The sequence below is a fragment of the Pseudomonas sp. ICMP 3272 genome (genome assembly GCF_001466905.1).
GTDB lineage: Bacteria > Pseudomonadota > Gammaproteobacteria > Pseudomonadales > Pseudomonadaceae > Aquipseudomonas > Aquipseudomonas amygdali.
In genome coordinates this window covers 1-43,400 of the sequence record NZ_LKEK01000072.1, presented here as the reverse complement: position 1 = coordinate 43,400, position 43,400 = coordinate 1, and the positions used below count along the sequence as shown (strand labels likewise).

43 protein-coding genes and 1 pseudogene are annotated in these 43,400 nt (G+C 57.3%); 19 read left to right on the top strand and 25 right to left on the bottom strand.

From position 1 onward, the window contains the following. From AO068_RS20365 to AO068_RS20350, 4 genes are all read right to left on the bottom strand, one after another. A partial coding sequence (locus tag AO068_RS20365) for a type VI secretion system Vgr family protein (RefSeq protein ID WP_152999754.1) occupies positions 1 to 925 on the bottom strand: 925 nt, incomplete at its 3' end. A 323-nt stretch (positions 926 to 1,248) separates the two neighbouring features. Continuing rightward, positions 1,249 to 1,581, bottom strand: a complete 333-nt coding sequence (locus AO068_RS20360) for a hypothetical protein (RefSeq protein WP_004656474.1) — start codon at positions 1,579 to 1,581, stop codon at positions 1,249 to 1,251. Positions 1,582 to 1,609: 28 nt separating this feature from the next. Then, positions 1,610 to 3,160: an AmpG family muropeptide MFS transporter gene (locus AO068_RS20355; protein ID WP_058409282.1), complete on the bottom strand. Its 1,551-nt coding sequence runs from the start codon at positions 3,158 to 3,160 to the stop codon at positions 1,610 to 1,612. Positions 3,161 to 3,214: 54 nt separating this feature from the next. After that, entirely contained in the window at positions 3,215 to 3,571 is a 357-nt protein-coding gene (locus tag AO068_RS20350; RefSeq protein ID WP_058409281.1) for an MGMT family protein, read from the bottom strand. A 164-nt stretch (positions 3,572 to 3,735) separates the two neighbouring features. On the opposite strand from AO068_RS20350, the gene AO068_RS20345 reads away from it, so the two are divergent. Continuing rightward, positions 3,736 to 4,743 (top strand): DUF481 domain-containing protein, encoded by a 1,008-nt coding sequence (locus tag AO068_RS20345; RefSeq protein WP_002555026.1) that lies wholly within the window; start codon positions 3,736 to 3,738, stop codon positions 4,741 to 4,743. 53 nt (positions 4,744 to 4,796) lie between these two features. On the opposite strand, the gene AO068_RS20340 is transcribed toward AO068_RS20345, so the two are convergent. After that, positions 4,797 to 5,555: an SDR family oxidoreductase gene (locus AO068_RS20340; RefSeq protein WP_057401643.1), complete on the bottom strand. Its 759-nt coding sequence runs from the start codon at positions 5,553 to 5,555 to the stop codon at positions 4,797 to 4,799. Positions 5,556 to 5,833: 278 nt separating this feature from the next. On the opposite strand from AO068_RS20340, the gene AO068_RS20335 reads away from it, so the two are divergent. From AO068_RS20335 to groL, 3 genes are all read left to right on the top strand, one after another. After that, a complete protein-coding gene (locus tag AO068_RS20335) occupies positions 5,834 to 6,328 on the top strand; it encodes an FxsA family protein (protein ID WP_002555024.1) in 495 nt (164 codons plus the stop codon). Positions 6,329 to 6,582: 254 nt separating this feature from the next. After that, a complete protein-coding gene (locus tag AO068_RS20330; RefSeq protein WP_003304675.1) occupies positions 6,583 to 6,876 on the top strand; it encodes a co-chaperone GroES in 294 nt (97 codons plus the stop codon). 49 nt (positions 6,877 to 6,925) lie between these two features. Then, positions 6,926 to 8,569, top strand: coding sequence for a chaperonin GroEL (gene groL, locus AO068_RS20325; RefSeq protein WP_002555022.1), 1,644 nt, complete (start codon positions 6,926 to 6,928; stop codon positions 8,567 to 8,569). 82 nt (positions 8,570 to 8,651) lie between these two features. Here groL and AO068_RS20320 read toward each other — a convergent pair whose 3' ends face one another. Further along, positions 8,652 to 9,392: a phosphatase PAP2 family protein gene (locus AO068_RS20320; RefSeq protein ID WP_058409280.1), complete on the bottom strand. Its 741-nt coding sequence runs from the start codon at positions 9,390 to 9,392 to the stop codon at positions 8,652 to 8,654. A gap of 177 nt (positions 9,393 to 9,569) precedes the next feature. Between AO068_RS20320 and colR the strand changes: the two genes are divergently transcribed. The 5 genes from colR (at position 9,570) to AO068_RS20295 (ending at position 13,364) form a co-directional block, all read left to right on the top strand. After that, a complete protein-coding gene (gene colR, locus AO068_RS20315; protein WP_002555020.1) occupies positions 9,570 to 10,253 on the top strand; it encodes a two-component system response regulator ColR in 684 nt (227 codons plus the stop codon). Next, positions 10,243 to 11,532, top strand: coding sequence for a sensor histidine kinase (locus AO068_RS20310; protein WP_002555019.1), 1,290 nt, complete (start codon positions 10,243 to 10,245; stop codon positions 11,530 to 11,532). Before colR ends, AO068_RS20310 begins: the two co-directional genes overlap by 11 nt. Before the next feature lie 200 nt (positions 11,533 to 11,732). Next, complete coding sequence (locus AO068_RS20305) at positions 11,733 to 12,413, top strand: class I SAM-dependent methyltransferase (RefSeq protein ID WP_002555018.1); 681 nt, start codon at positions 11,733 to 11,735, stop codon at positions 12,411 to 12,413. A gap of 4 nt (positions 12,414 to 12,417) precedes the next feature. Beyond that, positions 12,418 to 13,140, top strand: a complete 723-nt coding sequence (locus AO068_RS20300; protein WP_058409279.1) for a lipopolysaccharide kinase InaA family protein — start codon at positions 12,418 to 12,420, stop codon at positions 13,138 to 13,140. Beyond that, complete coding sequence (locus tag AO068_RS20295; RefSeq protein WP_002555016.1) at positions 13,137 to 13,364, top strand: hypothetical protein; 228 nt, start codon at positions 13,137 to 13,139, stop codon at positions 13,362 to 13,364. Before AO068_RS20300 ends, AO068_RS20295 begins: the two co-directional genes overlap by 4 nt. Positions 13,365 to 13,388: 24 nt before the next feature. Here AO068_RS20295 and AO068_RS20290 read toward each other — a convergent pair whose 3' ends face one another. The 3 genes from AO068_RS20290 to AO068_RS20280 form a co-directional block, all read right to left on the bottom strand. Further along, entirely contained in the window at positions 13,389 to 14,495 is a 1,107-nt protein-coding gene (locus AO068_RS20290) for a DUF1513 domain-containing protein (protein ID WP_058409278.1), read from the bottom strand. Between the two features lie 16 nt (positions 14,496 to 14,511). After that, the gene (locus AO068_RS20285) at positions 14,512 to 15,576 is read right to left on the bottom strand and encodes an imelysin family protein (protein ID WP_058409277.1); all 1,065 of its coding nucleotides are present in this window, start codon (positions 15,574 to 15,576) and stop codon (positions 14,512 to 14,514) included. A gap of 78 nt (positions 15,577 to 15,654) precedes the next feature. Further along, entirely contained in the window at positions 15,655 to 17,082 is a 1,428-nt protein-coding gene (locus tag AO068_RS20280; protein ID WP_058409276.1) for a di-heme oxidoreductase family protein, read from the bottom strand. 208 nt (positions 17,083 to 17,290) lie between these two features. On the opposite strand from AO068_RS20280, the gene AO068_RS20275 reads away from it, so the two are divergent. After that, positions 17,291 to 17,920, top strand: a complete 630-nt coding sequence (locus tag AO068_RS20275) for a pyridoxamine 5'-phosphate oxidase family protein (protein ID WP_058409275.1) — start codon at positions 17,291 to 17,293, stop codon at positions 17,918 to 17,920. 126 nt (positions 17,921 to 18,046) lie between these two features. On the opposite strand, the gene AO068_RS20270 is transcribed toward AO068_RS20275, so the two are convergent. The 4 genes and pseudogenes from AO068_RS20270 to AO068_RS20255 form a co-directional block, all read right to left on the bottom strand. Further along, positions 18,047 to 19,405, bottom strand: a complete 1,359-nt coding sequence (locus AO068_RS20270; protein ID WP_058409274.1) for an imelysin family protein — start codon at positions 19,403 to 19,405, stop codon at positions 18,047 to 18,049. Between the two features lie 169 nt (positions 19,406 to 19,574). Then, a pseudogene (locus tag AO068_RS20265) lies at positions 19,575 to 21,636 on the bottom strand (putative bifunctional diguanylate cyclase/phosphodiesterase). Positions 21,637 to 22,025: 389 nt separating this feature from the next. Then, a complete protein-coding gene (gene sodB, locus AO068_RS20260) occupies positions 22,026 to 22,607 on the bottom strand; it encodes a superoxide dismutase [Fe] (RefSeq protein ID WP_058400741.1) in 582 nt (193 codons plus the stop codon). A gap of 192 nt (positions 22,608 to 22,799) precedes the next feature. Continuing rightward, positions 22,800 to 23,402: a LysE/ArgO family amino acid transporter gene (locus AO068_RS20255; RefSeq protein ID WP_058409273.1), complete on the bottom strand. Its 603-nt coding sequence runs from the start codon at positions 23,400 to 23,402 to the stop codon at positions 22,800 to 22,802. 94 nt (positions 23,403 to 23,496) lie between these two features. Here AO068_RS20255 and AO068_RS20250 point away from each other — a divergent pair, with 94 nt between their 5' ends. The 4 genes from AO068_RS20250 to AO068_RS20235 all read left to right on the top strand — a co-directional run bounded on the left by AO068_RS20250 (position 23,497) and on the right by AO068_RS20235 (position 27,282). After that, positions 23,497 to 24,396 carry a LysR family transcriptional regulator ArgP gene (locus AO068_RS20250; protein ID WP_058409272.1) on the top strand — a complete coding sequence of 300 codons (900 nt, stop codon included), beginning with the start codon at positions 23,497 to 23,499 and terminating at the stop codon, positions 24,394 to 24,396. 74 nt (positions 24,397 to 24,470) lie between these two features. Beyond that, complete coding sequence (locus AO068_RS20245; protein WP_004656428.1) at positions 24,471 to 25,463, top strand: NAD-dependent epimerase/dehydratase family protein; 993 nt, start codon at positions 24,471 to 24,473, stop codon at positions 25,461 to 25,463. 84 nt (positions 25,464 to 25,547) lie between these two features. Then, entirely contained in the window at positions 25,548 to 26,399 is an 852-nt protein-coding gene (locus tag AO068_RS20240) for a hypothetical protein (RefSeq protein ID WP_058409271.1), read from the top strand. A 163-nt stretch (positions 26,400 to 26,562) separates the two neighbouring features. After that, complete coding sequence (locus AO068_RS20235; RefSeq protein WP_058409283.1) at positions 26,563 to 27,282, top strand: hypothetical protein; 720 nt, start codon at positions 26,563 to 26,565, stop codon at positions 27,280 to 27,282. Between the two features lie 71 nt (positions 27,283 to 27,353). On the opposite strand, the gene AO068_RS20230 is transcribed toward AO068_RS20235, so the two are convergent. From AO068_RS20230 to AO068_RS20220, 3 genes are read right to left on the bottom strand one after another with little or no spacing between them, the layout of a single operon-like run. Next, entirely contained in the window at positions 27,354 to 28,403 is a 1,050-nt protein-coding gene (locus tag AO068_RS20230; protein ID WP_002555001.1) for an alkene reductase, read from the bottom strand. 21 nt (positions 28,404 to 28,424) lie between these two features. Continuing rightward, positions 28,425 to 29,591, bottom strand: a complete 1,167-nt coding sequence (locus tag AO068_RS20225) for an MFS transporter (protein ID WP_005734688.1) — start codon at positions 29,589 to 29,591, stop codon at positions 28,425 to 28,427. A 28-nt stretch (positions 29,592 to 29,619) separates the two neighbouring features. After that, positions 29,620 to 29,934, bottom strand: a complete 315-nt coding sequence (locus AO068_RS20220; protein WP_002554999.1) for an ArsR/SmtB family transcription factor — start codon at positions 29,932 to 29,934, stop codon at positions 29,620 to 29,622. A gap of 164 nt (positions 29,935 to 30,098) precedes the next feature. Here AO068_RS20220 and AO068_RS20215 point away from each other — a divergent pair, with 164 nt between their 5' ends. Further along, positions 30,099 to 30,698, top strand: coding sequence for an acyl carrier protein phosphodiesterase (locus AO068_RS20215; protein ID WP_058409270.1), 600 nt, complete (start codon positions 30,099 to 30,101; stop codon positions 30,696 to 30,698). Here the strand turns inward: AO068_RS20215 and AO068_RS20210 are convergent. Both AO068_RS20210 and olsB read right to left on the bottom strand, forming a co-directional pair. After that, the gene (locus tag AO068_RS20210) at positions 30,656 to 31,492 is read right to left on the bottom strand and encodes a lysophospholipid acyltransferase family protein (protein WP_058409269.1); all 837 of its coding nucleotides are present in this window, start codon (positions 31,490 to 31,492) and stop codon (positions 30,656 to 30,658) included. The genes AO068_RS20215 and AO068_RS20210 overlap by 43 nt on opposite strands. After that, the gene (gene olsB / locus AO068_RS20205; RefSeq protein ID WP_005734685.1) at positions 31,492 to 32,247 is read right to left on the bottom strand and encodes an L-ornithine N(alpha)-acyltransferase; all 756 of its coding nucleotides are present in this window, start codon (positions 32,245 to 32,247) and stop codon (positions 31,492 to 31,494) included. The genes AO068_RS20210 and olsB overlap by 1 nt, the downstream gene beginning before the upstream one ends. A 313-nt stretch (positions 32,248 to 32,560) precedes the next feature. Here olsB and AO068_RS20200 point away from each other — a divergent pair, with 313 nt between their 5' ends. From AO068_RS20200 to AO068_RS20185, 4 genes are all read left to right on the top strand, one after another. Beyond that, entirely contained in the window at positions 32,561 to 33,667 is a 1,107-nt protein-coding gene (locus AO068_RS20200; protein ID WP_058409268.1) for a serine hydrolase domain-containing protein, read from the top strand. After that, positions 33,664 to 34,002 carry a hypothetical protein gene (locus AO068_RS20195; RefSeq protein ID WP_058409267.1) on the top strand — a complete coding sequence of 113 codons (339 nt, stop codon included), beginning with the start codon at positions 33,664 to 33,666 and terminating at the stop codon, positions 34,000 to 34,002. The genes AO068_RS20200 and AO068_RS20195 overlap by 4 nt, the downstream gene beginning before the upstream one ends. Before the next feature lie 81 nt (positions 34,003 to 34,083). Further along, a complete protein-coding gene (locus AO068_RS20190; RefSeq protein WP_011169403.1) occupies positions 34,084 to 34,665 on the top strand; it encodes a YceI family protein in 582 nt (193 codons plus the stop codon). Position 34,666: 1 nt separating this feature from the next. Continuing rightward, positions 34,667 to 35,824 (top strand): phospholipase D-like domain-containing protein, encoded by a 1,158-nt coding sequence (locus AO068_RS20185; protein WP_058409266.1) that lies wholly within the window; start codon positions 34,667 to 34,669, stop codon positions 35,822 to 35,824. Positions 35,825 to 35,865: 41 nt separating this feature from the next. Here the strand turns inward: AO068_RS20185 and AO068_RS20180 are convergent, their stop codons facing one another. The 7 genes from AO068_RS20180 to AO068_RS29315 form a co-directional block, all read right to left on the bottom strand. Continuing rightward, positions 35,866 to 36,099: a DUF6124 family protein gene (locus AO068_RS20180; RefSeq protein ID WP_058400750.1), complete on the bottom strand. Its 234-nt coding sequence runs from the start codon at positions 36,097 to 36,099 to the stop codon at positions 35,866 to 35,868. A gap of 567 nt (positions 36,100 to 36,666) precedes the next feature. Then, positions 36,667 to 37,107, bottom strand: a complete 441-nt coding sequence (locus AO068_RS20175; RefSeq protein WP_058400751.1) for a type VI secretion system amidase immunity protein Tai4 — start codon at positions 37,105 to 37,107, stop codon at positions 36,667 to 36,669. Positions 37,108 to 37,135: 28 nt separating this feature from the next. Further along, entirely contained in the window at positions 37,136 to 37,570 is a 435-nt protein-coding gene (locus AO068_RS20170; protein WP_058400752.1) for a type VI secretion system amidase immunity protein Tai4, read from the bottom strand. After that, on the bottom strand, positions 37,570 to 38,070 hold the full coding sequence (locus AO068_RS20165) for a type VI secretion system amidase effector protein Tae4 (RefSeq protein ID WP_058400753.1): 501 nt from the start codon (positions 38,068 to 38,070) through the stop codon (positions 37,570 to 37,572). The genes AO068_RS20170 and AO068_RS20165 overlap by 1 nt, the downstream gene beginning before the upstream one ends. Positions 38,071 to 38,121: 51 nt before the next feature. Next, positions 38,122 to 38,610 carry an Hcp family type VI secretion system effector gene (locus tag AO068_RS20160; RefSeq protein ID WP_058409265.1) on the bottom strand — a complete coding sequence of 163 codons (489 nt, stop codon included), beginning with the start codon at positions 38,608 to 38,610 and terminating at the stop codon, positions 38,122 to 38,124. A 213-nt stretch (positions 38,611 to 38,823) separates the two neighbouring features. Next, a complete protein-coding gene (locus AO068_RS29320; RefSeq protein ID WP_227447949.1) occupies positions 38,824 to 41,649 on the bottom strand; it encodes an RHS repeat-associated core domain-containing protein in 2,826 nt (941 codons plus the stop codon). Between the two features lie 134 nt (positions 41,650 to 41,783). Continuing rightward, positions 41,784 to 43,400 (bottom strand): RHS repeat-associated core domain-containing protein (locus tag AO068_RS29315; protein WP_236717213.1); only part of this gene is annotated, 1,617 nt, incomplete at its 5' end.

Below are 43,400 nucleotides of genomic sequence, written 5' to 3'. Positions count from 1 at the left end.
TGGCGCGGCAGGTACTGTTGCCGGTGAATGTCTTGCCCTGTACTTCAATGGCTTCCAGGCGCTGACGCACCAGGCGTTCACCGTCTTTGAAGGTGCCATGGCTGTAGTGATCAAACACGTCATACACTTCATACGCGTCGACGTTGCCCTGCTCATTGAGGCTCGGCATGCCGACAGGCAACTGATTACGGGGCTGCTTGTAGTCGAATGTCTGAATGGACATGCGCCCCGATTGCAGACGTCGATGGCTGCGCCATTCGGTAATCGAGTCCGCTGTTTCGGTAACGGATGCGCTGTGATAACGAATGGTTGGCTGTTGCTGCAGGGGAGAGAGGTCACGCGAGTGATCAAGAATGATCAGTGTGTGCTTTTCCTGATTGTGATCGAAATAGAAGAACAGGCCTTCGTGTTCCAGCAACCTCAATACAAAGGTCAGATCGCTTTCACGGTACTGGGTGATGTAACTGTGCGTCTTGAGTGGCTGGCTGAGTTGAAACTCGAAGTCGGGCAATGCGCCGTAGGCTGCAAATACCGTTCGGATAACGGCTTCGATGGTCTGTTCCTGAAATATGCGCGAGTCGACGCGTCGCGAGAGCATCCACAGCCAGGGGCTGAGCGTGGCGCTGTAGCGGGCCAGGCCGCCGTCGCTGCCTTCCAGGCTGAAGGCACTGATATAACCATTGATGTAGCGCGATTCGCCGGTGGCGAGTTCTATTGCCAATTGTGCAGGCTGGCCGATCTGCGATTTGAGTTCCAGGCCGGCGTCGCGGCTGATCATCGACAACTCGAAACTGAACAGCTCGGACAGGCTTTCAGTGCCGGAAAAACTTTCCAGCAGGAGTTCCTGTTCGTCACGGGCAACGGTCGTCAGCTTGATCAAACGACGGTTTTGTGGCGCAAATAGCGCCGTTAGATCCTTTAACATTGTTGCTCCGTTATATAAAACCAGCCGCTCGTTCCGCTAGAGAGTGCTGATATAGAGAGGGGCGTGAGTCTATAGACTTCTTTCCGGGGCACACACTTAAATTGCAATGGGCCATCACCGGGCAACATTACTCCTCATGGCGCGCTGAGGTAGTGGGGAATGGCTAACGATTTCGTCGTCCAATTCATAAGAAGCTGTAGTGCGTTTCTTACGGCGCAATGAACACAGCCATGCAGACTGCAAGACTTTGCTTTTGGAGAGGGCTGGAGGCGTGTGCTATGAAAAGCCCTGGCTCACGAGCATCAGGGCTTTTTAGTTGGCGTTTACTGCAGGCTTATATTGGCCAGCGTGACGATAATGCCTATGCCCGCGACAGTGGCGGCTACTGCGTTGATGGAGAACACTGTGCGTATCTTTCTGGACAGTCTCCATGGCTTTACAGCGAACGCATAAATCAGCAGAAAGATGATCGCGAAGATTTCCACCTGCGCTAGCAGGACTACCGCACTGCCCAAGGCCATTGATCCGGAAAGGCCATCAGCGTCTCGCGACAGATAATATGTCAGCAGAGTGCCGATGATGGGTAGCCAGATCCCCAGGCTGATAAGAATCAGTGGGATGGGGTTGAAAGGGCGTGTTTGGTTTTCGGTGTCCACTTTTTTTCCTTGATGAGTGATCCGGCGATCAGGGCTTCTCAATCTCTGAAACTGCTGTCGGTGCCTCGGTCTTCACGGTGCGTATCTCGCGGCTCCATTGCAGGATGATCATCACCAGCGTTGGAATGCCCAGCAGAGCGGTGATCAGGAAGAAATTGTGATAACCGAATTTCTCCACCACCACGCCGGAATAACCGCCCAGCAAACGCGGCAACAGCAGCATGATTGAGCTGAGCAGTGCGTATTGAGTGGCGGAAAACTTAAGGTTGGTGAGGCTCGACAGGTAGGCGACAAACGCTGATGTCGCCAGCCCTGAGCTGAGGTTGTCCAGTGAGATGGTCAGGATCAGCATCTTCACGTTCGGGCCCATGTCCGCCAGCAACAGGAACAGGATGTTGGTCGCTGCCGAGGTGAAGCCGCCGATGAACAGGATCGGCATGATGCCGAAGCGTACGATCAGCAGACCACCGGCACCAGCGCCCAGCAGGGTCATGATCAGGCCGAAGATCTTGCTGACACTGGCGATCTGGTCCTTGGTGAAGCCCTGGTCGATGTAGAACACGTTGGCCATGACGCCCATCACCGTGTCCGACATTCGATAGGTCGCAATCAGGCCCAGTAACAGCAGGGCCTGCCAGCGGTAACGCATGATGAAGTCGTTGATCGGCGTAAGCACCGGCGCCAGCCCGCGACGACCCATTGACGACAGGCAGGCGAAGGTCAGAAGCGTATAGAGAATGGCGCGCAGGAAAGCCCGGTCTTCCAGCAGCAGGTCCATCCAGCTGGTGCCGTTGAACAGCACGCTGGCGAAGTCGGTGTTGTAAAGCTGGGTAAACATTGCCGGTACTGAAACCAGCAGCACAATGAGCACGAACACCGAGGCCAACTGGTGGGTAAAACCATAGCGCGCTGCCGACAGCTGGGTGCGCAACGGTACTGGCGGCTCGCGCATGATCAGCGTAGTGACCAGCGCTGGCAGCATCAGCAGGCCAAACAGCACATAGGTGCCGGTCCACGCCGAATGCTTGTAGGCAAAGCCTGTTGAGCCGAAACCTTCAGCGAAGTAAAGCGCGCCCGCGGTCGCCAACAGTGCGGCCACCCGATAGCCGGACATGTAACTGGCGGCGAGGGCGGCCTGCTGGGTGTCCTGAGCGATTTCAAGGCGATAGGCGTCGATGGCGATGTCTTGCGTTGCGGAGGCGAAGGCCACTACTACAGCAATTGCGATCAGCCAAGACAAATGCTTCTGCGGATCGCAGAAACCCATACCAATCAGGCCGAGAATCACCAGGCTCTGTGCAAGCACCAACCAGGAGCGCCGCCGCCCCAGCTTGCCCAGAAACGGCAGGCGCCATTGGTCGAGTAAGGGCGACCAGACCCATTTAAAGGCGTAGGCAAGACCGATCAGGCTCGCATAGCCGATGGTCTCGCGAGCAACACCGGCTTCGCGCAACCACACGGATAAGGTCGAAAAGACCAGCATATAAGGCATGCCCGCAGCGAATCCGAGCAGCAGTAACACTAATGTCGACGGGCTGGCATATGCGGCGAGCGCGGCGCGCCAGGTTTTACGGGGCATGGGCTGGAATCTGCCTCAGGTTACGAAAACAAAGGGCGCACTCTAACCGCTGTGCTATAGGGGACGCCAGCCATGGCGCTGCATATCCACCCGATTATTCCGAATGGTAACGCCCTCGGCGCGTAAACGGGCTCGCTGTTCGTCACCGGACACACTGCCAGCGGGCAGACTGAGCCGACCGCCGGCCCCCAACACCCGATGCCAGGGCAGGGAAGAGCCGTCCGGCAACTGACTCAATGTACGGCCCACCCAGCGCGCAGCTCTGCCCAGCCCTGCCATTTCAGCCAGTTGACCGTAAGCGACCACTTTGCCCTCCGGTATTTGCGCCATCGTCAGGTAGAGGGCCGTACGTCGTATTTCGGCAGATGACGGCTCGCCAGGGTAAAGAAGTGTCAAGTCTGGGTTGGTCACACATTTATCCTGTATAAAACGATATTGATTGTCGTTCGCGGAACTTTGGTCGATCGCTGCTGTCTGTTACCACCGTGTCCGGCGGTCAATGGATTGAGATCGCCTTGATGTTCTTCTGCAGGATAATGCCCGCCTTCCCGCCAAACAGAGCCTGATTACCGCTTATGTTGTCCAGAACCCTGCTGTGCCTCGCAATTACTACTGTTTCAACTCCATTGCTTGCCGACACTGTCTGGTTGAAGAACGGTGACCGGCTGACTGGCACAATCAAAGTGTTCGATGGTGGCAAGCTACTGTTGCAGACCGAATACGGCGGCGCTATTCCGTTGGACTGGAAGCAGGTCAAAACTCTGCAAAGCGATCAGCCACTACTGGTCAAGCAGGATGAGCACACAGGCGAAGTCTCCAAGTCGTTGCAGGCTGCCGATGATGGCAAGGTCGTGCTGGCTAATGGCGATGCACCCAAGACCGTCGAACTGGCAAGTATCCATCAGATCATCAAGCCCAAGCCGGTTATCACTGATCTTGTCTGGAAAGGCAATATCGATGCGGCGCTGGATTTCCAGCAGGCAGAAAACGACACCAATGACTACAACATTGCCTTCAAGACTTCAGCGCGTCACGGCCAATGGCGCCATAACGCCAAAGGCGATTACAACCGCGAAACGACCGATGATGTGGTCGGCACTGACAACTGGAGCGCCGAATACTCGCTGGATCGCTTCCTGACCGAGAAATTCTTCTGGGATGCTCGTGTCACCTACAAGCGCGACAAGATCGAAGACCTGTCGCGTCAGCGTGTTGTCGGTACAGGTCCTGGTTACCAGCTGTGGGATGACGAGCTGGGAGCCTTCAAGGTCGGTGCGCTGCTTAACCGTACAGATTTCGAATTCTCCAATGGCCAGAAGGAAAACTTCTATTCGGTCGCAGGTACCTGGGATTACAACCGCTACCTGATCGGCAAGAAGTTCGAGTTCTTCAGCAACGGCGAGCTGGGCAAACCGTTGAGCGGCGTTGCCGATTACTCCATGGATGTCGAAGCCGGGCTGCGCTACAAGGTTACCGACTGGGCATCGCTTAACCTGAAGGCCGAGAAAAACATCATCAGTGGCTCGGATAACGGCGACGTGGACAAGACCCGCTACACCGCCGGTTTCGGTGTGAGCTGGTAAGCAACGTGGCGAGCGATGCGCACTGTGTGCATCGCTCTGCCAGGATGGGTTGACTAGATTCTCATCGCGCCGTCCAGCTCCAGTATGCGGCCGCTGAAATAATCGTTTTCAAGAATGTAAGCCACCGAGTGGGCGATTTCGTCTGGTTTGCCCATGCGCTTGAGCGGGATGGCCGAGGTCATCCTCTCAAGTGCTTCGGGGCGCATGCTTTCGGTCATTTCGGTTTCAATGAACCCAGGTGCCACGCCCGCCACGCGGATTCCGTAGCGTGCCAGTTCCCTTGCCCAAGTAACGGTCGCAGCGGCAACGCCGGCCTTGGCTGCCGAATAGTTGGTTTGTCCGATATTCCCTGCCCGTGAAATCGACGATATATTGATGATCGCGCCCTGAGTCTTCTGCTCGATCATTTTCGCCGCTACCTCGCGCGTGCAGAGGAATACGCCGGTCAGGTTGACGTCAATTACCGACTGCCACTGCGCCAGGCTCAGTTTGGTAATTTCGCCATCCTTGACCTTGACCAGCAGGCCGTCACGCAAAATACCGGCGTTGTTGACCAGGCCATGAATGGCCCCGAAGTCCTCGGCGACCTTGTTGACTGTGTCGACGACCTGTTCTTCATTGGCGACATTGCATAGATAGGCGCGAGCATTGACCCCAAGCGCCTCACAGGCTGCGACAGCCTGATCAAGCTTGTCCTGATTCAGGTCCAGCAGTGCCAGGTTCGCGCCCTTGCCAGCCAGATATTTGGCCATGGCTCTGCCTAGCCCCTGGCATCCGCCGGTGATAATTATCAGCTTGTCTTTCAATTCCATGTGCGTGCCCAATCACAGTTGATCGTTTCCATGGCATCACTGGCTTGATGCGAGTGCTTATGCCATAGCCAGAGCACGTTATAGGCTGTTTTTGCGCGTTCGTCTCGGGTCTGCCATCTGGCCCTGAAATACACCGATACACGTTTGTGAAGCCCAGGTTCAGCTGACTTATGCGCATAATTGAGCTGTTACCCAAGCGCAGGGAGCTTGAATTAACGACCTTCTGACATCACATACGGTCTACTCGGAAGGCATTCTTCCCTTGAGGAACTCATTTGATGCGTGTTTTTTTGCTGCTGTTTTTATTATTCCCGGTACTTGAGCTGTTTCTGCTGGTTCGTGTCGGGATGTCCATCGGCTTTCTCTGGACCTTCCTGCTGGTCGTCGCGACGTCCATGCTCGGCTTGTTCGTCATGCGGGTAGCCGGTTTTGCCACGGCGCTGCGTGCGCGCGAAAGCCTGGCGCGTGGCGAGCTGCCTGCCCAGGAAATGCTTGAAGGCCTAATGGTCGCCGTCGGTGGCGGTCTACTGCTGTTGCCCGGCTTCATCAGTGACATTCTGGGTGTGATCTGTCTGCTGCCGATTACTCGTCGTCTGCTGATCAACAAGGTTCGTCGCCGTGCAGAGGATCAGGCTATGCGTCAGCGCGCCTTCGCCGATGATCTGCAGACTCAGGCCAATCAGGGACCTGCCAGCCATCGCCCGAATGCCATTCACCAGCCGACCCGCGAGCCGGATGTGATCGAAGGTGAGTTCGAACATCGCGACAAGTAGACGTTACACCCCCGGCAGCGCGGCACCTTCGGGTGCCGCGCTCGTTTTGGGGTGGCAGTTGGGCTGTAAAATTTTTTTGCCCAAGACTTGTAATCACTTTGCTCGCCCTTATGTATGGGTCACCGCAAGGTTTCTGGCATGAAGGCCAGACCGTATTCTGCGGTTCGCGCGTCGAACCGTAACCGGCAAGTCCGGATTTAAACCGGCCGGTGCACTCACCGGACGATCAAACAAACATAATCAGGAGATCGACAATGAAGCTTCGTCCTCTGCATGACCGCGTCGTAATCCGTCGCAGTGAAGAAGAAACGAAAACTGCCGGCGGTATCGTTCTGCCAGGTTCGGCTGCTGAAAAGCCTAACCGCGGCGAGATCGTTGCTGTGGGTACCGGCCGCGTGCTGGACAACGGCGAAGTACGTGCGCTGGCTGTGAAAGTGGGTGACAAGGTTGTGTTCGGCCCTTATTCCGGCAGCAACACAGTGAAAGTAGACGGCGAAGACCTGCTGGTGATGAGCGAGAACGAGATTCTTGCTGTCGTCGAAGGCTGAGTGCTCCCGCTGATTTCCGTTACTACAAAGTATTCAAGGAATAATGATCATGGCTGCTAAAGAAGTTAAATTCGGCGATTCTGGCCGCAAAAAAATGCTCGCCGGTGTAAACGTCCTGGCTGACGCAGTTAAAGCGACCCTGGGCCCTAAAGGCCGTAACGTTATCATCGAGAAAAGCTTTGGCGCTCCGCTGATCACCAAAGACGGTGTGTCGGTTGCCAAGGAAATCGAGCTTAAAGACCGTTTCGAAAACATGGGCGCGCAGCTGGTCAAAGACGTTGCCTCCCGTGCCAACGATGACGCCGGTGACGGTACTACCACCGCTACCGTTCTGGCTCAGGCCATCGTCAACGAAGGCCTGAAGGCTGTCGCTGCCGGCATGAACCCGATGGACCTCAAGCGCGGCATCGACAAGGCGACCATCGCCATCGTTGCAGAGCTGAAGAAGCTGTCCAAGCCTTGCACCGACACCAAGGCAATTGCTCAGGTCGGCACCATTTCGGCCAACTCTGATCACTCCATCGGCGACATCATTGCCGAAGCCATGGAAAAAGTGACCAAAGACGGCGTTATCACCGTTGAAGAAGGTTCGGGCCTGGAAAATGAGCTGTCTGTTGTAGAAGGCATGCAGTTTGACCGCGGTTACCTGTCTCCATACTTCATCAACAAGCCAGACACCATGGTTGCCGAGCTGGACAGCCCGCTGCTGTTGCTGGTCGACAAGAAGATCTCCAACATTCGCGAAATGCTGCCGGTTCTGGAAGCAGTCGCCAAGGCTGGCCGTCCTCTGCTGATCGTCGCTGAAGACGTTGAAGGCGAAGCGCTGGCAACTCTGGTTGTCAACAACATGCGCGGTATCGTGAAAGTTGCAGCCGTCAAGGCTCCAGGTTTCGGCGATCGTCGCAAGGCCATGCTGCAGGACATCGCTGTTCTGACCGGCGGTACCGTTATCTCCGAAGAGATCGGCCTGAGCCTGGAAACCACTACCCTGGAACACCTGGGTAATGCCAAGCGCGTCATCCTGAACAAAGAAAACACCACCATCATCGATGGTGCTGGCGTCAAAACCGATATCGACTCGCGCATCTCCCAGATCCGTCAGCAAATCGGCGACACCAGCTCGGACTACGACAAGGAAAAACTGCAAGAGCGTCTGGCCAAGCTGTCTGGCGGCGTTGCAGTGATCAAGGTCGGTGCCGGTTCCGAAGTTGAAATGAAAGAGAAGAAAGCCCGCGTTGAAGACGCCCTGCACGCAACCCGCGCAGCCGTCGAAGAAGGCGTGGTACCTGGCGGTGGCGTGGCACTGGTTCGCTCCCTGCAGGCTATCGAAGGTCTGAAAGGCGACAACGCTGATCAGGACGTCGGTATCGCTCTGCTGCGTCGTGCAGTTGAAGCGCCGCTGCGCCAGATCGTTGCCAACTCCGGTGACGAGCCAAGCGTTGTTGTCGACAAGGTCAAGCAGGGTTCGGGTAACTTCGGTTACAACGCTGCTTCCGGCGAATACGGCGACATGATCGAAATGGGTATCCTTGACCCGGCCAAAGTGACTCGCTCTGCTCTGCAGGCGGCGTCCTCCATTGCCAGCTTGATGATCACCACTGAAGCGATGATCGCTGACGTGCCTGAAGACAAGCCAGCAGGCGGCGGCATGCCGGACATGGGCGGCATGGGTGGTATGGGCGGCATGATGTAAGCCGGCTTTACCCCGAAAAGCTACACCCATAAAGAACCCCGCCTTGTGCGGGGTTTTTTATGGTCTTGCTGTTCCGGATCAATCAGTGCGTCGGTTGTACTTTACTGTTATCGAGGCCCTTCGGTTCAGGCTTGTAAAGCACAAAGTAGTAAACCCCCAGACAGATCAGCCAGCAGAACACTGCGGTCCAGATGTTATGGGAAAAGAAGTGCGCACCTTGCAGCATCCGCCCGACAGAGAACACCGATCCAAGGCCGAACGCCAGAGCCAGGCCCATTTTCGCCATCCGTGGACGACGGTCGCGAAAAGCGAAGAACAGCGCGAACAGGGTAAAGCCGGTCGCCGCATGCCCGCCCGGCCAGCAGCGTCCCGGTTTATCGGTCGCAGGGCGTGGGCTCAACAGTTCGCTGTAGGTTTCCTGCCCACCGAATTCTTTCAGGCTCCAGGGGCATTGCACTGAAGTCACCACTTTCACCGGGGTAACAAAGGCGGTTGAAAGCGCCATGGACAGCACCAGACAACCCAGTTCTCTGCGCCAGGGGATCAGGCGTTCTACCTTGAACGACGCAGCAAAGCCGATCATGGCCAGTACGCCGAAAACCATCACCAGTTGTTTGGCGCGGTCGTGAAGGACGTCTTCCAGAAAATAGCTGTGCCTGCCAATGAATTGCCCACTGACGGGATCGAAGGCAAGCCTGGCGATGTCCATGTCCAGCGAAGTCAGCTCAAGGAGTACGAGGGTCAGCGCTACAACAGCGGGGATACCCAGATAAATCCACGGATTGATTGGGCGAGAGTAGGGTGGGGCGACGGTTTTCGACATATCGAATCCAGATCGGTGAAAGGCATGCCGCGTTCATTGTGTGCGACGGTTTGTCTCAAAGTGTGTCATGTGCTTTGTAAATCATAGGTGAAAAAATCGTCATACCATATCGGCGCTGGCCCTGACGCTCACTTCGTCTTAAGCTGCGCCAGCCCAAACTGCATATGAGAGTGCGTTATGCGAATTCTTCTGGTTGAAGACAACCGCGACATCCTGGCGAACATGGCCGATTACCTGGGCATGAAAGGCTATACCGTCGACTGCGCTCAGGATGGCCTCTCAGGACTGCACCTGGCAGCCACCGAGCATTATGACCTGATTGTCCTCGACATCATGCTACCGGGCATCGACGGCTACACGCTGTGCAAGCGTCTGCGCGAAGATGCCCGTCGTGATACCCCGGTCATCATGCTGACCGCACGCGATCAACTGGACGACCGTCTGCAAGGCTTCCGCTCTGGCGCTGATGACTACCTGCTCAAGCCGTTTGCCCTGTCCGAACTGGCCGCGCGCATCGAAGCGGTGTTGCGCCGTGCCCAGGGCGGCGGGCGACGGACGTTGCAGGTGGCCGATCTGGTCTATGACCTCGATACCCTTGAGGTGACGCGTGAAGGACGGATGCTCAAGCTCAACCCGGTCGGGCTCAAGCTGCTCGCCGTCCTGATGCAGAAAAGTCCGCATGTACTGCGCCGCGAGATTCTGGAAGAGGCACTGTGGGGCGACGACTGCCCAGACAGCGACAGCCTGCGCAGCCATGTGCACCAGTTGCGTCAGGTGATCGACAAACCGTTCGGCAAACCGCTGTTGCAGACCGTGCACGGTGTGGGCTATCGCTTGGCCGAGGGCCGGGATGGAGTTTAAACAGAGTCTTGCCCAACGTATCATCATTGCCTTTGCATTGATGAGCGCACTGGTCGCCGGGTCTTTCGCCATCGGTATCATCTCCACGGTACATCTGGTCGAAGAAAAGCTGATTTCTGCCGGCCTCGGCGGCGACCTTAATCGCCTGATGCTGATGGACAGTGTCAGTGACTGGAGCCACCGGCCCAAGCCCGATCAGTTGTTCTACTTCAGCAACGGTCCGGGCGATTTCGATCTGCCCAAAGACCTTCGGCACCTTGAACCCGGTTTTCATGAGGTCTTCCGTGGGCCACTGTCGTACCACGCCATGATCGAGGTGGTGGACGGTCGGCATTACGCTCTGCTTCAGGATCAGAGCGATTTTGAAGAGCGTGAGCGGGTCCTGTTCGCGGTCGTGCTGGTCGGTTTTGTTCTGGCGTTGGCGCTGGCGGTATTTCTCGGCTGGGTGTTGGCCCGCCGGGTGATGGCGCCGGTAGTGCGTTTGGCCAGGCAGGTTCGTCACCGTGACCAGTTGCTGGGGCTGGCACCACCACTGGCGCCTGACTACGCAGCTGATGAGGTCGGCGAGCTGGCGGTGGCGTTCGATGCAACGCTGGGGCGTCTGAGGCAAGCGTTGATTCGTGAACGCATGTTCACCAGTGACGTGAGTCATGAGCTGCGCACCCCGCTGATGGTGCTGGCCAGCTCCTGCGAGCTGCTGCTGGAAAACCCTGCGCTCGACCTGCGAGGGCGTCGTCAGGTCGAGCGTATTGGCCGCGCCTGCGAAGAGATGCGTGATCTGGTGCAAACGTTCCTGATGCTCGCCCGCACCCAGCGTGAAGACCCGGCTATGACGCCCAAGGCCACGCTGGTCGGGGTGGCCGAACAGTTGATCTCTCAATGGCGTGATCCAATAGAAGGCAAGGGGCTGCAACTGACCTACACGCCACCTGCCGATGACCAGCTGTCCGAAATTCGTTACAACGCGACCTTCCTCCATGCCGTGATGGGCAATTTGCTGCGCAACGCGCTGCACTACACCGATTACGGATTCATTGCGCTGACCCTGCACGCCGAAAGTTTTACCGTGGAAGACAGTGGCGTCGGTATTCCAGAGGAAAAACGCGAGGCCATGTTCGAGCCATTTGTGCGTGGCAATGAGCAGCGCGGGGAAGGCCTGGGCCTTGGTTTGTCACTGGTGCAGCGCATCTGTGCCAACCAGGGATGGAGCGTCGATCTCACGCCCATGGAGCCGCACGGTTGCCGGTTCGAAGTAACACTGAACCTGAACAAAACCTGACGTTCATTTTGAGCAAACCCACCTCAGTGTGTGGCGGTAAATCGACCGCACTTCGTCGATAAGTCACACATGGCGTTTAACTCTCTGTAAAATCTCGAAACATCTGAAGTACAAAGGTAACAATATTTTCACATTCAGATGACCTGACAGTGACAGCGGTGCCTTTAGTTTGGCCCGCATCAACGTCAGGAGCGGCTCCCATGAGCGACCGTATAGAACTCGAGTTTTCCCGCAAGTACGACAAGTCGCATGCTCGTCAGTACCTTGAAAAGCATCAGGACGGTCTGTGGCGCAAGTTGTCGCATCATCGCGATGAACAACTGGCGAGAAAGGCGCTTCACTTGGCGGGTGACCCGGGCCTGGTGCTGGACCTGCCTTGCGGTGCAGGGCGTTTCTGGCCATTGTTGGCCGAGAAACCGAACCGCTCGATCATCGGTGCTGACAACTCCGCAGACATGCTCAGTACCGCTTGTGCATCACAGCCGGCAGAAGTTGTAAAAAGGGTACAACCTTTGCAGACATCTGCCTTTGACATCGACCTGCCTGATAACGCAGTAGACAGCATCTTCTGCATGCGCCTGCTGCACCATGTCGGCCAGTCAAGCGACCGGATGGCTCTATTGCGTGAGTTCCAGCGCGTAACCCGTGACAGTGTGATTGTCTCATTGTGGGTCGATGGCAATTTCAAAGCATGGAAGCGTGCACGCCTTGAGAAACAGCGCCTGCAGAAAAACGGGCAGGAAAGTTACCAGAATCGTTTTGTGTTACCGGTTGCTACCGCAGAATCCGAATTTGAACAGGCAGGATTTCGTATCCAGAACCGAATGGATTTTCTGCCGATGTACGCCATGTGGCGTGTCTATGTCTTACGTAAAAGGTAAACAGATGGGTTTGCAGTCCTTGAAAGAGCCAGTTGTGAACTCGGTGCAGGATGAGTTCAACCATTTCTGGAGTCAGCACGGCGAATGGGTTGAAGAACCCAATGCCCGTCGAGGTGGAGAGAGTGGTGTACAGCGGCTCACGATGGACAACGGGCAAACGCTTTATGCCAAGCGTCAGACAGGGCATATATACCGCAGTTTGCTGCACCCCTTGGGGCGACCGACTGTATTGCGTGAGCGCGAAGCGCTTGAGGGTCTGCGCAAGCTTGGCGTAGTTGTGCCGGAAGTCGTGTTTTGCGGTGCCGAGCGTGGTGAGGACAATGCCTGGCGGGCATTGCTGGTCACGGTGGCGCTGGAAGGTTTCGAAGAGATAGAAAAGTGGGAGGCTGGCGGAGGGCGCGAGCGGCATGGCGAGCTGTTTTATGAGCTCGTGCTCAAGGAAGTGGCGGCTACCCTGGCCCGTATGCACCTTGGCCGCTGGCAGCACAGCTGCCTGTATATCAAACACATATTTGTACGTGTGACCGGTGAGGGGCCGGATGCCAAAGTCGAGGTTGCCTTGCTGGACCTCGAAAAAGGCCGTCGTCGCCTGACAGCCCAAGGGGCGGCCCAGCATGATATGAAACAGCTACGACGCCATTCGTCATTCAGCGCTGCAGACTGGCAAAAGTTGATCTACTTTTATCAGGCAGCGTTTGGCAGCTCTATCAAAGGTTTAGAGTCATGAAGCTAGAAATGGCAAGAGGTCTGTTTATCTTCGGTGCATTGGCAATTGCCACCGTCGCAGTGGCAGCGCTTGAACAACCGTCTACCCAGATACTCACGACACAGCACGGCGAGGGATATTGCCCGTTGCCGCGTGTGGCCAAGAGTCTGGTGAGCGTGCAGCCCGACCATGACCTGTTGCTGTTCATGTACAGCCTGGCGCAAGGGGCCGGGGTCAGGAACTGAGGCGCTTTGCTGCCTGACTGCTGACTATCCCACCTGGGCCAGATGAAGATGGTTGTCCCACAGCCCTGCGGGCAGGTCCAACGGCTTGGCCAGCAGTTGCGCTTTGCGACAATCATAAAAGCGGCAACGCCCTTGGCCCGAGGTCACGACAAACCCATCAGCTACCGCACCCACGCCTGCGCAGTCCGGTAGCGGTGCATCCAGCTTCAATGCGCCGCTGTCCAGATCCCAGATGAAGAACCGGTTGCCACGCGGTGCCGTAAGGGCCACCAGGCGCAGATCACTGTGCACTGCTACGCTTGCGGTGTAATGAGCCATCGCCCGAAGTTGTTCTTCTGCCACCGGAAACGCCTGAAATGGCTGCCCCGGCCGTTTGATCGCCAACAACTCGGCTACTTCGTGGCTGTCGCCCATGAACTGCTGGCCTGCCACGATGGTGCCGTCGCTGGCGATGCCCATGTGACGCACGCTGTTCATCTGCTGGGAAAGTGTCTCCTTGCTCAGCAATGTACCGTCACGCTGCATGATCACCAGACTAGGCTGCATGGCATTCAGGTTCATCTCTACCCGGCTTTCCGCTTCGGTGCGAATGCCGCCGTTCGCGACCACCAGCGTTTCGCCATCCGGCATCCACGAAACCTGATGCGGACCGATACCATGCGTAGGAATTTCAGCCGAGTGCACCAGTCGCTGATCAACGAATCGATAGACGCCCAGTAGCCCTCGGCCTGGGTCAAGGGTGTCGTTTTCCGTCGCATATAGCCATTCGCCGTCGCGGTGAATCACCGCATGACCATAGAAGTGTCGGTTCGGCTGCGAAGCGATGGTTTGCAGCAAGCGGCCATCGCGCAAATCGATCAGATAGCTTTCAGTACCTGGACGACGTGCGATGAACACCGCAAGTGGCAGGTCGGGATGATTGATGATGTCGTGGCAGCGCTGGCCCACCTGGGTGGCAAATACCTGCGTTCCGTCAAGCCGGAAACCCACCGCGTAGTGTTTGCCGTCGCCATCGTCACGAGCGGAGAGCAGCAGAGGGTGTGCGTCTTTTTGCCTGAACAGCGTCCAGCCGCCCAGCGTGAAAGCGCTGAGCAAGAGACTGCCGAGGGCCATGGCCTGACGTCGCAACATCACGTGTACCTCTTGATCAATCGCCGTCGTTGGCGTTGAAGCCCAACTGAATGCCCAGAGCCTTGGCCAGCTCGCCTTCATGCAGGCGGTGTACCGCATTGAGGCTGTCGTAGAACGCATTGAGCTGCTGACGTCCTGCTTCGGTGGCCAGCAGGTCGGCGAGCGGCGGCTTGAGTTCCGACAGTAATTTGCGGCTGGTAGCGTAGGCCGCATCGATTTTGTCAGCCAGCGGTTTCTGCTCGGCGGGCAGCAAGCTGCGCAGGCCCTTGTTGTCGACACCGGTCCACACCGTTTCGGCGCTGATCAGGCTGGCTTCCAGGCTGCTGAGCGACGATTTGCTGCGCCATGCATCTGCCTGGAAGGGTTGTGGCTGGCCCTTGCTCTGGCGACCCAGTGGCGTGCCCAGTTTCTTCTTCAGGCTGTCGAGGGCCGTGACCTGAACCCGCAGCAGTTCGGCGATGGCTTCATGAGAATCCGCGTAGCGCTGGTTGGGGAATTTGCTCAGTTGCGCAAGCATGCCATCGGTGCTGTTCCAGCTGGTGAGGATTTCCTCGGCAAGCTGCTTTTGACGCTCGCCGATTGCCATCAGCAGCGGGCAGTAGCGCGCTTTCTGCTCGCTATTGGCCATGTCGATTTCCGCGTCGAACAGAATGTATTCGTAAGCGGACAAACCTTGCACCACGACGCTGGCCTTGGACAGCTCCTGAGCAGTGATCTGCGGCTGTGCCGTCACCAGCTGCTCGACCTGCCGGCCAACCAGGTTCTTCTTGTCTGGCCAGAACTGTATTTGCCAGGCGCGGTTGCCCTCGGCCAGTGGGCCGATCAACAGCGGTTGCAGTTCGGCCCAGGCCTTCTGCGCTTTGAGAAAGTCGGCGCGGGCTGTGGCCAGATCAGTCTTGCCCTGACAGAACGCCAGTGCGCTGGTTGCCAACTGACGATCAGCATCGACCCAGCGGCTGTAGGTCGGCAGGATTACCTGTTTGGCAATGGCTGCGGACGTGACCGCCTGAGGGTCGGATGGCGAGCAGGCACCCAATGCAAGCGCCGCAAGGCTGGTCAGCAACAACTTGGGTCGGAACATGTCCGGCTCCTTTATTTATTTTCGAAAGATGATTTTGAAAAAATCATGTTGAACGAGACGATTCTGGAATGGGAGCAATCATAACGAATTCAGAAACGCCAACAGCGCTTCACGTTGTTGCGCGTCAAATGCCAGAACCTGCCGCTGCGCTGCCTGGGCTTCGCCGCCATGCCACAGTATCGCCTCAAGTACATTGCGGGCGCGACCATCGTGCAACAGTTGGGTGTGCCCGCTCACGGTGCCGGTCAGGCCCAGCCCCCACAGCGGTGGCGTGCGCCACTCGCGGCCGGTGGCCTGGAACTCGGTACGGTTATCGGCCAGCCCTTCGCCCATGTCGTGCAGCAGCAAATCGCTGTACGGGCGAATCTCCTGATTGGCCAGCTCAGGCTCGGCAGCGTCGCTACGGGTCTTGAATGAGGGCGTGTGGCATTGCTGACAGCCCGCCTCAAAAAACAGATTCTTGCCCGCCAGCACTTGCAGGTCATCGACCTTGCGGCGTGCCGGAACCGCGAGGTTGCGTGTGTAGAACTCCACCAGACGCAGGATGTTGTCGCTGACCTCCGGCTCGCCGTTCGGGCCATTGCCGTTGGGCGCTGCCAGGCAATCGGTCTGGGCTGGCGTGCAGTCATCAAAGCGGCGCAGGCTGGTGGTCAGCCCCATGTCGCCGGAAAAGGCGTGCACGTTCTGCTGGTTGAGGTTGGGTTGCCCGGCTTTCCAGCCGAATCGGCCCATGACGACCTTTTGCTGTGCATCGTCCCAGACCCAGTTGGGGCGTCCCGAGATGCCATCGGCGTTCTTGTCATCGGGGTCGGCATTGGCAAGGATTGCTTCATCGGCAATGGCCTCAAGCAATCCCAGGCCGATCATCGGCGGGGCTATGCGCGCCGAGATGTGGGTATCGGGGTGCATCGGTCCGTAGCCCAGCTGGGTGATTCTGAGAGTCGGCTGGCGCAGGTCGACGGAGGTGCCATCGCGAAACTTGACCGTCAGCGCATCGTACTCGACCCGCACCTTGCCCTCGGGGGCCACGCCGGGGTTCGACATGTCCTGCAACTGCCCACCGTAAATCGGTTCAGGCAGCACGCCATTACGCTGCACAAGATCGGCGTAGCCCGGGTCGTCAGGAATCGACAGCCTGACCAGCATCGACACGGCATTGCTGTCGCCAGCTTCGGGTGGATGACCGCGACCGTCCTTGATGTGGCAGTTCTGGCAGGCGTTGGTGTTGAACAACGGCCCGAGCCCGTCACGAGCTGTGGTGGTCGATGGCGCAATCACCCATGGACTGCGGAAAAAACTGTTACCGACACTGAAGTCCAGGCGCCGCACGGGCGACAAGTTGGCCGAGGGCATGGAAAAGGCATTCTGATCGCTCTTCCTGACCGTCGCACTGCCACCGGACAAGGCTTCTCCCGGCTCGGCATGAGTGAAACGCGGGGCGTCATCGCATGCACTCACGGCCAGAGTCGTAAGCAAGGCAAGGGATAGACGGAGCCGCGTACTCATACACATCCTGCAACGAGGCGAAAATCGGGGCGTGCAAGCTTAGCAGCCTCGTGCAGTTTGAATAAGAGGGATTATCGTTTGCCTGCTCTGACGTAATGCGTTGTTACGAATCTCTGAGGCTGGTCTGCTCCCGGCATTTTTGCCTATGCTGCACATGTCGAAGTTGACAGCACACACGCAGATAAAACACCCAGCAGAGACCACATAGATGGATAACCCGGAAAACAGCGCGTTCGTGACCACCACCGAAGCACTGGAAGCGCTCTATGGCCCGATTGCTCCTCCTTCCATGACCAAGGAAGTCGACCATATTCACGCGGTTTACCGGCCCTTCATCGAGTCGGCACCCTTTGTTGTGCTGGCCTCTGCCGGGCCCGACGGCCTTGATGCGTCCCCGCGTGGTGATCAGGCGGGCTTCGTGCATATCCAGGACAGCAAGACGCTTTATCTGCCTGACCGGCGCGGCAACAACCGCATCGACACCTTGCGCAATATCATCAGCGACCCACGTGTCGCGTTGCTGTTCCTCATCCCTGGCCTGGGCGAGACCTTACGGGTCAACGGAACAGCGCAGATATCGGTTCAGCCCGAACTGTTGTCGCGTTTCGAGGTGAACGGCCAACTGCCCAGGTCAGTGCTGCGCATCTCCGTGACCAGCGTGTACTTCCAATGCAGCAGGGCAACCATCAGGTCCGGTTTATGGGATGCAACCCGGCACATCGAACGCAGCGCGCTGCCGACTGCCGGGCAAATACTAAAAGCGGTTTCGGCCGAGCAGATCGATGGTGATGCCTATGACAAGGCTTTGCCGGGACGCATTGCGGATACGTTGTATTGAAGCTCGGGAACTCGTTTCTGTAATGGTCGGGGCGCTCAGCAGTTGAAAGCAACGCATATCGGTCAGGCATAAAAAATGCCGGTCAGCGAACTGACCGGCATTGGTTGTTACCGCAAACAGTACCTGTCAGAACTCGTGATCAGCGTTGTCCGGGTTCAGGTCAGTGATGCCGAGCTTGCCAGCGGCCTGTTCGATAGCCCCCGTCTGTTTGACCAGCGCAGCGATGGCGTCACGTACCACTTGATTGCCTGCCGTGTTGCCGGCAGCGATCAACTGGTCGAAGTGCTCACCCTTGTTGGCGTGATCAACGATGACCTGCAGCTTGGCCTGGGTGTCGTCCAGATCGGCGCGCAAGGTGGCGTCAGTGGCCGGGTCTACCTTGGCAACCAGAGACGAAAGGCTCGGGCCGCTGACTTTGCTGCCATCGGTGCGCGTGTATTCGCCCAGGTAAACGTTACGAATACCCTTGCCGTTGTAGAAGTGCGAGTTGTGCGTGTTGTCGCTGAAGCAGTCGTGTTCGTCTTCGCTGGAGTTGGCTTCCAGTGCGACTTTCATGCGTTCGCCCGCCAGTTCACCCAGCGACAGGCTGCCCATGCCGAAGAGCATTTTGCGCAGACCGCTTTCGCCGGATTCAGCTTCCAGCGTGGCACGGTAGTTGTCGGCAACGCCGGCCTTCCAGTTGCCGGACATTTCTTCCAGATCGCTGACCAGCAGATCGGTAACGGCCTTGAGGTAGGCGCGGCGGCGGTCGTTGTGGCCGCCGGTTGCGCCAGCGCCTTCCAGGTAATCGCTGGCCGGACGTGCGCCGGCACCAGGGCCGGTGCCGTTCAGGTCCTGGCCCCACAGCAGAAATTCAATGGCGTGGTAGCCGGTAGCAACGTTCGCTTCGGAACCGCCCAGCTCGTTCAGGCTGGCGAGTTTTTCGGAGGTGATTTCCTTCACGTCGACCTTGTCTTCACCCACCTGAATTTCGGTGTTGGCGATGATATTGGCAGTCGCGCCCGGGTTGCCCAGCGCGTGCTGGTAATCCTTGGCGACATAGTCGATCAGGCCTTCGTCCAGGGGCCAGGCGTTAACCTGTCCTTCCCAGTCGTCGATGATGGTGTTGCCGAAGCGGAAGACTTCGCTCTGCATGTAAGGCACACGCGCAGCTACCCATGCATCCCGTGCGGCTTTCAAGGTTTCATCGTTGGGTTTGGCCAGGAATGCGTCGACGGCGCTGCTCAGTTTTTTCGCACCAGCCTCGGCGTCGTCGAACACCGCAGAAACCATATTGGCGTAATTCGCGACCACAGCCTTGGCCGCCGCTTCGTCAGTCTGGGCGGCTGCAGCCGGAGCAGGGGCAGCAGGCGTCGCCGCGGGAGTCGCCGGAGCAGCAGCTGGCGCGGGTGCCGGGGCGGCAGCCTTGTCCTTGCCTTCGCCACAACCGGCGAGAGAGATAGCGATGGCCAACAGACTAGCGGTTGCCAGAGGCATACGAATCATGACGGAATCCTGCGTCGAGAAAGTTGATGGCGGGGTGCGCCCAGAAAATCTGCGACATGATGCGAAAGATTTGCATTCGATGTAAAGGCAAAACGCCTTTGCGGTCGTGTTCAGGCATTCAGCAGGTTGTAACAGTCGGTTTCAAGATGGCTCGAAAGAGCCGTACCGTTCAGGGCCGTTCAGAGGCTGGCGGCGTTCCGCTCTCTCGACTGTTTCAGGTAGGCCAGCAGTTCCCGACCGGGCAGCGGCTTGCTGTACAGGTAGCCCTGGCCCTCGTGACAGCCCTGGGTGACGATATAGGCTTCCTGCTCGAGCGTCTCCACACCCTCGGCGATGACCTGCATGCCAAGGCTTTTACCCAGCTGGATAATGGCCCGCACGATGGTGGCATCATCGTCGTCGTCAATCAGGTCCTGAACGAAGCTCCGGTCGATCTTGATCTTGTCCAGCGGCAGGCTTTTCAGATAACTCAGCGACGAGTAACCGGTACCGAAATCATCAATGGCGATCAAGGCGCCGGAGCGTCGCAGGCTCAGCAGGTGCTGGGCGGCGGTATTGATATCTTCCATCAGGCCGGTTTCGGTCACTTCCAGTTCCAGGCTGCGCGGTGGCAGGCGGTAGATCTGCAAGAGGTTGTTGACCACACGCGGCAGTTCCGCGTGGTGCAGTTGCACGGTCGACAGGTTGACCGCCATGCGCAAGTCGGTGAAGCCCTGATCAAGCCATTCGCGTAACTGGCGGCAGGCCTGATCAAGCACCCATTCGCCGATGGCGATGATGGTGCCGTTCTGCTCGGCCAGCGGGATGAATACATCCGGCGGCACCAGACCATGCTCTGGATGTTGCCAGCGGATCAAGGCTTCTACGCCAACGATGCGGTGATCGCGATAGCTGATCTGTGGTTGATAGACCAGGTATAACTGATTGCCCGGCAAGGCGTCGCGCAGATCTTTTTCGAGTTCACGACGGCGGCGCATTTCGCTGTCGACGCTGGCGATGTAGAACTGATACCGGTTACGCGAGCGGGCTTTGGCCAGCGTCATGGTCTGTTCAGCTTTTTGCAGGAGTTTCTCGGTGTTGTCGCCGTCCTCGGGAAACAGCGTGATGCCAATGGTCGCTCGTAACCGGATCTGCTGTTCACCGACTATAAACGGGGCCTCCAGCTCATCCAGAATATTCTGCGCCAGCTCTGCTGCCTCGTAAGGTTGCTCTATTTTGGCCTGCACCAGTGCAAACTGATCGCCGCCCAATCGCGCCAGAGCGCCAAGTCGTCCGCTGTGGGCGCGCAGCCGGTCAGCCAGCGCGAGTAACAGTTGATCGCCTGCCTGATAGCTGAACTGTTCGTTGATACCCTTGAAGTCATCCAGACCCACGCAGAGAATCGCGACCCTGTGCTGCTGACGCCCCGCATCTTCGAGAATTCTGTCCAGCCCGGTCTGCAACTGAAGTCGGTTGGGCAGGCCGGTCAGGAAATCGTATTGCGCCATGCGCTGCAGATTGTTCTCCGCCTCGTGGCGCAGATAAGTGTGGCGCTCGATGGAGGCCAGCAGTTGGTTGGCGGTATTGACCCAAATCCCCAGTTCGTTTTTCTCGTGGCCCTTGAGCAATGGCAACTGGTGTTCGCTGGGACGGTCAGGGTTGATCGCGATCAGATGTTCGATGATTTTCGACAGTGGCTTGGTCAGCAACCAGTGATAGACCAGGTACAACACCAGCCCCATTGCCAATGCACGCAATACACCCGCGATGAAGATGATTGCGGCATTGACCAGAAAGCTTTCGCCATAATTGGCGGTGTCCAGCGTGATACGCAGGTCGCCGTAATACTCGCTGTAGGGGCTGCGACCGACCAGTTGGGTGGTGAAGCTGCGTTCCTGGCCGAGGATAAGGTCTGTCAGCCAGCGGGTTGGAGAGTTTTTCAGCGGGCGGTCTTTTTCTGCCAGCAGGCTTTCGTTGGGATGGCCTATCGACGCCATGCGTACCGAGTCGTCCTGGAACAGACCCTCGATGACCTGCATGCCCATTTCGCGGTCCAGGCTGTAAACGGCCTGCGTGGAGGGATCGCGGAACATTCCGAGAATTCGTTCAGCATCGCTGGCCACGGCCTGACGCGTCTTGTAGGCGTCGAAAACGATTTGCGCACAGCTGAGTATGACGCCTACCAGCAGCGCCGAAAGCAGTACGACGCGCAGCAACTTTACCGACAGGCTATTCTTGAGTTCCAGCTTCAATGGCCGTTCCTTAGTTCGTGTCGGAGGACATATCGCCCCATGACCCTCGAAAAGCCAGATCCGCCCGTCGTGACGTGGTCAGAAACGGTGCGTCTGGCTGATCTTCGCGTTCCTTGCACCTACTGGCCCAAGCCACCTGAGTGTGTCGGGTGGCCAGGTGGGTAACTTGAGCAGAACACTGTAAAGAATTACGTCGTGATGCGAGTCAGCTAGCGTTTTCTGACAATACACAAAGTAACAGCGGCAGGCGAAAAAACATTTGCTGTTCACCTGACTGGCAGGTCGAAGTCTGACGCCGTTTATTGAACACGAATCCGGAAAGACTACAGGTGTAAACCTGGAGCATAAAAAACCCGGCGCGAGGCCGGGTTTTTTCGATGACGCTGGACTCAGGCTGCGAATTGCTCGGCCACGAAGTCCCAGTTCACCAGGTTCCAGAACGCTTCTACGTATTTCGGACGCAGATTGCGATAGTCGATGTAGTAGGCGTGTTCCCAGACGTCGCAGGTCAGCAATGGCTTGTCGCCGCTGGTCAGCGGATTGCCGGCACCGATGGTGCTGGCCAGAGCCAGAGAGCCGTCAGCCTTCTTAACCAGCCAGCCCCAGCCGGAGCCGAAAGTGCCGATGGAGGTTTTGCTGAACTCTTCCTTGAACTTGTCGAAGGAACCGAACGCCTTGTTGATTGCTTCGGCCAGCGCGCCGGTAGGTTCGCCGCCAGCTTTAGGGGCCAGGCAGTTCCAGTAGAACGTGTGGTTCCAGACCTGAGCGGCGTTGTTGAAGATACCGCCCGAAGAGGTCTTGATGATTTCTTCCAGGGTCTTGCCTTCGAACTCGGTGCCTGGCACCAGGTTGTTCAGGTTCACGACGTAGGTGTTGTGGTGCTTGTCGTGGTGATATTCCAGAGTCTCCGCAGAAATGTGCGGCACCAGAGCGTCTTTGGCGTAGGGCAGTGGCGGCAATTCAAAAGCCATGGTTTATCTCCTTTCAGGTCAATTGCGGTAATCGCACGGCCGATCACGGGCGGCCAGATACAGCATGCACCGGGAGTTTTACTCTTTTGCGGCGCAGACCCCGGATCATAGCACCGGGTCTGCGGCTTAACCACGCAACAACTGTGTGGGATAGAGGTTCCAACGCGTTTGACCTGGCGCTCATGAAACCGGTCAGGCTGAGCGGATCAACTGAAAGGCCACGCTGAACATCATCACGGCGATCATCACGTCCAGCATGCGCCATGTGGCGGGGCGGGCGAGCCAGGGCGCGAGCCATGCCGCGCCAAGTGCCAGGCTTGAGAACCACAGCAGCGAGGCGCTGGCAGCGCCGGCCACGTAAGCCCCCGGCACGTCCTGTTGCGCTCCGAGCGAGCCAATCAGCAGCACGGTGTCCAGATACACATGCGGGTTCAGCAAGGTAACGGCCAGCGCACTGAGCAACACCGTGCGCAATGATCTTTTGCCAACGGCTGCGTTGTGTTCAAGGCTTTGCCGCGAGCAGGCGCGGCGCAATGCCTGCAGGCCATACCAGCTCAGGAATATCACACCGCCCCAGCGCGCTACCGCCAGCAATGTCGGGTTTTGTGCGAGCACATTGGCCAGTCCGAAGACGCCTGCCGCTACCAGAATGGCGTCGCAGACAATGCACAATAGCGCGACGGGTACGTGATGTTCACGGCGCAGGCCCTGAGCGAGCACAAAAGCGTTCTGAGTACCGATAGCCATGATCAGGCCTGCCGCGATCAGCAGGCCATTAAGGTAGCTTTGCCACATAAAGACGTTCCATTGAGCAGATTCAGATGGCGATTCTTATGCGTTGAGCGCTATAAGGAAAACAAATAATGTTCATCGCTCATTAGGAAAACTGATGTTCGACTACAAATTGTTATCTGCATTGGCGGCTGTGATCGAGCAAGCCGGTTTCGAGCGGGCCGCTCAGGTGCTGGGGCTGTCTCAATCTGCGGTTTCGCAGCGCATCAAATTGCTGGAGGCACGCATTGGTCTGCCAGTGCTGGTGCGGGCGACGCCACCGAGCCCGACCGACATCGGACGGCGCCTGCTCAATCACGTGCAGCAGGTCCGGCTGCTGGAGCGCGACTTGCAAAGTCAGGTGCCGGCGCTGGATGAAGAGGGCATGCCCGAGCGTCTGCGAATCGCCTTGAATGCCGACAGTCTGGCGACCTGGTGGGCACCGGCGATCGGGGCGTTTTGCACGCAACACCGGCTGTTGCTGGATCTGGTCGTTGAAGATCAGGACGTAGGCCTCAAGCGCATGCGTGCCGGCGAGGTCGCGGCCTGCCTGTGTGGCAGCGAGCGTCCGGTGGCCGGGGCGCGCAGCCTGTTGCTGGGGGCCATGCGCTATCGGGCGCTGGCCAGTCCGGCATTCATCGCCCGCCATTTTCCGCACGGTGTGAGCCCGGAAAACCTGGCCAGATCGGCAGCGCTGGTGTACGGGCCGGACGACCTTTTGCAGCATCGTTATCTGGCACTTCTTGGTGTTCAGGACGGCTTCGAGCATCATTTGTGCCCGTCCTCCGAAGGTTTCATACGTATGATCGAGGCCGGAATGGGCTGGGGCCTTGCGCCCGAGTTGCAGGTGCGCGACCAATTGCGCAGCGGCACTCTGCTTGAATTGCTGCCGGAGCGCTGCATCGATGTGCCGCTTTACTGGCACCATTGGCGCAATGGCGGGCAGCTCTTGACCCGGCTTACCGAACATCTTGCGCAACATTCGGCCGATTGGCTGGTGCCGCTGAGCGAGGAATGATCGTCAACATGATCATGTGTAATCCATGCAGGCAGGGTTTTCCCTTTCCTGCAGATGCGTTAACGGAGCGGTAAATGAAGATTCTGGTCACCGGCGCGAGCGGCTTCATCGGCGGACGCTTTGCGCGTTTTGCCCTTGAGCAGGGCATGAGCGTGCGGATCAATGGCCGTCGTGCCGAAGGTGTCGAGCACCTGGTCAGGCGTGGCGCAGAGTTCATCCAGGGCGACCTCGCTGACCCTTATCTGGTGCGGGCGCTGTGCGATGACGTGGAAGCGGTGGTGCACTGCGCAGGCTCGGTCGGCCTGTGGGGACGGCGCCAGGATTTCATGCAGGGCAACGTGCAGCTCACCGAAAATATCGTCGAAGGCTGCCTGAAACAAAGGGTGCGAAGGCTGGTTCATCTTTCGTCGCCCTCCATCTACTTTGATGGCAAGTCGCACCGTGGCATCAAGGAAGAGCAGGTGCCCAAGCGCTTCCATAACCACTATGCGGCGACCAAATACCTGGCCGAGCAAAAGGTCTTCGGTGCCGAAGAGTTCGGCCTGGAGGTGATCGCCCTGCGGCCGCGCTTTGTCACCGGCGCAGGCGACAACAGTATTTTCCCGCGTTTGCTGCACATGCAGCGCAAGAAGCGTCTGTCGATTGTCGGCAACGGTTTGAATGTGGTGGATTTCACCAGCATGCACAACCTCAACGAAGCCATGCTGAGCAGCTTGCTGGCAACCGGCTCGGCGCTGGGCAAGGCCTACAACATCAGCAACGGCACGCCGGTCCCGCTGTGGGATGCGATCAATTATGTGATGCGCCAGATGCATCTGCCTCAAGTCACCCGTTATCGTTCATACGGGCTGGCCTACAGTGCCGCGGCGATCAATGAAGGTGCCTGCCTGCTGTGGCCGGGCCGACCTGAACCTACCCTGTCAAGAATGGGCATGCAGGTCATGAACAGGGATTTTACGCTTGATATCAGCCGCGCCAGGCATTATCTGGATTATCAGCCTCAGGTCAGCCTGTGGACAGCGCTGGATGAATTCTGTGGCTGGTGGCAGGCACAGCACGCAATCTGAATGCGGTAGTGGCACAGTGAGATTGGTTACGCGCTGTTGTTATACTGCCCGACTTTGGTTTAACAGCTTCCTGAAGGGTTATTCATGCGCAACGATCCATACGATGACGTCGATGACGTTCCCAGCCTGAGCGCCAAGGACGATGATGACGACTTCGCGCCGGGCAATGGTGCACGCGAACGCACCACGGTCTATTCGCGTACCACACCGGTGGTCAAGGTAAAGGGGCCGAGCACAGGACCGTTATGGGCGTTGGTCGGCGCGCTGTTCATTGCCTTTTGTGGTCTGGGCTGGTGGAGCTTTCAGCAGGTTTCTCTCATGGAGCAGCAATTGGTCGCCACTCAGGAGAGCTTTGCGCGCATCAGCGAAGAAGCGGCGGGACGCCTGCAGGATATTTCCGGCAAAGTCGTTGCGACCGAGGCGCTGTCCAGCGATGGCGAGGCGCTCAAGCAGCGCATCAAGCTGCTGGAAGCGCAACTGGAAGATCAGGACAAACAGCGCGAGGGCGTTGAAGGCCAGCAGGGCAGTCTCGACAAGCGCCTGGAGCAGATGGCCGCGCAAACCGCCCAGCAGCACAGTGAAAGCGCGCAGTTGCAGGAGCAGCTCAAAAGCGTCGTCGCTGAGCTGACCACGCTGAAAGCCGCGCTGCCCGATCTGAAAACCGCACAGGCCGATCAGGGCAAGCTGGATGCGCAGATCAAAAGCGTGGCAGCCGATGTTGCGACACTGAAGAAACAGGGCAACCCGTCGGCTGCTGTCGAGCGCCTGGAACAGGACCTGATGGTCATGAAAAGCGAGCAGGAAAACCGCCCGGCCCCTTCAGCAGAGGCCAATACTGCCGAGTTCGACGCGTTTCGTGCTCAGGTCACCCGCAATATCAATACCCTCACCAGCCAGATCCAGAATCTGTCGCAACAGCTCAACGCGCGTCGTTGAAGGCGAGACTTGCCGGCGGCTGTCCATAGCAGATAGCCGCTGGCAAATTTCCTGACATTTTTTTGTACTCGTTAAATAGATATGTGCTTGCCAATGGAGGGAAGGCTTACGCTTGCCTGACTGTTAAATAAATGGAGTTTCAATAATGAATGGAATCAATGAGATGTACGCCGATGCCCCGCAAGAAACGACCGAAAATTACATCCCGGCTGAAGACTCAGGCCAGGGAGTAGACGAAGTTGCCAGGACGCCGTTGCCCACTTACGCCGAAGTACCGGGTTATCCGGAGGATTTGCTACTCCAGCGGGCCAAGCCACCGGTGAAGTTCAAACCGCCTGTAAAGCCACCTGTAAAACCTCCGGTCAAGGTGACAGGTCCGGTGAGACCGCCCGTGAGACCGCCTGTGAAACCCTCGATCAAGGTGAAAAAGCCAGTGAGGCCACCTGTAAAACCGCCTGTTAAACCGGTTATCAAACCACCCGTTGCGCGAAAGTTACCGTCGGCCCCTGAGGCACCTTCGCGCCTGGACAAGCTGCTGGCAATCATCAACACGGGCACCGGTGTTTTACAACTGATCCACCCGCTCAACAGTGTCTTCAACCCGGATGGTACGGTCAGCTATCCGAATGGAAGTGTTGCGGCGGCAGATGGCCAGTCCTTGAAGCACACGGATGGCACTGTTCAACACCTGGATGGCACCACCGTGCATGCCGACGGCTCGGTCGAGCACCCCGGCGGCGATGTTCAACACAAGGACGGGACCTGGGTCATGGCAGATGGCTCTGTCAACTACCCCGACGGTCGCTGGAAGTTAACGGACGGCACGATCACTGATGCCGAAGGCAATGTGCTAGGTACAGTCGGGCCTGAGGCTAAGCTGTAACAGCAATAAGTACGGGCGATAAAAAACCCTGGCTCTTGCGAGTCAGGGTTTTTTGCTGTTGCAGCGCCGTGTTACAGGCGTGGGTAGTCGATATAGCCGACCGGCCCTTTGCCGTAGAACGTTTCGGGATGCGCTTCATTCAGAGGTGCATCGCTGGCCAGGCGTTCAGGCAGGTCCGGGTTGGCGATATAGGGCACACCAAATGCGATAGCGTCGGCCTTGCCTTCTGCCAGCCAGGTATTTGCGGTGTCCTTGGTGAATTTTTCATTGGCGATGTAGACGCCGCCGAAATCCTTCTTCAGCTGCGGGCCGAGGCTGTCTTCAGCGTCACGCTCACGGGCACAGATGAACGCGATACCGCGCTTGCCAAGCTCTTTGGCCACGTAGCTGAAGGTTTCAGTGCGGTTAGCATCGCTCATGTCGTGCATGTCGAAGCGAGGCGAAAGGTGTACGCCCACGCGACCAGCGCCCCACACCTCAATGACCGCATCAGTCACTTCCAGCAGCAGACGGGCACGGTTTTCTACCGAACCGCCGTACTCGTCAGTGCGCTGGTTGGAGCCGGTCAGCAGGAATTGTTCCAGCAGGTAGCCGTTGGCACCGTGTACTTCCACGCCGTCGAAGCCCGCAGCCTTGGCGTTTTCCGCACCGACGCGATAGGCCTCGACGATGTCACCGATTTCCGCCAGTTCAAGCGCGCGCGGGGTCGGCAGCGGGGTGATCGGGCGCATCAGGCTGACGTGGCCTTCAGCTGCGATAGCGCTAGGGGCCACCGGAGTTTCGCCGTTCAGGTACGCCGGGTGGGAGATGCGGCCAACGTGCCACAGTTGCAGCACGATGCGGCCACCAGCGGTATGCACGGCCTTGGTGATGTTGCTCCAGCCACGTACTTGATCGTTGGACCAGATGCCGGGTGTGTCCGGGTAACCAACACCCATCGGCGTGACCGATGTTGCTTCAGTCAGGATCAGGCCTGCAGAAGCACGTTGCACGTAATACTCGGACATCAATGCATTGGGCACGCGGCCTTCGTCGGCGCGGCAGCGCGTCAGTGGCGCCATGATGATGCGGTTTGGCAGTTGCAGATCGCCAATGGTGATCGGGTCAAAGATAGTCGTCATGTGTCGAATCCTCGTGATTGATCAGTGTGTAGCAGGTGCCAGATCGGGGTTGCCGGTCTGACGGAAAGTAATCAGCGTGATCAGCAGCGCGAGCACAGCCAGCATGGCTGCGGCCAACGGTACGCTGGTCAGGCCCAGGCCGTGGGCGATGACGCTGCCACCGACCCAGGCACCAAGCGCGTTGCCCACGTTGAAAGCGCCGATGTTCAGGGTTGAAACCAGGTTGGGCGCGGCTTTGCCGAAGGTCACCACGTTGATCTGCAGAGCCGGGACGGCGGCAAAGGCAGCGACCGCCCAGAGGAACAGTGTGATTTCAGTCGGGATCAGCGCGGCGCTGGTCCAGCTGAGAGCGGTTGAGATCACCGCCATCGAGACGAACACGGCAATCAGCGTGGATGACACACGGCGGTCGGCCATCTTGCCGCCAATCACGTTACCTGCGGTCAGGCCCAGGCCTATCAACAGCAGGGTCCAGGTCACGCCCTTGGGCGATACGCCGGTGACTTCGCCGAGCAGCGGGGCAATGTAGGTGAACAGGGTGAACATGGACGCTGAAAACAGCGCGGTCATGGTCAGCGACAGCCAGATACCGGCACCTTTCAGTGCGGCCAGTTCGGCGCGCATGTCGAGTTTTTCTTCATTGCGGTTGGTCGGCAGAAAGCGGATCAGGCCGATCAGCGCAATCACGCCGATGACTGTTACCGCCCAGAAGGTCGAGCGCCAGCCTGCGTATTGACCCAATGCAGTACCCAAAGGCACGCCCAGTACATTGGCCAGGGTCAGACCGGTGAACATCAACGCTACCGCCGAAGCGCGGCGATTGGCAGGCACCAGCCCTGCAGCAACTACCGAACCGATGCCGAAGAACGCACCGTGACACAGCGCTGTAACCACGCGAGCGAACATCAGCACGTTGTAGTCACTGGCCAGTGCGCAGAGCAGGTTGCCGATGATGAAAATGCCCATCAACGTGACCAGCGCAGCCTTGCGCGGCAGTTTTGCCGTGGCCATGGCCATGAACGGCGCGCCGACGGCCACGCCCAGCGCATAGCCGGTGACCAGCCAGCCTGCGCCGGGGATGGATACACCAAGGTCAGCCGCCACATCGGGCAGCAGGCCCATGATGACGAATTCGGTGGTGCCGATGGCAAAGGCGCTCAGGGCCAGAATAAGTAGCGAAAGAGGCACGGGGCAGCTCCTGGTAAACGTTGGAAAATCAGGTCGGGTTGTTCAGCTCTTCAACCAGCGCCTGAACGAATGCCTGTATGACTTCTTCGTTGCGTCTGAAGAAATGCCATTGGCCAACCTTCTTGCTGCTGATCAGGCCAGCGCGTTGCAAGGTCGCCAGATGGGCCGAGACAGTGGATTGGGACAATCCTGCACGCTGATCGATCTGTCCGGCGCACACGCCGTGTTCGATCGAGTACTGCTGAGCAGGAAAGCTCGCGCGGGGGTCCTTCAACCAGGTCAGGATTTCTCGGCGGACCGGATGGGCCAGGGCTTTTATTATGTCGTCGAGGTCGATAGGCATGTCGTTCTCACAGGCGGTGTAGCGATATATCGCGATAGGGCGAACCTTATATCTGTATTTCGCGATATACAAATATGATTTTGTGCTTAGGACTGGCAAAATCGCTATATCGGGTTATATCGATATATAGACCTCGGCCTTGAAAGCGGCGTAGGCTTGCAGGCATGAACTATCTGGCACATCTTCATCTCGGCGGGCATCGGCCTGCTCAATTGCTTGGCAGCCTGTATGGCGACTTCGTCAAAGGTCCGCTGTCGGGACGTTTTCCTGCAGAGCTTGAAGCGGCCATTCGGCTGCATCGCAGCATTGACGCTTTCACTGACAGCCACCCGCTGATCAAGGCTTCCATTGCCCGCTTTCCATCCCAGCGGCGACGCTATGCAGGCATTATGCTCGACGTCTTTTTCGATCATTGTCTGGCTCGCGACTGGCATCGCTATGCCGATCTGCCGCTGGACGTATTCACTGACAAAGTCTATGGCACGCTGGCTGCCGAGCCACAATTGCCCGAGCGACTGGCGCTTATCGCACCGCGCATGGCGGCGCAGGACTGGCTGGGTTCGTATCGGGATTTCGACGTGCTGGGGCAGGTGCTGAGCGGGATATCCCGACGCCTGTCAAAACCCGAAGGGCTGGCCGGCGGCATGCAGGAACTGCAGGCGCTGTACCAGCCCTTGAGTGCGGATTTCGCCGAGTTCTATCCGCTATTGGAGAGTTTTGCTCAGGCTGCCCTGGCCGAACGCGAAGCCACTTCGCTCGGCTGAGCAGGCTCGCCGGGTACTTGTTTACCGATCAATGACTCACCCGTGACAGGTTCACCGAACAGCGCCACCTGAACGGCTTGCTGAGCCTTGAACGCCAGTGCAGCGCGTTCCTGATCCGCCGTCGGAATCGGGGTCAGCAGGTGAATGTGCACATCGCTCTGCTCATTGGCAAACAGTCGGCGCAGATGGGACAGCAAATCGTCGTCGCCAATGAACGGGGCAATCGGGTCCGGTTTGCCGTCACGCGAGTAACCGATGGCCACTGGCTGGATCGGCACGCCGGCTTCAATGGCACTGGACAGCAGACGGCCGTGGAAGGTGCGCAGGCTTCTGCCATCGGTGGTGGTGCCTTCGGGGAAGATCAGCAGTGCGTTGCCTTGTTGCAGGTGATTGCACATCTGCTTTTGAATCAGACGGCTGTCGCCCGACCCGCGACGAATGAACAGCGTGCCGGCCTTCAGCGCCAGCCAGCCTGCTACCGGCCAGGTCCGGACTTCGGCCTTCGACAGAAACGACAGCGGTGCCAGCATGCCCAGCAGGGCAATGTCGGTCCACGACACATGGTTGCTGACCCACAGCATTGGCTGGGTTGGCAACTGACCTGTCACGGTGACGCGAAACGGCAGGGCATTGGTCAGGCGCGCCATGAACCAACGGCTCCAGCGCTGCCTGCGCTCCATCGACCCACCGATTCTGGTGCGTTCCAGAACCGCGAATGTTCCGGCAATCGTCAAGCCGAGCGCCACGACCAGCAGCACCCGGACTACGCGGGCATAGCCGCGTGCCCGGCTCATTACACGGCCGCCTTGAAGTGGCGGGCGTAACGCGGGCACAAGTCGTCGCGCTTGAGCAGGATGAACACGTCGGCCACCTGGAAATCTTCGTCCCAGCACGGTTCGCCGCAGATCTTGGCGCCCAGGCGCATGTAAGCCTTGAGCAGTGGCGGCATCTCGCAGATCACATTGCTCGGGATATCGAGCGTCGGCAGCGGGTTTTTCGGCTCGGCGCGCAAGTGCTCGTTGCACAGGTAGCGCTCGCGCAGGCGTTGCATGATCGCGTGCGCCTGAATGCCGCCGTCGTGCATCGGGATGCTCGCGCAACCCATCAGGTAGCTGTAGCCGCCTTCGTTCAGCACCTCGGCCAGCTCGCTCCACAACACCGCGATGGTGCCGCCGTTGCGGTAGGCCGGGTCTACGCAGGTACGGCCCAGCTCAAGAATCGGACCCTGCAGATGAACCAGGCCGTGCAGGCTGAATTCTTCTTCACTGTAGAAACGCCCCAGCGTGCTGGCAGCCTTGTGGTCGAGCAGCCGGGTAGTGGCAACCAGACGCCCGGTGTTCAGGTCACGCACACCAATGTGCGAGCAGTGAACATCGTAATCGTCGATATCCAGGCCTTGTTCAGCACCGTTGAGACGGGCGTTGAACTCTTCGCTGAACACACTGAAACGCAACGCCTGTGCTTCCTGCAAGGCGCTCGCTCCAATCAGGCGTTCGGCCTGAAGACGACGTTCAGAAGTGTTGTCACGAATGCGGGCGATCTGGGTCATACGAATCTCCATGAGCCAGCCATGCAGAGTTTGGCTGGTTGACTGATTTGTCCAGGCGCTTTGCCGTACTTGCAGGCTAGGGAGATGGCGTGTCATGCCTGTGAAGCTTTGGTGATGGTTGTGTGACGGGCAACGCTGTGGGCATTTCCACGCTGGTGGAGCGTGAGGAACGAGCGGCGTACGAAGGATCACTATCGTGCCTATGCTCCGCGTGGGTATGCCGTTCTGGACGCTCTGCGTCCTGTCCCGGGGTAATGGCTGACTGTCATGAAGCCCTGATACGGTATGCGGATTACTCTGTAGAGGCCCTGTCATGCCGCGTAGATTTGTCCGCCTGTGTCTGGTTTTGATCCTGGGCTTCAGTGCCCAGGGCGTCGTTGCTCAAACATGGCCGGCAGAGCAATGGTCTTCTCAGCCTGCGCCGCGATCTGCGGCCATCGAAGAACTCGAGGCCTACGCCTTCCCAGCTCGCGACGACGCCACGCGCAAGGGCGTACGCACCGATGCGCTGCTGGTGATTCGTGATGGCGAAGTCGTCTATGAGCGCTATGCCGGAGTGACCACAGCGCAAACCCCGCACCTGACCTGGTCGATCAGCAAGAGCGTAATGGCGACAGTGCTGGGCGTGGCGTTTACCGAAGGGCGTTTTCAACTCAATGATCCGGTGGCGAAGTTCTACGCGCCGTTCAAGGCGCACCCCGATATCGCCATCAAAGACCTGATGCACTGGGCTTCGGGGCTGAACTGGCAGGAAGATTACGAATATGCACCACTTAACTCTTCCGTCGTCGCCATGCTCTACACCCGTGGGCGTGACGACATGGCGCGCTTCACCGCCGAGCACCGCGCAGCCAAATCCCCCGGCAAGGCGTACCTGTATTCCAGCGGCGACAGCACGGTTCTGGCTGCTGCATTGAAAAATATCGTCGGGCCACAGGCGTATGCGGATTATCCGTGGACCGCACTGTTCGACCCGCTTGGCATCCGCAGTGCCGTCTGGGAAACCGATGGCGTGGGTACATTTGTAGGATCGTCCTATGCCTACATGACTGCCCGCGACCTGGCGCGCATCGGCTTGCTGATGCAGCGCGGCGGGCAATGGCAGGCTCGGCAGTTGCTCAACAAGGAGTGGATGGACTTCGTGTTGACGCCGTTTGCAGGCGAGCAGATAGATGCCAACGTCGAAGTCCCTGGCGGCCAGTGGTGGCTCAATCGAACTGCCGATGGCGGCAGGGGGCCGTGGCCGGATGCGCCCCCTGATACCTTTGCCGCACTGGGCCACTGGGGGCAGGCGCTGTACGTGATCCCTGACCGGAAACTGGTGATCGTGCGCTATGCCGATGACCGCGACGGTACTTACGACCACAATCAGATGCTCAAGCGCATACAGGCAGCCTTTGGCAAGGAGGGCGTGCAATGAGCAGTCGCCGAATGTTCATCCTGCGTCGACCTTTCAGCAGCCTGCTGTTGCTGATCCTTGCTGCGCTCGCGGTACTTGCCTGGCAGTACCGCGTGAACCTGCAGGCATTCCCCACCATCATCAGTGCCTACACCGCCAAGGAATACTGCTCGTGCAGGTACGTCATGAACAACCCCGAGGCGTATTGCCTGGGCTACGTCAAACAGTACGTGCCTGGCACGCTGATCGACGACAGCAGCCAGAAAAAGGTCATTGCCAACGGCCTTGGGCGAACCAGCAGTGCGTCGTGGCAGGGTGAGCGACAAGGCTGCCGACTGTTGCCATCCGGGCCTTGATGGATTGCTGCCGAACGTCGTGGTTTGCCAGAGGTCAGACAGGCGGATAAGGTGGCCCTCAATTGCACGTCTGGAGTCTGCATGCTCACTATGAATCGCCTGCTGCTGGTCATGCTGGCCGCAGTGGCGTTACCTGCCCATGCGAACTGGTATCTGGATAACGAGTCGTCGCGGCTCTCGTTCACGTCAACCAAAAATGCCGATATTGCCGAGGTGCATCGTTTCCTCGTGCTGCATGGCAAGGTCGACCCCAAAGGGCTGGCTGAGGTGGAAGTCGAAACGGAGTCCATTAGCACCGGTATTCCCCTGCGTGACGAGCGCCTGCGGGAGCAGGTGTTTCAGGTACACAAGTTTCCCGTTGCGCAGATCAATGCCCAGCTCGACATGCGCCCGATCAATAACCTTGCCCCCGGCGCGCAACTGGAATTGCGTTTACCACTGACCGTCAGCCTGCGCGGCAAGAGTCACAGCTATAACGCCGAACTGCTGGCGACGCGCCTCGACGAGCGCCGCTTTCAGGTTGTGACGCTCGAACCGCTGGTGATTCATGCTCAGGACTTCGATATGGTTTCGGACTTCAATGCCCTGCGCAACGCGGCAGGCTTGTCTGCGGTCAGTCTGTCAGTCCCGGTCGGGGCTGTCCTGATCTTCACGGCGCGCTGATATGAACGGTGCGATTTTCCCGTGGCGTGAAAACAACCGCTTTCAATTGCTGATTGACGGTCCTGCGTTCTTCCCGCGCATGATTGCAGCCATTGACAGGGCCGAGCAGCAGGTTGACCTGGAGCTGTACCTGGTCGAAGCCGGGGCCTGCGCCGATGCCATCGTGCGGGCGCTGGTCGAGGCGGGCAGGCGTGGTGTGATCGTGCGCTGCCTGTTCGACGACTTCGGTTCTAAAGCCTTCGACGCCGGCCTGCGCAAGCAACTGACCGATGCCGGTGTGATTCTGCGTTTCTACAACCCTATTCACTGGCGACGCGGCGTGCGCAACTTCTACCGCGACCATCGCAAATTGCTGGTGGTCGACAAGACGCTGGCGGTGGTCGGCGGTACGGGTGTAACCGATGAATTCTGGGAGCCAGACAAGGATGTCAGTCAATGGCACGAAGTGATGGTGGAAATCACCGGGCCGCTGGTTCTTGACTGGCAAGCGTTGTTCAACCGGCAGTTTCACGCCAATGCCCGACGTTTCGCCTGGCGCCCGAAAGAAAACTTTGGTCTGGATCATCTGCCCACCGTCCCGGTAGCCGGTGAAGGCCTTGGCCGTGTGGCGTACGCCGACTCTCGCCAGCACCGCGACATTCTGCAATCGCTGGTGCGCACGCTGAACACCGGGCAAAAGCGCATCTGGCTGGCAACCCCTTACTTTCTGCCCACCTGGAAAGTTCGCCGCGCCTTGCGCAGGGCAGCCTCGCGCGGCGTCGATGTACGTTTGCTGCTGACCGGGCCACGCACTGATCACCCGTCGGTACGCTACGCCGGTCACCGTTACTACCCGCGCTTGCTGCGGGCCGGGGTCAAGGTCTTCGAATACCAGCCGTGTTTTCTGCACTTGAAAATGGTTCTGATCGACGACTGGGTGAGCATCGGTTCGTGCAACTTCGACCACTGGAACCTGCGCTTCAACCTGGAAGCCAACCTCGAAGCCTTGGACCCCGGGCTGACCCGTGATGTGGTCGCCAGCTTCGAAAAAGACTTCGCCCTGAGCGCCGAAACCACACTGGCAGACTGGAAGGCCAGACCGCTGTGGCGACGCGTCAAACAGCGCTTGTGGGGCTGGATCGACCGGCTGGTGGTGAACCTGCTGGATCAGCGTAATTGAGGTGTACGCGGGGCCGAGCGTGGCCCCGGGTTGTCATCTGGTCAAACGATGCATTCCAGTGAGCGGTCAACCATGGCTTTGGCCATCTCGGCCATGTGCAATACCGAAAACGCCAGATCACGGCTGGTGCCCTGAGTGCTGTCACCGGATTCATACGCTGTCGTAATGATGCAGCGCAGCAGGTCTGAAGCGTAATTGAGCGCTTCTTCCTGGCTGACGGATGTGTTGACGGTGAACAGGGCGGTGGGCGGGTCGGGGACGATTTTATGGGGCATGTTTGCAACTCCAGCAGAACTTGGGGGAGCCGTCACTAATCGCTACCAAACGATAAGGTGGCGGCCGTGTGCAAGTTGGTAGACCGGCTGCTGGCACCCGGTGCATCCGAAGACGCCATGCGCACGGCCACCATAAAGACGGGACGAAAAGAATCGCCTCGCAGAGGTGGCACATTGCGCCAGCAAAGGCAGGTCTACCAAACCTGATCGCTGATTGGGCAGCGACCGTTGAAGGCTAGAGACCTGAATAGCCAAGCGCAAGAGGCCAGGATTTTCTCGGAAATTTCCTTCAATTGGAAGAGAGGCTTCCTGCGGTTAATTCTTACAAGAGTTATCGAAAAGGTTGTCTGAGGATATTCGCCGTGTAGGCGGGGAAGCGGCGGGGGCTGTTTATCAATATTTCAGCAAGCAGTACATCACCGAGAGGGTGACGTTAAAAAGCTATCGGATTACATTGAGTCAGCATGATGTGTCTCCGCCCTACAGATAATGTGCGGAGTAGAGTGCTTGAAATGAAAATAGCCTGTGCAGCGTTTGCCGGACAGGCTTGTTGCATGAAGAGAGTAGTTAAGGCTTTTTGATATTCTGCATGTAGGTCTGATTCGGGTGAGTCACGACCTTTTTCGTCAACGCGTCCAGTTCCTTGCTGTGATACATGTCCAGGCATTTCAATAGGTCGAATTTTATTCCCTTTATCTGGGATTCGGCCAAAGGGTTTGTGTAGTCTCTGGCGAGGTATTTTTCAACCAATGCCTTGACCGCAAGGGGGCTTTTTTCCATGTCATAGTAGGTCCAGTCACGCATCGCGCTGACACTACTGCCCGCGTCAATGCCGACGTTCACATCATATTTATAAGCGGTGGTTATGCAGGTGGCGAGGGCCATGTCCTTGTAGTTTTTTTCAAAAGTTCTGTACATTCCTTCAGGCGATGAGGTGGGGGTGTAGGCGAAGCTATTGGGTGTTGTTAAGAGCAGAGATACTGTTAGGGCCGTAAGACATGATTTCATTCTACAAACCCCCCTGTGAATATGGACGTTATTTGTAGTCCTGCATGTAGGTGTGTGTTGGATTTACGACGGTTTTTTTTGTCAAGGCATTCAGCTCCTTACTGTGGTAAAGGTCCAAGCACTTTAAAAAGTCAAATTTCACACCTTTTATCTCGGATTCGGTTAAGGGGTTCGTATAGTCTCTGGCCAGATACTTGCTTACGAGCGCTCGAATTTCATCGGGTCCCACTTCCCAGTCGTAATTTGCCCAGTCCTCAATGGCGGTGACGCTACTTCCAGCATCTATTCCGACCTTTACGTCAGAGGCGTAAGCGTTTGCTATACAGGTAGCAAGGACCAGATCCTTGAAGTTTTGTTCATAGCTTCGGTGCATGCCCTCTGGTGATGAGGGTTTTGTATGTGCGAAGCTCTCGGTTGCCACGAGTGCGAGACAGACTGTGATGGCTGTGACAATGCGCTTCATTAAACTAAGCTCCAGAAATTTGCCATATCCGTACGGTAGTTAACGTCGGGCTCGTTAAAGTAGCAATGGTCATAGCAAATATTACCGTCAAATAACGTTGCATGGCCTTTTGCGTCTGTCCAACCCGATATTTCAAATAATATAACTCCTTTTTTTCTTGCAAGCGCTCCGCCGTCAGAGAGCGGGTGTTTGACGATCTCAGGCTTGCCCCAGTGCGTTTCCAAAAAGCTTTTTAGATTCGATACACGGAAAAAGTACTGATGCTGATCTGCGCCGGAGACTGTCTGTTTAGCTATCTTAGGTATTTTCAAACCTGAGTAGTTCAGGATGTAACTTAATCGCACAGCACAGGTGTTCCTCCACTTTGTCGAAGGATCAGGATTATTTATATTCTTCGCCACGAGCCCCCCAATCACCTCTGCCACTCGTTTTTCCGGTGCCACCGGATCATAAATATGTTGCGAAGCCGCCCAGGCGGCAGTAAAAAATGGCCGTGCCATAGTCTTTCCCTGATCGTTCTGTAAGGTTCAATGCATGAGCGTTCAAAAAAATCAGGAATAGACCTTGTTGTTGATACGGTTCCAGCCACCCGAGACATTCCCTCCACCCGCACCGTCAGATCTTTTCTGTTGTGTGTAGGTGGTTTTTATTTTTCCGTAGTTGAGGCTGATGGTTTCGCTGGGGATGCCATCATTGGCATGCTGGGTGTAGTTGGAAATGATGACTTCTTCCAGCAGCACTTCAAAGTATTTGACCTTATCTCCGCCTGCGCGATGCAGTGACAACACGACTTCTTTCAGGTGTCTGCCTGCGCACAAGGTTTCAATGAGCTTGCAGCTCGATTTGTCCAGTGATTTGGTGAACGAGAAATCACTCAAGGAAGTCCTTCCGGACGATGCACCACCGGAAGAACTCGCCGTGGCGGAAGTACTTTGATGCATGCCGAAGCCATACCCGGTGATCTCGATACAGTCCTTGTAGCGGTCATCCAGCGCTTCGCCTGGAATGCCTTCGATTTTGATGTACGCATCAAATGCCATGTTTCAAATCTCCACGTTTGATCGGTTTACGTTGCATACAGGTATCCATATGTTTCAGCAGCGTAATCTTTATTTTTATCGAATGTGGGATCAGCATCCCTTTGGTGTTGACTGAAATGTCTCTAATTTTTGTGGGAAATATAGTACAGATTAAAATGCCTTGGCTTCATTGCCTTGCTCAACGCATTGTGTAGTATCACGTTTCAAGTTTTATTATATTGAGGTTTTTCTGCCCGGGCGAACATTTGCCCAGCGGCCTTCACCATTTAGTCCGTGCCTAAGGTTTCGAAAAAAAATCGCGGACAGTGATCGTTGTTCCAGTTGCGTATTATTTGTGTAAGGTGTCTCACGGTAGAAAAACTTATCATGAGGTACGGCGTATGCTTTATTTTCTTCCGCTGTTGCAGGAAGGAAGTTACGGACCAATGAGGGGCCGGTCATGTGCATGGTTAACTTCAGTCGGCTGAATAGTCCTTCACCCGGGGTACTGCGTTTCTTTTCCCACCCGTAATTTTCATTGTCATCCATCATGCCAGGGCTTCTTGTGTAAAGGTCAACAATGGTGTCCATTATTTCGCCAGCAATTTTGCCTCGGGGTGCAGAGGCGAGTATGGCGTTAGACGTCAATCCGTTTTCAATGTGTACAAGAAATCCATGGGGTGCATCGAGGCTCCCGAGCGGCTGTCCGACCGCGACATCCGCGTCCATGTACAGGCCGCCCTCCATGTAAGTTGAGGCCAGCTCTATTACATCGCTGGCTGCAGCGTAATTCTTATAAGGTCCATTTGTCTCGCGGCTATAAATCGCTTCGAGTTTCTGTGCGTTTGGGTAGGCCTGGCCCAGTGAGCTGAATAGCTTTTCAGGATTGCGCTGTATTAGCGAATCGCCATGCGCCAATGCCAGATGGCGTTCGGCAGGGTCGTTGCTTTCACTCATTACAGCCAATGGGGTTAGCAGGTGCTTTACCTTGGATGTCCACACATTGACTTGGTAGTCGGGATTTATTTCTTTAAAAAGCAGCATGTTCTGCAGGTGTGGTATTGGAATATCGCCACCTTCCCAGTAAAAATGTGCGTTAAGGGGTATGGCTACGTTACCTTTCAGGTCAACATGATTAAGAGGATTGTTTTTTAGCATTTTATACAGATTAAGGTCAGTATCCTCGCCGGATATATCCGGACTTATCCACCGCTGCAACCACGGCGCGTAATACCTGTACCCGTAATAATAAAGCCCGCTGGCATCGCGCTCCTTGCCTGAATACCGCACGGTTTTGTACTTGGCTTCCACTGCACTGCGCGCCGCCCACCAGGCCGTACCGCCAAAGGGGTAATAACTTTCCTGGCTGATCAGGCCGCCTTGCTGATCAAGCTCCAGCGTGCTCGAGCCCAGATGATCACTCAGGCTGTAACGCACCTGATCGTTCGCAATAGTGCCCGGTTTTCCAGCCTCCCAGTGCAACACCTGCACGCGGTTACGACCCGACTGAGCCGTGACGACATTAAGAATTTCGCCATCGGCTGTGGTGCGAATTTCCAGTCCCGGCACGTAGCGCACTTCGTTGACGAGGGTACGCCCCGATGCCTGCGCACGCGTGATCTTGCGGCAGCGCTGACCCTGGCCGTCATAGACATAGCGCTCTTCATCATTCGGTGCGCTTTTACGCTGCAGCAGGGTGACCAGGGCAAGTTGATTACGCACATCCCAGCGCATGGCCTGCCCGCGCACCAACTGCAGCAGATTGCCGTTGGCGTCAAAGCTCGTGACGAAATCCACTTCCCCGTCATCATCTGGCAGGCTGCGATTGCTGTCGGGAGCAACGTGCATGTTGCGGGTGAAGTTGTGTGCGCCCTCGTGGCGCATTTGCAGCAGATTGCCCGCAGCGTCGTAGCTGTAACGCTGTTTGTAGTTGCTGACCTGGCAGGGATCAATGGTGGGCAAAGGTTGCAGGCCGGGCATTTCAGGGCCATGACTGGCGCCGTTTCTGACCTCCCGGCCAGTGGCTTCAATCAACTGATACAGCGTGTCGTAACGGTAATGGCTGATCGGTTCGATAAGCTGGTTGTTGCAATACCGGTCTGGTTGAGAAGTATCGTTGACGAGCAGGATATTGCCCACCGGGTCATAGCTGTAATCGAGTTGCTGCAGCAGCGTGCCGTCAGCAGAGATCGCGCTTAGCCCGGTCAGCCGGCCGTCCTGCTGATCATAGGAGTAAAGGCTGACTACGCCATTGCCCGCTGTTTCCTGTTCGACCTGATTGAGCGCGTTGTAACGGGTATCCGCAAGCAATGCCTGCGGCTGGGAAATGCCCGCCTGCGTCAGGCCCAGGGTCTTCGATTGCCCGGCGACGGTCTGGCCGAACACCTGTCGGTTACCCATGGCATCGGCCTGCTCGATGGCTTCGCCCAGTGCATTGAATCTCCACCGACTTTGCAACGGAGCCGGCTCAAGCAAGGCATCGCGCTCGGCTTCGGCGACCGGCCAGTCCGGCACGTCGAGCGACAAAAGGAATTGCCGCGCCTCGGTCAGCAACGCCCCCTGCAATGCGTAGTCCGGGAAAAAACGTGTGCCTGCCGTATCGTCATGTCGGACGAGTTGATTGCATTGGTTATGCCCGAACGTTACGTCCATGTTGCCATAACTAAAGCGCTCGACGATCCGACCTTGTTCAATGATGGCCAAGGGACGCAACATAACGTCGTACTCAATATTTCGCTCACTGCCACGGCCGTCCCAGCTCGCCAGTCTTTGACCTGCTTCGCCCGCCAGGACAAGCTGCCGGCCAGCATCGACGCTGTTGGTCAGCAAAGAAAGGCCGGAAAGCGAATGTAGTGTGCTGATAGTGGGCAACGCATCGCTGCTCGGGCGTGGGTCTCGCTGAGCGATGATACGTCCCGCCACATCGTATGTCTGATGGGTCACGCGCTCATCGGCGGGTTGGCTTGAATCCTGTCGTAGAAAGGCGATGCCACGCACGGTGAGCGACCGTGGGTCAGTCACTGCCAGCGTTGGTGTGTGGGCATGCATAGCTCTGTTCATGACGAAACGTCCTTTTATGGGCCTGGCGTTAGCCAAGAGAGGCTTTCCATGCAGCGTGTGTCGCTATTCCATTCGATAAAATTTTTGGCGAATCACAACTTTACCCTTTCCTGGAGAGTGTGAGACTGGCGGCATCATCCAATTGAAAAACGTCGTTGAGTCGCATGTTTTTGTTCCGCATGGGACGCAAGATCCAATGCGGAAATTGCTGAAGGGCTCGCGTTACGTGCTGTGAGCCTGGCCATAGGCCCATTGAACTGCTGATTGATAACCGAGACCAGCAGAGAGATGGAGTCAGCGTTATTCAAAATGGCTTGCGCACGTGCTAAAGGGTTTTCTTCAAAAGCGCTACGATTAACGTCTACAGCGTCCGGCCCGTCCCAGACAAAACCTTCATAGCGCTTCTGAAGCCTTTGTACGGTAGCCAGAATATCAAGACGGCCGCTGTAAGATTGCGCGCCTGAGGTGCCTTCATCGGTCGTGCCCGGTACATTCATGTACCAACTATCTTGCGTAAGCAGGTGCATGTGGGATGCCTCATGAATAATGTTCCAGGCGACCATGTGAGGATGTTCATGTACAACACTGTCTCTAATGAATAAATGATGCTCTGCGTCCTCAGGATATTGCCATGCCACCGCTTTACTGTTTCGAGACCCGCCAACCCCCACGATTTTTGTACCGTCATACTGTTGAATGAACGACGTCAGCTTTCCAATACTTGAACTCAGCATGTAGAGTATTTTCGAGTCCGTATCAGGGTTGGCCTCGGCCGGGATTCTAAAGTGCCCGAGTACCGTCTCCCTTTCTTGAAGGTCCGCAAATGGAGACAGGATCTGGTTTGTTTTTTGACGAGCGAACGCGAGACTTTTTTGACTGGATGACAAGGCCACCGCGAGTGTGCCGCCAAAAACAGGGTTAAAACGAGTAATGTCTGCGAGACCCCTCGCCTGAACAGGATCACCCTGTTCCTTTGATTTATTAAGTACTTCAGAGAAGTTGAAAGGGCTCAAGCCTGTTCGATCTACCAACGTAGTGGGCGTGTTTCTTAAAAAGCAAAACAGATTCAACACATCCACATCCCCCGCCGGGTCCGGGTTTATCCAGCGTTGCAACCACGGCGCGTAATACCTGAACCCATAATAATAAAGCCCGCTGGCATCGCGTTCCTTGCCCGAGTACCGAACTGTTTTGTACTTGGCTTCTACCGCACTGCGAGCCGCCCACCAGGCCGTACTGCCGAACGGATAATAACTTTCCTGGCTGATCAGACCGCCTTGCTGATCAAGCTCCAGCGTGCTCGATCCCAAGTGATCACCCAGGCTGTAACGCACCTGATCGTTCGCAATGCCGTCCGGTTTACCGGCTTCCCAGTGCAATACCCGCACGCTGTTACGACCCGCCTGAGCGGTGATGACATGGAGGGTTTCGCCATCAGCCGTTGTGCGAATTTCCAGTCCCGGCAGGTAACGCACTTCGTCAGTCAGCGTGCGACCTGATGCCTGCGCAGTGCTGATTTTTCGGCAGCGTAGACCCTGGCCGTCATAGACATAGCGCTCGTCATCATTCGGCCCGTCCCTACGTTGCACAGTGGTGATGTGCTGCAACTGATTACGCACATCCCAGCCCATGGCCTGCCCGCGCACCAGTTGCAGCAGGTTGCCGTTGGCGTCAAAGCGCGTGGCGAAATCCACGTCCCCGTCATCGTCGGGCAGGCTGCGATTGCTGTCCGGTGCGACGTGCATGATACG

What these genes read in the sequence shown, in the direction of transcription:
- AO068_RS20355 (WP_058409282.1), bottom strand. Translation starts at nt 3,160, where the DNA reads ATGCCCCGTAAAACCTGGCGCGCCGCGCTCGCCGCATATGCCAGCCCG.
- AO068_RS20345 (WP_002555026.1), top strand. Translation starts at nt 3,736, where the DNA reads ATGTTGTCCAGAACCCTGCTGTGCCTCGCAATTACTACTGTTTCAACT.
- AO068_RS20340 (WP_057401643.1), bottom strand. Translation starts at nt 5,555, where the DNA reads ATGGAATTGAAAGACAAGCTGATAATTATCACCGGCGGATGCCAGGGG.
- AO068_RS20335 (WP_002555024.1), top strand. Translation starts at nt 5,834, where the DNA reads ATGCGTGTTTTTTTGCTGCTGTTTTTATTATTCCCGGTACTTGAGCTG.
- AO068_RS20330 (WP_003304675.1), top strand. Translation starts at nt 6,583, where the DNA reads ATGAAGCTTCGTCCTCTGCATGACCGCGTCGTAATCCGTCGCAGTGAA.
- groL (WP_002555022.1), top strand. Translation starts at nt 6,926, where the DNA reads ATGGCTGCTAAAGAAGTTAAATTCGGCGATTCTGGCCGCAAAAAAATG.
- AO068_RS20320 (WP_058409280.1), bottom strand. Translation starts at nt 9,392, where the DNA reads ATGTCGAAAACCGTCGCCCCACCCTACTCTCGCCCAATCAATCCGTGG.
- colR (WP_002555020.1), top strand. Translation starts at nt 9,570, where the DNA reads ATGCGAATTCTTCTGGTTGAAGACAACCGCGACATCCTGGCGAACATG.
- AO068_RS20310 (WP_002555019.1), top strand. Translation starts at nt 10,243, where the DNA reads ATGGAGTTTAAACAGAGTCTTGCCCAACGTATCATCATTGCCTTTGCA.
- AO068_RS20305 (WP_002555018.1), top strand. Translation starts at nt 11,733, where the DNA reads ATGAGCGACCGTATAGAACTCGAGTTTTCCCGCAAGTACGACAAGTCG.
- AO068_RS20300 (WP_058409279.1), top strand. Translation starts at nt 12,418, where the DNA reads ATGGGTTTGCAGTCCTTGAAAGAGCCAGTTGTGAACTCGGTGCAGGAT.
- AO068_RS20295 (WP_002555016.1), top strand. Translation starts at nt 13,137, where the DNA reads ATGAAGCTAGAAATGGCAAGAGGTCTGTTTATCTTCGGTGCATTGGCA.
- AO068_RS20290 (WP_058409278.1), bottom strand. Translation starts at nt 14,495, where the DNA reads ATGTTGCGACGTCAGGCCATGGCCCTCGGCAGTCTCTTGCTCAGCGCT.
- AO068_RS20285 (WP_058409277.1), bottom strand. Translation starts at nt 15,576, where the DNA reads ATGTTCCGACCCAAGTTGTTGCTGACCAGCCTTGCGGCGCTTGCATTG.
- AO068_RS20280 (WP_058409276.1), bottom strand. Translation starts at nt 17,082, where the DNA reads ATGAGTACGCGGCTCCGTCTATCCCTTGCCTTGCTTACGACTCTGGCC.
- AO068_RS20275 (WP_058409275.1), top strand. Translation starts at nt 17,291, where the DNA reads ATGGATAACCCGGAAAACAGCGCGTTCGTGACCACCACCGAAGCACTG.
- AO068_RS20270 (WP_058409274.1), bottom strand. Translation starts at nt 19,405, where the DNA reads ATGATTCGTATGCCTCTGGCAACCGCTAGTCTGTTGGCCATCGCTATC.
- sodB (WP_058400741.1), bottom strand. Translation starts at nt 22,607, where the DNA reads ATGGCTTTTGAATTGCCGCCACTGCCCTACGCCAAAGACGCTCTGGTG.
- AO068_RS20255 (WP_058409273.1), bottom strand. Translation starts at nt 23,402, where the DNA reads ATGTGGCAAAGCTACCTTAATGGCCTGCTGATCGCGGCAGGCCTGATC.
- AO068_RS20250 (WP_058409272.1), top strand. Translation starts at nt 23,497, where the DNA reads ATGTTCGACTACAAATTGTTATCTGCATTGGCGGCTGTGATCGAGCAA.
- AO068_RS20245 (WP_004656428.1), top strand. Translation starts at nt 24,471, where the DNA reads ATGAAGATTCTGGTCACCGGCGCGAGCGGCTTCATCGGCGGACGCTTT.
- AO068_RS20240 (WP_058409271.1), top strand. Translation starts at nt 25,548, where the DNA reads ATGCGCAACGATCCATACGATGACGTCGATGACGTTCCCAGCCTGAGC.
- AO068_RS20235 (WP_058409283.1), top strand. Translation starts at nt 26,563, where the DNA reads ATGTACGCCGATGCCCCGCAAGAAACGACCGAAAATTACATCCCGGCT.
- AO068_RS20230 (WP_002555001.1), bottom strand. Translation starts at nt 28,403, where the DNA reads ATGACGACTATCTTTGACCCGATCACCATTGGCGATCTGCAACTGCCA.
- AO068_RS20220 (WP_002554999.1), bottom strand. Translation starts at nt 29,934, where the DNA reads ATGCCTATCGACCTCGACGACATAATAAAAGCCCTGGCCCATCCGGTC.
- AO068_RS20215 (WP_058409270.1), top strand. Translation starts at nt 30,099, where the DNA reads ATGAACTATCTGGCACATCTTCATCTCGGCGGGCATCGGCCTGCTCAA.
- AO068_RS20210 (WP_058409269.1), bottom strand. Translation starts at nt 31,492, where the DNA reads ATGAGCCGGGCACGCGGCTATGCCCGCGTAGTCCGGGTGCTGCTGGTC.
- olsB (WP_005734685.1), bottom strand. Translation starts at nt 32,247, where the DNA reads ATGACCCAGATCGCCCGCATTCGTGACAACACTTCTGAACGTCGTCTT.
- AO068_RS20200 (WP_058409268.1), top strand. Translation starts at nt 32,561, where the DNA reads ATGCCGCGTAGATTTGTCCGCCTGTGTCTGGTTTTGATCCTGGGCTTC.
- AO068_RS20195 (WP_058409267.1), top strand. Translation starts at nt 33,664, where the DNA reads ATGAGCAGTCGCCGAATGTTCATCCTGCGTCGACCTTTCAGCAGCCTG.
- AO068_RS20190 (WP_011169403.1), top strand. Translation starts at nt 34,084, where the DNA reads ATGCTCACTATGAATCGCCTGCTGCTGGTCATGCTGGCCGCAGTGGCG.
- AO068_RS20185 (WP_058409266.1), top strand. Translation starts at nt 34,667, where the DNA reads ATGAACGGTGCGATTTTCCCGTGGCGTGAAAACAACCGCTTTCAATTG.
- AO068_RS20180 (WP_058400750.1), bottom strand. Translation starts at nt 36,099, where the DNA reads ATGCCCCATAAAATCGTCCCCGACCCGCCCACCGCCCTGTTCACCGTC.
- AO068_RS20175 (WP_058400751.1), bottom strand. Translation starts at nt 37,107, where the DNA reads ATGAAATCATGTCTTACGGCCCTAACAGTATCTCTGCTCTTAACAACA.
- AO068_RS20170 (WP_058400752.1), bottom strand. Translation starts at nt 37,570, where the DNA reads ATGAAGCGCATTGTCACAGCCATCACAGTCTGTCTCGCACTCGTGGCA.
- AO068_RS20165 (WP_058400753.1), bottom strand. Translation starts at nt 38,070, where the DNA reads ATGGCACGGCCATTTTTTACTGCCGCCTGGGCGGCTTCGCAACATATT.
- AO068_RS20160 (WP_058409265.1), bottom strand. Translation starts at nt 38,610, where the DNA reads ATGGCATTTGATGCGTACATCAAAATCGAAGGCATTCCAGGCGAAGCG.
- AO068_RS29320 (WP_227447949.1), bottom strand. Translation starts at nt 41,649, where the DNA reads ATGAACAGAGCTATGCATGCCCACACACCAACGCTGGCAGTGACTGAC.